Consider the following 57157-nt stretch of genomic DNA (forward strand, 5'->3'; position numbering starts at 1 on the left):
GGCCAAAGGTAATTTTGCCAGTTCACCGCCCTTGGCAGCCCCAATTCAAAATCCTGGCCAACTCCCCCCTGCTGGTCAAGTCTATTGGCGCGAAGCCCTAGGGGGTTCAGAAGGACAACTCTACAGTGCCAAAGTTGTGCCCCTGCAACTCCTGGTCGAAACCTATCCCCAGTTCATTCCGGCCCATCTCAAACTCGCGGAATATCTAGAAGCCCAAGGGAATCCTCGCCAGGCCCTAGCCCTCTTGGAACGGGCCGCTACCCTCTACCCCGACCAGGCCGACATTACTCGGGCTTTAATTTTGGCCCACGATCAACGCAAAGAGTGGCTTGAATCGGCCCTCACCGCCCGCCAATTTCTTGTGGTTAACCCTAATCATCCCCAATCCGCAGAGTTTAGCACCCTTGCCGATGAACGAATGCAGCGATTTCGGCGCAACCTCCAAGGAAAAATTCAAGAGGGCCTGATCGCTAGTGCCATTACCGGAGCCGTGGGCATTGCGGTTACAGGTAGCCCCTTGATGTCCCTGAGTACTGTCCAAACCATGATGCTGGTCATGCAGGGAGAATCTGCCATTGGGGAAGCGGCCGTTAAGCAACTCACCCGCCAACTTAAACTCGTGGAACAGCCCGAGGTGGTCAGCTACGTCAATAATCTCGGCCAAAAGCTGGCTCGACTCGCTGGGCGTTCCGAATTTGATTATGAATTTTTCGTAGTTAATGATCCGCAACTCAATGCCTTTGCTCTGCCTGGCGGAAAAGTATTTGTCAATTCCGGAGCCATTATCAAAGCCAACTCTGAAGCCGAACTCGCCGGACTGCTTGGCCATGAGATTGCCCATGCGGTACTGTCCCACGGCTTTCAACTGGCTACCCAAGGCACGGCGGCTCTGAATGTGGCCCGTCTAATTCCGGCGGGGGGCTATGTGGCGGGGGTGACGGTGACGAGTTTTAGTCGAGATATGGAGCGTCAAGCGGATATTGTTGGTACTAGAATTTTGGCTCGCAGTGGCTATGCGGCCGATGGATTGATTAATTTCACCTATCTCCTTAACCAGGAATATCGGGGGCAAAATACGGTTGTACCTTGGTTTGCAACCCACCCGGCCACCCCAGAGCGGTTGCGGTATCTGGAAAACCTGGTTGAGCAGCAGAACTATAATCGCTATGGCTATGAGGGGGTTTATTCCCACCGCCAAGTTCAAGCCCAGCTCCAGGCCGGGTCTGATCCCGATGCCCCACCGCCAACGCCTAGCCCGGGGCCGCAACCGTCAATCTCTCCCTCCCCCAGTCCCCCGACAACCTCTTGGCTCTAAATAAAGTTCTGTTGCCCCGATGGAATGCCCCTAGGGATTTTAAGATTTAGGGAGACCCTTTCCTCTTCCTCGCTTCATGCTCAAACCCCTCACCCGCCAAAAATTTGAACAACTCATCCCGGCTGTGGCCACGGGTCGGCAATATCGCTATGTTTGGGGGAAGATTCCCGACCTGCTGCGGCGATTGATTTTTTCCGTGGTGGGTGTGGTCGCGGTTTGGTTCCCTCTGAGTTACGTCGGCCATGGGGTGCAACTGGTGGCTGGCCTGGTGGCCGGTTTGTATTGGTTATGGTGGCCAGCAGTATCTGCCAGTTTCCGCAATCAGGTCTATCGCCGTTTTCCCTACAGTGGGTTTTGGCAAGGGGAAGTTTTGTCCGTTTATGTCACAGAAGAATTAATTGGCAAAGAAGAATCCGTGGATCAACGGGGAGAATTGGTGATTGTTGAAAAACGCGAGCGCCGCTTGAATTTAGAAATTGGCGATGAAACTGGCTTTGAAACCAAACTCCAGGCCCGCCTCAGTCCCCAACATCGGGTCATCCGGCCTGGGGATCAAGCTGAGGTTATTGTTCTCTCCCGGCGCGCCAACCTAGAGGATATTGAGAAAATTAGTGATATTTATCTGCCGCGCCACCGTCTGTGGGTGAGTGACTATCCTTGGGTGCAGCGGGACATTTTTGAGCAGATGAGTTATGAATTTAATCGCCGTCTTGCCCGCCGCCGCCGTTAGGAGAGTCCCCTGTACAGATAGATAAGTAAATTGAATATATCTAATGGAACCCTTTGCAAAAACCATTGGCAAACAACCCAGACCATCTCTACCAAAATGGAGATTTTCCCCTAGTATCAGAGATGGAGCATTTTGCCCCCTAATCATTTAGGGCAGAGTAGCACTTGCTCTAACGCCGTTTCCGTAAGAGAAGAGGACTATTTCATGGCAACCTATAAGGTGACATTAATCAATGAGGCTCAGGGCCTAAATACCACCATTGATGTACCTGATGACGAATACATTTTGGATGTTGCAGAAGAACAGGGCCTAGATTTACCCTTCTCCTGCCGGGCTGGGGCCTGCTCGACCTGTGCGGGTAAGATTGTCGAAGGTGAAGTCGATCAGTCTGACCAGTCCTTCTTGGATGATGATCAAATCGAAAAAGGCTATGTTCTAACCTGCGTTGCCTATCCAAAATCTGATTGTAAAATTCTGACTCACCAAGAAGAAGAACTTTACTAAGATAAACTTTTCGAGAAAACTTTAATTCCTTGATCTCCTCAGGATGATACTCGTCTTGGGGATTTTTATAGGGATCAACTTGAACCTATACCTTTTCTGGAAACAACCTAGCCCAGGCCTGGGCCCGCATCACATCCACTGGGGCCGGTTGTCCTAACCACCATTGAAAAGCCGCGGCCCCTTGCTGAATCAACATTTCCAGGCCATCAATGGTCTTTAAGCCCCGCTCTTGGCCCCAGGCCAGTAATTGGGTTGGGTTTGGCGTGTAAATCAAGTCATAGAGAATGGCTGCGGCCGGTAATTGATCTAAATCTGCTGGGGTTAAGGGAGACTGATTAATCTCTGGGGCCATCCCTAAGGGAGTTGAGTTCACCACTAGAGCCACCGCTGCCAGTTCCCCAGCCCAGGCCCCCCAAGGAATAATCTTCAAAAATCTGGGCGGAAGAATATCTTGCCAACTGGCCTGAAATACTTGTAACTTAGCCAAATCACGGCCGCTGACGATTAATTCTGCCAGGCCCAACTGCCAACAGGCCACCACCACAGCCCGCGCTGCCCCTCCACAGCCCAATAATAGACCTGTTTGATTTGACCAGTTGAGATTTAGGGCCTGTAAGGGAGCTAGGAACCCAGCCACATCTGTATTTGTGCCAATCCAGGCCCCGGCTTCTCGCTTGACGGTATTCACTGCCCCTACCTGATCCACCAAAGGAGATACGGATTTGAGGAAGGGAATGATCCCTTGTTTGTGGGGAATCGTAATGTTAAATCCCTGCACACCAATGGCCAACATCCCAGGAAGGGCTGCTGCCAAATCCCCAGGGGCAATGGGGAAGGGGAGGTAAACATAATCCAACTCCAAGGACTCTAGAGCAGCATTATGGATCACAGGGGAAAGACTATGCTTAACAGGATAGCCAATCACCCCTAAGAGTTGGGTTGTGCCCCGAATTGGCATGGTTAAAGACTCTCTGGGCCTGGCAACAACTAAGGCCCCTTAAACGGCTTCTTGATTTTTTTCACCCGTGCGAATCCGAACCACCTGCTCCACGGGAGTGATGAAGATTTTGCCATCACCAATTTCCCCAGTGCGGGCTGCCGTAATAATTTTTTCAACTACGGTATCCACCTGCTCATCTTCAACAACAATTTCAACTTTGAGCTTCTGGAGAAATTCCACCGTATATTCTGAGCCACGATACCGCTCGGTCTGTCCTTTTTGGCGGCCAAATCCCCGCACTTCCGAGACGGTCATCCCCACAATTCCAGCATTTACGAGGGCAATTTTAACTTCGTCAAGCTTAAAGGGACGAATAATCGCTTCTACTTTTTTCAAGAGACTTTCCTCAATGGACGGCTAGCGTGGAACTATTCTCACCTATACCCTATCTATCACCGTCTCCTCCCCTATTCATGTAGCCTGTGATACAAAACTCTATTTTTGCCCTTGGCTCTGGTGTTGAACCAATGCTGGCCAGGCCAATTCTGCTGCCGCTTCATCCCCTTGGGCCTGGGCTAAGAAATTATACAAATAGGATTTGGCGACCCAGGGAAAGGTTGGGCTTGTTTCGCATTCAATATAACGATCTTCTTGCAGTTGAAAAATTTGCCATTCCTGACCGTTATATCGCCAAAATTCTGGTACTCCCAAAGCTGCATAAAGTTGATTTTTATTTAGATCACTATGGCTAAAGTCAACCTCAACAACTAAATCTGGGGGTGGATCTTGGGCTAAATTGACGGTGCGACCAATAACCTTGGCCTGGTTTTGAATGTAATAGGCACAATCCGGTTCGACCCCGCGTTCTAAGTCTGGGCGGGACAATGTGGTTGATCCCATCGTTTTGAGCTTTAGGCCCATTTCTGTCACTAAAACCCGGATAAAGAGACTGATTAATTCCCGCGTAAATTCATGGGGTTCTAAGGGTATTGTTATTTCTAAGGTTCCGCGATCATAGGCAAGGCGAAGATGCCGAGTTTGAGGGAGTGATTGCAGAAGTTGTTGATACTTATCCCAAGTCAAATTATGAACAATCACCCGTTGCTCACTCTTGATTTCCAGTTGACTGGTCAGTGTGTTTTTTATAAGGCAATACCTCTCAACACCTTACGAAAGACAACTTTATCGACCCCATCTGCATAGAAGTCACGAATTCTTGCTTCCTCTTCGTAGCCATTGTTGCGGTAGAATGCCCGGACATATTGAAACTCATCCGTTCCAGAGGTTTCTACCAGGAGCACACGTTCACCGCGCTCAGCCAGAACCTTCTCAATATATTTCAATAACATTGATCCCCGCCCTTGTTTTTGGTAGTTGGGGTGAATAGCAATCAGGTAAAGATTCCATGTCCCATGAGTCATAGGTTCTGCCCCAGCATAAGCAACACCGACTGGCCCATGATCATAATCGGTAAGCCATAGATTTTGGCTTTGTGAGTCGTTGCTGAAATATTGATCCAGCATTTGAGTAAGTTCTACAATTTGATCTGAATCGAAAAGTCCTACTGCTTGTGCTAAGGCAAGTAATGCATCCCTGTCGTCGGGGGTCGTCAACTGAATCATCACAAGTTCCAGTTAGGGATTGTATTTTTCTGTATCATTTTAAGCCTGACAACCTCAGCATCAAATTAAAATTTGCCATCAGTTTGATAATAAATTCCTGAGAAATTTGCATCTATAGCATTTCAGATTTAAGGCACTGATGAGGGCAAGTCAGGATATGCCTTTCAGTAATGCTGATCAAGCTTTTATTCTCTGAGAATAGTCTGCGTAACGCCATGATAGATAACTTTTAGCTACCGCCCTAACAATCACTTGATCCGCCTAATATGCTGCTAACTCCAAATGCTTAGGCCGGATAAATTCGCAATCGCCGATAGGGTTCTTCGCCAAAACTTTGGGAAGTTAAGCGATAATGCTCAATCAGTTCATGTTGGATGCGACGAATACTGGCAGAGCGGGGTAACAATTCTACGGGTTGCTTTTTGGGAATGACAATTTTTTCCACCGCCAAACGCGCTTCTTCTAGGGCTTCAATTTCATCATCATTGCCAGTCGGGGCAAACAGGGCTAAATTCACCCCATCCGCCGGACTCGGTTCTTCCAGGCCGAGCAAATGCTGTAATCCCCGCACAATTTGCGCCATGCTGTTGGCTTTGATCGTATGGATGGGGATGTGATGGAGATGGGCTAGATGCCGGAGTTTGGATTGGCTCTTGAGGTGAGAACGCAAGGTTAAAATCACATCGGCAGTATCAATTTCCTTTGTCACCACAATCGGTAAGTTGAGGGTGTTAATAGCCTGCTCTAAATGATGCCGACTCACCGCATAGGGATAGATATGGATCGGCAGTTCTTCCCCATTGGGCCCCAGAGGTGGCAGCGTTTCTGATTGTTCGAGAAGGCTGGCAAATTCGTATTCGGGACGAGCGGGTTGAGTTGGGGGTAACGGGACAATGTGACCACTGCCGCGCCAATGACTGTCTTGCCACTGACTGCCTAAGGGGACGGATTTAATCTCGAATTTTTTGGTTTCCGGCGGGGCCTGGGTAATGACCACTTCGCCATTTTCATTCACCGCGCGGGTTTGGGGGTTGGGGGTATGGCCGCGCAGGAGTTGATCCACGGTATCGGCAACATTGTCATGGACGACCCAGCGTTCGCGCTCCAGCATTTCAACTGCAATCGGAAACGTGGGGGGGGCTTTGCGTTCTAAAACACTTTTTTGCGTACCCCGCCGCCGGGCTTCATCATCCCCCAATGTCACCGATTGAATTCCCCCGACTAGATCCGCAAGGGTGGGATTTTTAATCAGGTTTTCCAGGCGGTTTCCGTGGGCTGTGCCAATCAGTTGTACTCCCCGTTCGGCAATGGTGCGCGCGGCCAAGGCTTCCAATTCCGTGCCAATTTCATCAATGACAATCACCTGGGGCATATGGTTTTCCACCGCCTCGATCATCATCTGATGCTGGAGTTCGGGCCGAGCCACTTGCATCCTCCGAGCGCGGCCGAGGGCTGGATGGGGAATATCACCGTCACCGGCAATTTCGTTGGAGGTATCAATAATCACGACCCGCTTATGGAGATCATCCGCTAAGACCCGGGCCATTTCCCGCAAGGCGGTGGTTTTGCCGACACCCGGCCGGCCGAGGAGCAAAATGGACTGTTCACTTTCGACTAAATCTCGAATTAAGCCAATCGTGCCAAAGACCGCCCGCCCGACCCGACAGGTTAAGCCAATAATCGTTCCTTGCCGATTACGAATAGCACTAATCCGATGCAAGGTGCGTTCAATCCCGGCCCGATTATCCCCGCTAAATTGCCCCACCCGCTGGACACAGTATTCTAAATCTTCCCGCGAGACGGGGGTTTGACTTAAATCTTCGGAACCTTTGACAAACCGGGCCTGGGGTGGGCGACCGAGATCGAGAACCACTTCCAATAAATCTTCTCGCTGGGCATGGTCTCGGAGGGTGGCTTGTAAATAACCGGGGAGAATCTCGAGGAGTTGGGGCAGGTCATCGGTAACTTGGCGTTGTCCGGGGGCGAGTTCAACCATGGTGAGGGGGTGACTTAATTTGATGGACAAGGGATTGGGCAACGGTGACGGCAGCATTGAGCAAATCAGGGGCTTCAGACCAGGCCAGGCCCTCTTTTTGAAACTCAGCTAACAGGGAACGGGCATAGCTACCGTAGGCAATTCCAGCCACAGAACGGGGATCATTGCCAGGTCTGGGGGATCGCAGCAGTCCTGATGCCCTGAGTTTAGCAACGGTATGGTCATTTGTGCCGCCCGCGACTTGAACAAATCCCGGTAAATGTTGGCTTAGGACTTTTTCTGACAACTTGACACAGGCCCGAGTTGCGCCATCGCCAATATCGCCACTCATCGGCCGGCCATCGGTTTGCCAAATTAAAGCACAGGGTAAGGGGGAAATTAGCTCAAAAATCCAGGCCAAATACTCTTGTAATCCTTCACCATCCGGGCAACTAATCGCAAGGACGTTTAAGTAGGGAATAAACTCCTTCACCTGCTGCCATAGCTCTAAAAATGCCGCCGTTTCCCCAGGCCGGGTATGTAACTCTAGGGCTTGGACTTGGCCTGCACGAATCAAGGGTTTGATCAGACTCGGATCAGCAGGTTGGGAATCCGTCAGAATATGCCCCAACGGACACACGGGTAAACACCGCCCACAGCCATAACAGCGCGACCGAATTACCCCTAGTTCGGGATACTTAGCTAAATCAAAGGAAATCGCCGCCGCCGGACAAATACTCACACAGGGACGGGGACAATCACTCGGACAGGCCTGGGGATCAAACGTGGCTTTGCGGAAATGGGGATCTTCACCGGCATTCAAGCTCACCATTAAAAATGGTCGGATGAGTTCAGGATTATGGGTCAGAGCCGATTCAACCCCTTCAAGGGCCGCTGTAATCACGGCCGGATCTGCTGCCACATCCAGACAATCCACCCCCGCCAGACTATAGGCCAAGGCTAAATGATGAATTTGCGGTAAATCCTGAAAGCTGGCCCCAGTAATTAGTTTGCACCATTGGCCGCAATGGAGAGAATCTAGAGGCGTGGTTGAAAATGGCACAGGCCTGGAATCTAGTAAAAGGACACATGGTTGCTATGTTTGAGGCAGGGCAATCATCATCAGCCCACCGGCCCTAACCAATCGGTTCGCTCTATTGTACCCAGGCCTTGCTAAAATTAGCCCCTGAGATATATGGCCACAGTTAAAGATCTTCCAGTCCCCTTACCCCTTTTGCACCTATGGAACTGACTTTAGACCTCCTCCAGAAACTTGTTTGGATGGATTTTCGTTTAGCGGTCTTGTTCACCGTGGTGTTGCCCTTGGGGTTGCTCCTGTGGGCCGTGATTCAAAATGCCCAGGCCATCACTCAGTTATTGATTATTTATTGGCGGATCGCCAGCTTGTTAGCCATTACGGTTTATCTGATGATTGCCCAATGGCCGGTCAGTTATGTGAGTGGGTTTGCGGCGTTAATTTTGATTCCCCTCAGTTTATGGTTTTGGGTGGACTTAAATGAGGAGGTGGCAGATCGCCGGGATACCCTTGGCCTGGTCTTTAATAGTTGGCGGTGGGGAGTAACCCTCTACTGTATTTTGGCGGCATTGGGGCAAGCTGTATTTTTAGATTGTGCCTTTATTCCTGGGGCGATTAGGCGCACTGCCTGCCAGGCCTGGTTACAACCCCCACTCATGTTCAAAGCCATGTTCCATGCCCAGGCTAAACCGGGAACCCTCGGCTTCTTTGCCGTTGTGGCCCTGGTGATTTATGTCCTCTATCTGGGCTATTTTGTCTTTATCCGCTTACCCAAACAAGGACGTTCTGCCACGGGCCTGTAGTGTCTGGTCTGGGGACGATAAACTTTTGACCATCGGGTTACACAGGCTGTTCTGAGAGAGTCAGAATCTTAAAAAGACCTAACCCACAAAGCATTTTCTGACTTATCCCCATCTCACCCTAAATGAGTAACGCTATACCAGCAGCCATGAAAAAGGACTGACCCTAACACCAGAGCCAGCCCGCATCATTTGGGAAACGCTTGACGAGGAAGGATAATTTAGCCGTGAACGACCAATTTAACGTTGGCGTTTTGCAGGCCAGGCCGTTTGACTTCGGCTAAGGTTTTGTTGATCGCATACTTCTGATTGATGGAGTTGATCAACTCAGTTTGGTTGTGCTTTTTAGCCACACCCCAAAGATCAGCGATCAAGTCAAAGCTACCATCAGCATTGCGAGACCAACCGAGATCGTATTCGCCGTCCAAGACAGCCACGATATCAGAGCGCACCCGTTGACCGTTGTACCCGCGCACATCGGCTTCAGTTTTCACAGCAATCCCTAAATCCCGTAAAGAAGACTTGAGGATTTCGGCATCGGTGATTTTGGTGCGTAAGGTGCTGAAGTGAGACATGGGGAAATTCCTCCAGATTGAGACAAAAATACAAGACAAACATCATTGGGACTGAATGACCGTAATTTATGTTGGACAAACCCTTACGGTGGGGTCTTTCTTCCGTCACGTAACAGAAGCAAGCTTTTTAGAACTCCAGGCGTTGATATTCCGCCACGGAAGCTGCAGCCGGTCGCGCTCGTTGTCGGGCCCAATCTCGGAGGGCCGTGACCTGTTCCTGCATGGTTTTGGACAGGGGTTGGGTGGCGCGGCTGGTGGCAATAATGTCGAGTTGGGTAAATTCCCGCCCCTGGGCAAAGGCCTCATACATCGCTGCCACAATGGCCTGTTCAATTTCGGCTCCTGAAAAGCCATCGCACACCTGGGCCAACTGTTCCAAATCAAATCGATCAATGTCCCGTCGCCGTTTAGACAGATGAATCCGAAAAATATCCTGGCGTTCTTCGGCGTTGGGTAAATCAACAAAGAAAATTTCATCAAACCGGCCTTTCCGCAAAAATTCACCGGGCAATTTTTCCACACGGTTAGCGGTGGCCAGGACAAAGACGGGGGAATTTTTTTCCTGCATCCAAGTCAGGAAGGAGCCAAAAATCCGACTCGATGTGCCACCATCAGAATCCGCTGACCCAGCCCCCCCCGCAAAGGCTTTATCCATCTCGTCAATAAACAAGATTGCCGGAGAAATGGACTCAGCCGTTTTCAGGGCATTGCGAAGATTAGCTTCCGAGCGACCGACCATCGATCCGTCATAGACCCGGCCCATATCTAAGCGCAACAAAGGCAAGCCCCAAAGGCGGGAGGTGGTTTTGGCAATCAAGGATTTTCCGCAACCGGGAACCCCCAAAATCAACATCCCTTTTGGCTGGGGCAGGCCATAGTCCCGGGCTTTTTCCGAGAAAGCATTAGACCGTTGTTGGAGCCAAACCTTCATTTCCTCTAAACCACCAACCGAATCAATGGTTTCATCCACTTCGATATATTCCAAAATCCCGTTGCGGCGGATCAGTTGCTTTTTCTCAGAGAGAACGATTTCAACTTCAGCTTCGGTCAGGCGGCCGGCAGTAACTTTGGCTTTTCGATAGACTTTTTGGGCTTCATCAAGAGTTAATCCTAGGGCTGCTTTAACCAGCTTTTCCCGTGTTTCAGCCTGGAGTTTTTTCGGCTTGGTTCCGTCTAATTGGGATTCGAGAATACCATCTAAATCTGTAATGCTGGGAAGGGGATAATCCACAACGGCAATTTCTTTTTCTAGCTCTACTGGAATGCGTTGAGCCGCTTCGGGAGACATGAGGATGAGGGTTTTTTGAGTCCCTTTGAAACTGGCTACAGCATCTCTGAGGGAGCGAGTCACTGGGGGCGAGTCAATGAAGGGGTGAATATCCTTGAAGACATAGATTCCCGGTTCCCGTTGATGGACAACCCATTGAATGGCGGCTTCTGGGGAGACGGTGTTGTGATGACTGACGTTGCGGGGCTGGCCATATTCAACGACACCGTGGGTGACCGTCCAGATATAGACTTTGCGGTGGTGACGATGGGGTTGATCGGAAAGGTGAGCAATTTCGGCAATGGCTTGTTCGGCCCGTTCTTCTTCTGATGTCAGCAGATAGATCAAAGGGTACTGGGCCTGGATCAGGATGCTCAGTTCTTCACGCATTTTGAAAATCACCCCCTGTTAGCAGGCCACGAAAGGACAAACGCAATACTTTGAACGAGAAATTAAATGGGGAAACCCCCTCCCGCCACTCAACTGAACGAGAAATTACAGAAATTCAAGGAACCATAACTAAAAATCTGCTGTGGTTTGGGCCTGTATGACCTAACGGGCCGCCACGAGTTCATTTTGCAAGGCGGGAACAGTCAAATGAGCATCATCGAGAACAGTGGGTTGATTGATTAGGGAAACCAATTGATCACCACGCATCACAACAGCCGTAGCACATTCAGGACAAGCATAAACTCGATGGGTCGCCCCAAATTCCTGAGCTTCGACTTCAGCCACAACCTCGGGATGACACAGATAAAAGCTAATGGCCCGTTCTGCCAAATCAGACATATTTTCCTGCTGGACGGCCGCAGTGATTTTTAACTGCTTGTGCAAGTCGGACGAAAGGTATAACGTGGCTTTTTGCTTGTCTTCCATAAAGAACCAGTTGTAATGTCCCCGAGCTATGGATGCCAGTTTAGACAGGAGTTCCTGAGGGTGTCAAGGAAAATCGGCGGCAAAACGGCAATATTGTTGCAAATCGTTACAAAACTTTGTTCATCTTGGCCTGGGATAATCGAAAAGCGAAGAAATCTAAAGAGACGCAACCAAGTGAGGGCATTGTGGTACAGCCAAAACTAATCATCCACGGTGGGGCCGGTAGTTCGTTACAGGATAAAGGCGGCTTGGAATCTGTGCGGGAAGATCTGCGCGGGATTGTTTATCAAATTTATGCCCGTCTCCAGGCCGGGGAACAGGCGATTTCGGCGGCGGTGTTTGGCTGTCGGCTCTTGGAGGATCGACCCCGGTTTAATGCGGGTACAGGCTCGGTATTGCAGTCCGATGGGCAAATTCGGATGAGTGCCGCGCTGATGGATGGGACCCGGCAACGCTTGAGTGGGGTAATCAATGTCTCGCGCCTGAAAAATCCGATTGATTTGGCTGAGTTCTTGCAATCTGAGGATGATCGGGTCTTGTCCGATGTGGGGGCGGCAGAATTGGCGAGAGAACTGCATATCCCGATTTATAACCCGATGACGGATTTGCGCTTAAACGAATGGGTCGCGGAACGGGCGGGGAATTTTGAGCGGACTATGGCCAATGTGGTGGCAGAACCTGGCCGGGGCACGATTGGAGTAGTGGTCTTGGATCAGCAGGGTCAGTTAGCGGTGGCAACTTCAACGGGTGGGAAAGGCTTTGAGCGGATTGGGCGAGTGAGTGATTCAGCCATGCCAGCGGGAAATTATGCCAACGAGTTTGCGGCGGTGAGTTGTACTGGAATTGGTGAGGACATTATTGATGAATGTTTGGCGGCCCGGATTGTGGTGCGGGTGACAGATGGGATGCAGTTATCAGGTGCGTTTCAAAAATCCTTTCAAGAGGCAGCCTCCCGGAACCGAGATTTTGGTGCGATTGGGATTGATCGGACAGGTAACTTGGCCTGGGGGAAAACCTGTGATGTCCTGTTGGCGGCTTATCATGATGGCAGCAAAATTGATGACACCTTAGAGTTACCGGGGGGGGTGCAAACGACTTAGTTAGAATTGGGTCATGATGTCATCATGCTGAGAATTTAGCTTCTGGATTGCCATGTGCCAGCTTTTAGGCATGAACTGTAATGTTCCGACCGATATTTGCTTTTCATTTCAAGGCTTTGCGGCCCGAGGGGGTCAAACCGATGAACATCGCGACGGCTGGGGGATTGCCTTTTTTGAGGGGCGCGGCTGTCGTTTATTTGTGGATGAGCAACCTGCGATCACCTCTCCCATTGCCGCCTTGGTACAGCGTTACCCGATTCATTCCACCCATGTGATTGCCCATATTCGGAAAGCCACTCAAGGGGCGATTGCCTTAGAAAATTGTCATCCGTTCCGCCGCCCACTCTGGGGTCGTTATTGGGTTTTTGCTCATAATGGCAATTTAGAAGGATGTTCCTTAAAACCTGGCCCCCTGTTTCAACCCATTGGCGAGACCGATAGTGAATTGGCATTTTGTTTGATTCTGGAATTCTTACAGAAAAATTTCCCTGAGGGTAAACCAGGCCTGGGGCAGTTAAATGCAGCCTTACAAGCGATGACGGCCCAACTCGCTCCCTTTGGCCCCTTTAATTACTTACTTTCTGATGGGGATGATTTCTGGGCCTATTGTTCCACCCAACTCAGTTATGTGGTGCGAGCAGCTCCATTCCGGGCAGCCCATTTGATTGATGCTGATTTGACTGTGGATTTTCGGGAATTGACTCGCCCTCAGGATCGGGTCGCGGTCATTGCCACAACCCCCCTCACCGATGATGAAACCTGGACAAAAATGGAGCCTGGCCAACTGCTGGCGTTTCGAGATGGAAGTCCCCAGGCCTGAGGTGTATTAACTAATCCTGCCAATTTCTTAAAATCCAAGACGGGGGATGGCTCGGAATGGTTGGGAATCATGGCCACGATTTTGCATAATATCCAGTTGTGTATGGGTAAAAAAGCTGAGGGATACTGCTAGGACACTGTAAAAAATCAGCCAAAATCCAACGGTTTGCCAATGGTGAGTGATAAAGCGCAACATGAGAGACATTCCTCCAAAAAAACACGGGTCTAACTTCAGAGAACTATCAAAAACAAAATAAATCAGAGCGGGACGGCCCAGGCCAGGAGTAAAACTTAAAATCTACAATCTCGACAACTTAATCAATAAACTGTCAGTTAACTGAAGTGGGTTTTAGCTGAGGCAATGGGCTTGGCCGGATTGTGAGGAACAGTGAGAGAGGATTGTATTATCCGAGAGCCTGAAAAAGCCACCCGAATTCAGGAAAGGCCAAATTTTAGACATGCCTAACTATAGTGGCTGGCTCTGGCAATGGCCAAGGTGGATTCAAGCAGCCTTAAGAAACGCAAAGAAACTTCAAGAAACTTCAAGAAACTTAAATAAATTTATAACTTAGTGAGTGAATATCACGTGACTGGGGTAAGCCCACAGGATCGTTTCCTGTTTATAAATCACCAGGCCGGGGGGCATGCCCTTGGGTTTGTAAACGTGCTTGGGGTCTGTATAAACAACGGGAACTTGACTGGTGTGACGGGCCTGGCTGTAATAGGCGGCCAGATTGGCCACATATTGTAAATCCTTATCACTGGGCTGCATGCCGGCCTCGAGGCGTAACAGAACATGGCTGCCGGGAATTTCCTGAGTATGGAACCACAAATCGTAGGGGCTGGCTAGGCGAAACGTGAGGTGATCATTTTGGCGATTATTCCGACCGATGAGCACATCCCAACCACTAGGCGTTGTAAATCGGAGAAAATCCAGGCCAGGCTTAACGGAGCGGCGATAGTCTGGGGGCGATAAATACTTTTGTTCAATCAGTTCGTCGCGAATTTCTTCAAGGGTTTCTAAATCAGTCGTATCGCGGTAGCTATCACACTGGGCCACGGCGGCGGCAACCTGGGCTAAATAGGCGATCTCTTGCTCCGTTGATTGTAATAGGGGTTGAATACTCTCCTCGGCCCGCTTCAGTTTTTTATAGCGTTTATAAAGAGATTCCACGTTATCACTGATGTGTCGTTCGGGATCGAGGGGAATCGTCAGGGGTTGGTTGGTTTCAAAGTCCGTCACGGTCAAGGTTGTTAAGCCCGGTTGCCATTGATGCCGATAGGTATTGAGGAGATTGGCCTGGTGGAGATAGGTCTGGGCCTGGGCGGCTGTGCCTAGACGGGTTTGAAAATCCCTGGCCTTTTCCTGGAGTTTACCCAAAAGATGTTGGAGTTTTTGCTGGAGGTGTTGCCGGAGATGTTGCCAGGCCTGGAGTTGGAGATATTCGCCATAGTAGGTTGCTAATAATTCTGAAATACTAGCAGTTTTCTCCCTCAGGCCCCAGCCCAAAACGCTATAGCCCACCTCTCGCCATCCCGGTGACCAGGCCCCCGACTCCAAAATGTTGAGCCAGGCCTGCCAAGCAGCAAAAAGACGTTGCCATTGATCCGATGAGAGGTGATCCGTATTTAAGTTAGCGGGACATTGGGCCTGGTCTAGGAGTTGGCGCACCAAGGCAGAACTTAAACCGCGGTAACAGGTGAGCAGTAGTTTATCAATGGCCCCAGGAACTAAACTGAGGCGGTTTTGCCATTGCTGAAACGATTCTGTCAGAGTCGGAATGGCTGTGGTTAAGGGGGGCGGGGCCTGGTAGGGTTGGCCGGTTTGGATGGGACGGAGCCGGGACTGTTGGGAACTGACCTGATGGGCAGCGGTGACAATTTCCCCAGCGTGATTGACTAAGACCACGTTGCTATATTTCCCCATAATCTCTAAATACAGATGCCAGAGGGGATCATCTCCGGGTCGGCGGGCAAACTGTAAATCTAAAACCCGTTCCCAAGGGTCAATTGCCACCAGTTGAATTAAAGCCAGGCCCGTGAGTTGGTGCTGTAACTGTTGACTAAAGGTAAAGGTATCCGGTTGCCGGGGGGGAGGTGAGCCAAGATGAATACGGGCGGCCTGGGGATGCCAAGAAATTGTCAACCAGCCTTTTTGGTCTAATGTCCGTAGGCCGAGGGCAAGGGTATGGCGATCTAATTGATAAACCAATTCCAAACGGGCCGGGAGCCATTTTTTAGTTAATTCTTGGGAAACCGCGATCAGGGTTGTCACATCGACAGGCTGCATGAGTCATTTCCCCAGGGCGCGACTCCTCTAATTATCCGCAGAACCTCGACAAATTCACCACCCTTGATCATTGTTGTTCATCTTGGCCTGGATGACTCTCGTTAGAATCTTCATTGACCCTATGTATGGTTTTTGAGACTCCCCTGTGCAATCCCCCCAGGCCCTAACGATTTATCGCTTGCCCATCTTCCGGGATAACTATGTCTTTCTCTGGCATGATCCGCTCAATCAAACCGCCGCCGTCATTGATCCAGGGGATAGCCAACCCGTTCTTGACAAGCTCCAGCACCTCCAGGCCCAGTTAACCCACCTCTTCATCACCCATCACCACTGGGATCATATTGATGGCATTTCCGGCCTGCAAGCGCGTTATCCCCGGGTCAAAATCTTCGGTTCAGCAGTGGATCGGGGCCGGATTCCAGGCCAAACTGTTTTTTTAGAGGGGGGAGAAATTCTTGAGTTTGGCGGCCAGGCCATAGAAGTGCTTGCCGTACCCGGCCATACATCCGGTCATTTAGCCTATTATGTGCTCCCCCAGGCCAATCAACCAGGGGAATTATTTTGCGGAGATACCCTTTTTGGTTGTGGCTGTGGCCGGCTGAAGGAAGGAACCCCGGCCCAACTCTGGGACTCACTCCAACGCATCCGCGAATTGCCAGATCAAACGCGAGTGTGGTGCGCCCATGAATATACTCTCAAAAATATTCAATTTGCCCTCACCGTAGATCCCAATAATGCCAGTTTGCAAGACCGCCATCGCACCACCCACCTTGCCCGTCAACACCAAGAAGCCACCATTCCAACTACCCTAGGCCTGGAGAAACAAACTAATCCCTTCCTCCGCTGTGAACAACTGGAACTCCAACAAGCTGTTAAAGCCACCTCTAGCCTGCAAACCTTTACCCGCTTACGAGGAATGCGCGATCAGTACTAACCCCCATCGCCTTCAGCCTGGCCCAAAATCTCCCACCCGGCCATGGTTTTGTATGAAGATGACTGATGTAGGGTCTTCCGGCCTGTTCCTTACCCAAAGAGAATCCCCCATGAACATTGCTTCCGATATTACTGCCCTGATTGGCCGCACTCCCCTCGTTCAACTGAATCGCATTCCCCAGGCCGAGGGCTGTCAAGCCAGAATTGTCGTCAAGCTGGAAAGTATGAATCCGGCCGCCTCAGTTAAGGATCGGATTGGCATTAGCATGATTTTGGAAGCTGAAGCCCAAGGGAAAATTACCCCCGGTAAGACTGTTCTCGTTGAACCCACCTCAGGAAATACAGGCATTGCCCTCTCGATGGTGGCCGCAGCCAAGGGATATCGCCTGATTTTGACGATGCCAGAAACCATGAGTTCGGAACGGCGGGCAATGTTGCGGGCCTATGGGGCGGAACTAGAATTAACCCCCGGTATTGAAGGGATGAGTGGCTGTATTCAACGGGCCCAGAAAATTGTGGACTCCATTCCCGATGCCTTTATGTTGCAACAGTTTAGTAATCCCGCCAACCCAAAAATTCACCGTGAAACGACTGCTGAAGAAATTTGGCAAGATACCGATGGGCAAGTGGATATTCTCATCTCAGGGGTGGGAACAGGGGGAACCATTACCGGCGTGGCCAGTGCCCTTAAAGCCCGTAAGCCCTCTTTCCAGGCCATTGCAGTTGAACCGGCCAATAGTCCCGTTCTCTCCGGCGGTCGCCCCGGCCCCCATAAAATTCAAGGCATTGGCGCGGGCTTTATTCCCCCCATTTTGCAAACGGAACTGATTGATGAGGTAATTCAAGTTAGCGATGACCAGGCGATTCATTTTGGACGGCGACTGGCTCGGGAAGAAGGACTCCTCTCTGGAATTTCCTCCGGGGCTGCCCTCTATGCCGCGATTCAAGTCGGAAAACGCCCGGAAAATGCTGGCAAATTGATCGTCATGGTGCAGCCGAGTTTTGGCGAACGCTACTTAAGTACTCCCCTGTTCCAAGATGCCGAACCTTTGCCCTCACTTTTGCCCCTTTAATGCTGTCAATCTGACCTAGAGACGACCGCGCGCTTTGAGTAACAAATATTGATCCACCAGAGCTTCACTGAGTTGGGGGGCCGGGGCATCGAGGACAAGCACTCCTTGCTGTTTCACTTTGGCAAAGGCTCGCTGGCGTTGGTGGAGTAAATCAAGGGCCACGGCCTGGTCATAGAGCAAATCTAAAGTGGGGGACGGCTCAATTTTGTCTCTGAGGGATTGATGAGAGAGGCGATCAACCAAGGGATCTCGAAAGGTGACACAAAAGGGTAAAAATCTAGGGGTGAGGCGGGTCATCGCGGCCAAGAGTTCTCCCGATGCGGTTTGATCAATGATTTCTGTCAACATCACAACCAAGGCCCGGCGGGTGTATTGCCCTAAGAGTGTACTCACAGTGCCGATGTAATCCGATTCCTTCATCACGGGTTCAACATTATAAATTTGGGCCAAGATTTGTCCTAGGTGGGAATCCCCGGCCTGGGGGGCAATCCAGCGATAGAGACCTTGATCAAAGACGGCCAACCCGACCCGATCTCCCCGCCGCAAACCCGTCATCGCCAAAGCCAAAGCTGCATTTAGGGCCCAGTCAAAACGTTTTAACCCAGCCACTTGGGCAGTCATTAGACGGCCGCGATCTAGCAAAATAATCAGGGGTTGATCCCGTTCTGGCTCCATAACCCGGACTAAGGGACGGCCGCGACGGGCTGTAGCTTTCCAGTCCATCATCCGTAAATCATCGCCAAGGTAGTAATCCCGTAACTCAGCAAATTCTGTTCCGCCTAGGGAATGTCGCCGCCGCCGTAAACTACCACTGGCCTCGAGGCTTAAACGCACTGATAAGGCCCGCAGGCCAATTAAATCGGGATAAACGTCAACTTTGGTAGTGATCGGAATCAGGCGATGCCACCAGGCCAGGCCCCAAGGACTTTTTATTCGCACCACCAGGCCTGGCCAAGTAAATTCACCCCGTCTAGCCGGAAAAACGCTATAGGTTAACCGAGTTTGTTGATCAGCCTTGAGGAGAACTTGAAACTGATGGTCATTAGGATTGGGTTGGAAATCAGCCAGGCCTGGATCAAAAAATTGGTTTTGGGGTTCTAATCCCAGGGGCAAATGATCAACTAAGACAGCAACAGTTTGTGATGTTTTGATCGGCGTGCGGTGGACAGTCACCGTTAAGGTAATTGGATTATTGCGACCGATAGATAAACGTGGTTCACAGGCCCGGATAATCTCAATCTGCCAGCCCAGGCCACGCCGAAAATCCCAAATCCCCAGGCCTAACAATCCTAAGTTATAAACAATTAGTAAGCCTAACCCCAATAAATTCCGCCAATCCCCCACCAAAAACCACAAAATATCCGTGACTAAATCTTGGCCGGGGCGAGGGGGGGCATCAGGGCCGGGCAGGAGTGAGATGATGACTGGAATTACTAACCCTAACCCCAAGTAAACATAGAACCGTGTAGTGGGAACCCAGGCTGAGTAGTGGCTTAATCCGGGGGATGTAGGCGGTGCAGATGGAGGTTTTGGTGCGGACTTTGGTGGAGGGGCGACAGTTCTGATCATGGGGCGTTGCTAATGAATTGCTGTTAAGAACCAGAGACCATTGGTGGATGATAGGCTACCCAAAACTCAAAGGCATTGCGGGCTAAAATAAGTAAACTGGCAGAAATTACAGTCGCAACTAAGGCCGTGGTTAAACTCCCCAACAGATTATCTAAGCGTTGATTCGACTTTTTTACATCACTATCAATCGTTTCTAGACGGGTTTCTAGGGTATCCATCCGCTGCTCAATGCGTTCCAGTTGCGTTAAAACCTTACTTTGAAATTCTTGTTCACTCATTGACTGTTACCTCATAAGCTGTGTCTAATCTAACGCGGAACCGTAATCCGATTGAGTAAAGCCGTAATCACTTGGTCTAGGGTTGTCCCATCCAGTTGTGCTTCTGGCCGGAGAATCAGCCGATGTTGGAGCAGGGGTTGAGCTAGGGCTTTAATGTCATCGGGGGTAACAAAATCACGACCATCCAACCAGGCCTGGGATTGAGCCGCCCTTAACCAACCGACTGCCGCCCGTGGAGATGCCCCTAAAAGTAAATTGGTCTGTTGCCGACTCCCTTGAATTAGAGCCAGTAAATAATCTTGGACGGGGGGTTCAACCTTGACTTGCCGGGCCTGGGCGCGAGCTTCTAAGACTTGTTCAACGGTGATTACTGGCTCCAGGGGCAATCGGTCTAAATTCCGGGCTTCAAAGCCACCCAGAGCATTGACCAGCATTTGTTTTTCAGCACTGGCCGGGGGGTAATCTACAACCAACTTGAACAGGAAGCGATCTAATTGGGCCTCGGGCAAGGGATAAGTACCTTCAAATTCCAAGGGGTTTTGGGTGGCCACTGTCCAGAACAAGGGAGACAGGGGAATAGTCGTACCATCTAGGGTAACTTGCCGCTCCTCCATGGCTTCTAAGAGAGCTGCTTGGGTCTTCGGTGGGGTACGGTTAATCTCATCGGCTAAGAGGACTTGGGTAAAAATGGGGCCTTTACGGAGGCGAAACGTGCGGCTGTTCAAGTCAAAAATGCTAGTTCCCAAGACATCGGCCGGCAAAACATCCGGGGTGAGTTGAATCCGGCGAAAATCCGCAGCTATCAAGCGAGAGAGTAACTTCACCAGCAGGGTTTTGGCGGTTCCGGGGACACCTTCAAGAATGACATGGCCCTCGGACAAAAGAGCGACTAAGAGACCGTGGATGATCCCGGTTTGACCGACAACAATCTGACTCAGTTTGGTTTCTAGGTTCTGAAACAGGGTATTCAAGCCAGGCCTCGCAGTAGGGGTTTAACCGTGCTTCCCCAGACTAGCAATTCAAAGGCCCTGGGCCTCAAAATCCTAGTGAAAATTTATCTTTCAGTGGAGTTATATCATTGGGCATGATTTACCCTAGGTTAAGTCAACGGTTTAACTGTTGCAATAGATAGCTAGCTTATTTTGAGGAAATGCCAAAGAAAATCCAGAAACTAAAAAATATGCCACCAAAGGCAAGATTTGCGGAATTTCTTGGAAAAGGGAGCCACCCCAACGAGGTACATCTACGCTATGCAGGGAAAATAACGGTTTTGTATCCAAGCCAACGACATCCCCCATTTGCCCTAGTTAGCCGATGTTGCCACCACTAAAGCTGCTGGCTCCTTCACTGGAAGGGTTGTATGTTGACGGACTAGTTTCCGAAATTCATCCCCTTCAATGGTTTCTTTTTCCAACAAGAGTTCCACTAGACGATCCATGGCCTGGCGATGTTCACGGATCAACTTGCGAGCCACATCATAGCAATGGGTGACAATTTGCCGGACTTGCCGATCGATTTGGACAGCTACTTCTTCCGAATATTCGGAGCGCGGCATTAAATCTCGGCCTAAAAAGACCTCATGGCCTGGGGCTTCCAAGGCCAAATGTCCTAAATCCGACATTCCATAGCGGGTTACCATTTCCCGCGCCAAATTAGCCACAGCCCGTAAATCACTACTTGCGCCAATCGTGACTTCTGATTCGCCAAAAATCTCGACCTCGGCAGCCCGTCCTCCCAACAGGATCGTAATTTGATCTAATAACCAGGCCCGGCTGTAAAGACCACTATCGACCCGTTCCTCATCAAATACCTGTTGGGCAAAGCCACCGACACCACCGGAGCGGGGAATAATCGTGACTTTATTGAGGGGATCCGTATGTTTAAGAAGGGTCATCAACAAAGCGTGCCCGACCTCATGATAGGCAATCAACCATTTTTTCTTGCTGTTCAGAAGCGGGGTTAAGGTCATGCCAATGGTAACGCGGTCAATGGCATCTTCAATTTCGACATTGGTGATGGCTGGTTTACGCCGCCGGGCCGTGAGAATGGCCGCTTCATTCAAGAGATTCGCCAATTCCGCACCGGAAAACCCTGGGGTACGTCGGGCCACAACTTCTAGGGAAACGTCCTCATCCACCTTTTTGCCACGGGCATGAACGTCTAAGATTTGGAGGCGGCCGTTAAAGGTGGGTAAATCTACGGTGACTTGGCGATCAAATCGGCCAGGCCGGAGGAGGGCAGAATCCAAGACATCGGGGCGATTCGTCGCGGCAATCACAATAATGCCAGTATTGCCTTCAAAGCCATCCATTTCTGTCAGCAGTTGATTCAGAGTTTGCTCTCGCTCATCATTGCCCCCACCAATCCCGGCTCCCCGTTGCCGGCCAACCGCGTCAATTTCATCAATAAACACCAGGCAGGGCGCGCTTTCTTTCGCTTTTTTGAATAAATCCCGTACGCGCGAGGCCCCCACTCCGACAAACATTTCCACAAATTCCGAACCAGAAATCGAGAAAAAGGGGACTCCCGCTTCCCCGGCAATGGCTTTAGCGAGAAGAGTTTTCCCAGTTCCCGGCGGCCCAATCAGCAGCACCCCCTTGGGAATCCGCGCCCCCACTGCAGTAAATTTTTCAGGTTTTTTCAAAAAGGTAACCACTTCTTGGAGTTCTTCTTTGGCTTCTTCAATCCCGGCCACATCGTTAAAGCCCACCCCTGTCTCTGCTTCCATCTGAAAGCGGGCTCGGGACTTCCCAAAGTTGAGAATCTGTCCCGGCCCCCCCGGTGCATTAGCCGTTCGTCTCATGATCAGTAGAAATAAAACTAAAAGAAAAAAGCCCAGCATCAGATTAGAAACCAAGCCAATGACGGCACTATCGCTACTAGTGGGGACAATGGTGAAATCGGCTTTTGAGCGGCGGAGGAGTTCCACCAGTTCAACGTTGCGATCAAATAAGACTACTTCCTGAGGCGGATTAGAGTCTTTTTGCCCTTTCAGCTGAAACTTAGCCAGGTTCTGTTCGGGGTAAATATCAACTTTAGCGACCTTGCCCTGTTTAATATCCTGGAGAAACTGGCTGTAGGAAACTTCACTACTCCGGGCCTGGGCCAAAGCAGCCGGGACATTGATAATTCCCAGAGCTACCACCAGAGCGAGTTTCCCTAAACCAAAGCCTGTCAACCGTTGATGACGCGTTCTTGCTGATTTCACGTGCGTATGATTCGTTACAAAAGGACTCTATTGATCAGTTTAACCTCGCTATCCCTGGCTTTGGAGAAATAGTGGGGCCCTAGCCCTGTTCGGGAGAACTCTCCAGAAAGGTTGTCGGTAAGTCGAGCCAGGCCTGGAGATGGGACTTCAGAATTGGGGAGAACGCTTGACGCTGGCTAAATTTGTCGCTGCGGATGGGCTTGCGATGTTCATCTAACGTCCAACCATAATCCGTACTGAGGCGAATCTTGTCATGCCAGTCAGCAATGGAAACAATCAGTTGATCAGCCGGGCTGTTATCGTAATTGTGAACCCGAAAGACATAGTTAAAGGTGTTTTGATGTCCAGAGGCAACAGTCGAGGCTTGGCCAAAACGGGTTTGCAACCGCTGGTGAACCGCAGAGACAAGCTGTTGATCGCCAAACTCAGCCAAGGTTCGCATTGCCAAGGTGATTGCAAAATAAAATTCATCAACAGGAATAAACTCTAATTCCATACTTGGCCTCGTTCTTGCCAGTTGCTTAGTCAGGATCATATACTAGAAGACTGTGTTGAAATAGTAAAACAGGGGCTAGTGATGCCAAAACTTAAGACCCGCCGCGCCGCCGCCAAACGATTTCGAGCGACCGGAAGTGGTAAATGGATCCGCCGGAAAGCCAATAAGAATCACCTCTTAGAGCACAAAGGCTCCGATCGAAAAAATCGCCTCTCCCAAATGGCTGTTGTGGATGAGCGGGATGGGGAGCGGGTGACATTGATGTTGCCCTACTTGTAAGCACCTCAATAAACGGTCTTGGTGCCGACAAAAATTTTTCAACATGATGGGTAATTTTGCAGCACATTTAAGGATTGTTACGGTATGGCTAGGGTAAAACGGGGCAATGTGGCCCGCAAACGGCGCAAAAAAATTCTCAAGTTAGCGAAAGGCTTCCGCGGCGCGCACTCTAAACTATTTCGGGCCGCTAACCAAGTGGTGATGAAAGCACTTTGTAATGCCTATCGCGACCGGCGGCGGCGGAAACGGGACTTCCGGCGGTTGTGGATTGCCCGGATCAATGCGGCGGCCAGGCTCCATGGTGTCAGCTACAGCCAATTGATTGGCCAGTTGAAGCAGGCCGACATTGAGCTTAACCGGAAAATGTTATCCCAATTGGCGATTCTTGACCCAGATGCCTTTGCAAAAGTGATTGCAGTGGCCACGCAAAAGTAAGCCCAATTCAACTATTTCAACCCTTTTTTAAGGACTAAGTCCCGCCCTTAAAGATTTCTGTCTGGCTAGAAGTCTTTGGGGCATTTATTTTGATGTTTAAGTTGCCAGGCCTGGTAGCATGGGCATAGGCTTGGGCCGGTCTAAACCTCAGGTTAGTTTCTATGTCTTGGTTGACAGCTTTGGGGCAATTCATTGTCGAGCTTGCGGTTAGTGATGAGAAGTTTCTGAAGGCATTAAAACGAGTTGAAGGCCTAGCCTCTCGGATTTTAGCCTTAGGGATGATTGTAGTTATTATTGCTGCCATTACTGATGTTGGCCGGTTCATCTTAACAGAGCTACTTACTCCCCCCTATTGGCAATTTACAACCGACTTAGTGCGGATTTTTGGTTTATTTCTCAATGTTTTAGTGGCCTTGGAAATTCTCGAAAATATTACGGCTTATCTGCGGACAGATGTTTCTGCCCAAATCGTGGAATTAGTGATTGTGACAGCTTTAATTGCCATTGCTCGAAAAATCATTATTTTGAATATTGATCAACCGGAGACCATTCCTAAATTAGTCGGCTTGGCCGTGAGTATTTTGGCTGTCACCATCAGCTATTGGATTATTCGCCGTCAAAACCATCATCAACGCCAACGCTAGGGGATATGGGGGCCAAGGTTACAATGTGCAGCTTTGGCCAGGCCTGGGGGGGCTGGTTGGTTTGTAAACACTCCAACAGGGCCTGGGCTTGTTCAACCAGTGAAGCCACATCCACCCAACTATAAGCGGGCCAATACTGGTTTAACCGCCGACAACCCTCGGCTAACAGGAGAACTGCTCCCCGTTGATTCTGGTTCTGGAGATGATAGCAGGCAACCGCTAACTGGAGAACCCCTTGAAAAAAGGTTCGTTCCGGTTCACGGGCTTCTGTCCAGAGGGCTTCTAAGGTGTCATGGCAGGCATAGAACTCACCCTGATTAAATTCAAGGACGGCCTGGCCAACCTCAGGGGGCAAATCATTCACTGACGGAGTAACGATTGGTTTCCGCACGGATTTGGTCAAAGCTGATTTCTTGGGCTGTGCCGACAAAGGGATTGTCTGGGGTCAGAAACAACATACAGTGGCATTCTTTCCGTTCTCGCATCGGCACACAAGGACAGTTCCAGTACACCGCTGCTACCTCGGCTTCCTTATCGTCATAATGGCGGCAAGGGCATAGAGGGGAGCCATAATCATCCTTATGCTTGGCCAGGCCCTCCAGCACCACCGCTGTTGTCCCCAAATCCACGCAAAAATAAGTACCCGTGCGCTTGGCATAGGTTTCCGCAAATTTACGCATCGCTTCCAAGTTTTTATCGGAGGCTTGTTGCGGTTGATACCCGTTACTCATAAAGGAGGTGCTCATGGGGGGCATTTTTACCGTACCACCTTTGTTTTCTTGCGGTAAAGTTAGGTTTATGCCTCTTAAAATTTCCAGGCCTGGGGCAATGATCGGCTCAAATCCTAACCTTGATTGGGGTTGCTAGAAATGCAACATTCTAGATATAGATTAACCTCAATCCCCAGACTCACAAAAATGTTGCAGGTGCAAGCAACCGTGCAAGGATTAAGCTAGGAAGTATTGAACCCAAAATGGGTAACGCTATCAGTGTTAACGATTGTTTCATTTGGGAATTGCCCACTACCACAATGTCTTTGGACAATTTACGCACGCTTTATCAGCAGGTTATTCTTGAGCATTACAAAAAGCCACGCCATCGGGGCCGGACTGAGCCAGTTGACCGACAACAACGGGGACATAATCCGTCCTGTGGAGACACCATTGAGCTAACCGTCCAACTCTCCCCTGACCAGACCCAGATTACCGATATCCAGTTTGAAGGGGAAGGTTGTGCAATTGCCATGGCTTCGGTGGATTTAATGGCTGATGCTCTGCGGGGTAGAACCATTGACCAGGCCAACAGGATGGTGGAGCAATTCCAGGCCATGATGAAGGGTGAATTTGAATTTCCCCAAGACCTGCGTAAATTAAATGTCATGCAAGGGGTGGCCCAATTTCCCGTGCGAATTAAATGTGCAACCCTGAGTTGGCATACCCTGCGCGCCGCCTTAGAGTCATCCGTTACCGCCGCCGGGCCAGAATTTGTCAGCAATGAGGACAGCAATTAATGTTTACCCCAGATGCATTTTTCACCTATGGGCAGTGGTCGGCTGGGTTAACCTTGGCAGTGGCCCTATTGGCAGGATTGGGCTTTTTGTTCAAGTGGGGATTTCGGTTTCGACTGGTGGGTTCGACCGGATTCATGATTGTTTTGACAGCCGGGTTATTTGCCCTCAGTTTAGTCCCCTTGACCCATACCCAAGTTGCCGGAGCCATCCGCTATAGTTTGGTGTTTGATAATGGGGCCAACCTAGCCACCATTGCTGTCCCCTCCACCATTACACCCCCAGAACTGGAAGCCACTCTCCGCCAAGCGGCCAGTGATCTCTTTTCCCCGGGCCGTTTGGGAATAGGGCGTGATCAACTTTTGATCCAGGCCCGGACTGTCACCCACCCCCAAGCCGGTATTTCCCGTCCCTTAGTTCTCGGACAGGTCAAACGCTCCTTAGCCGTGCGGGATGATCAAAATCTGGAAATCACAATTTTTCAGGATAAGTTAGGGACATAAGAGTTGGCTCGCGTCCTTTGGAGCTTTGCTACCATGACCCAAACCTAAATGCAACCCGCCGTAACTATTCAAACCCTAGGGGATAGTTGGGTAAAAACATCTTGGGACGATTATTGCCAGCTTCTCGCACAGCCAGCGCAGGAAAACACACGGGGATATTATTACAAAGGCTTGATGAGGTTAGACATGGCTCTCGTCAGTCCCGATCATGCGGAAGGCGATCATCTGATGGCCCTGGCTGTCAACCTGTTTAGCATCACCCGTCATGTCCCGTTGAAAATCCTCTCTAACTGTAGTTATCAACGCTCTGGAACTCTAGGTTGCCAAGCAGATATTTCTGTCTATTTTGGTGCTCAGGTCTCAGAGATTCCCTTTGGGGCGAACTTGATTGATTTAGATCAGCATTCGGCTCCTGCTTTAGTCATTGAAATTGCCCAGTCCTCTCTGTCAGATGATTTAGGAATTAAACGCGCCCTTTATGAAGCCTTGGGAGTACAAGAATATTGGGTGGTGGATGTGGCAACTCTGAGCATAACGGCTTATCAGATTGTGGATTTAGAAAGTTATCAAATTCAAGAATCACAACTCCTCCCCGGTCTCAACTTTCGTCTTTTAGAAATGGCTTTACGGCAAAGTCGCACAACGGATCATCAGCAAGTCGGGGCCTGGTTATTGAGTCAGTTTCAACAGTTAGGGACTTGACGATTGGGCTAGGTTTCCAAAGCAACCACTCGAATCCATTTGCCGCTCAGATTTGGCGTGCCCCAAACGGTAACAACTTGTCCCAGGTGGAGAGTTTTAAGCTGTTGTTCAATCTCGGCTTGCAAGGTGACTAGGGCCCAGGCCTGGGCAGATGCATCGGTGAGTTGGTAGGTTTGGGAGTCGGCTTGGGTGATGATACCTGTTAGGGAGGGGATTTGGCTCAGGTGGGGCGGCGGGGGCGGGACTGAGAGCGGGGCATAACCGGATGGGGGATAGGGGGCGGCGTGGCGTAAAACATTTAGTTGGGCGATAAACCATTCGGGATGATCTGGAGGGAGATTATAAAAGGGAATGATTGCGGCCGGGGCCTGGGGGTCTTTGAGGAGTGCCCATTGGAGTTGTTCAATTTTGAGTTCGGCTAATGATGTTTTCGTTTTAATGGCTAATGCCGCGGCCATCCCAGCAGCTTGCCCAATATTTAAGACTAGGGGTTGTAGGCGGGTGGCACCATTGGCAATATGGGAAACAGAAATATTTTTATCACAACAAATAAACCCATCCATCCCGGCTGGAATCAAAGCCCCCAAGGGAATAGTAAAGGGAGTTCCTGTCCAACGACCGCCCCAGCAAATGGATTTTGGAGCCAACTTAAATTCAAAACCTGGGTAGTGATGATCATTGGGGTAGTTGCCAACTGCAACTGAAGTAATTTGTCCCTGCTCATTGACAGGTAGGGGAGCAACTTGGCCCTGGGGCAAAATCCCGAACTCGGTGACAGTCGTTATGCCAATAAGCCGCCGACTCTCTCGAAAATAGGGATAGAGGGCAAATTCGCAGCCTCCCAAGGTGGGTTGATCGAGGGGAAAAACATCTCTGGCCAGGCCATAGCGTTGTCCCAGATGGAGTTGAATATAGTGGGCAAAATCCTGACTATGCCAAAGACTCTCTCGGAAAAATTCTTCACGGGCAGCCGGGGAGGCAATCAGTCGATTCAAATTTACCCCATAGTCATTGCCATTTTGGGGCCAGTTGAGCATGAATTGATTGCCAGGTAAGCGGCCGTAATTGAGAAAATAATCCGGTGCATAACCCGCCCAGGCCCCCCTAAATTTCGCTTCATCCCAGAGGGGTGAGGGGGCAATGGCTGGAGCCGTTTTATTTTCGCCATAGTCTTGGAGCATCACCACCCAAGTCGGGGCCTGGACAGGATAGGTGGCGGTGATTGGATTGGGTAGGGGCGGCGCGCTCGGCTCAGACCAAGATTCTCGCCAATCCCAACCCCAGCGATGAGGAATATCGCCTAATGCCAATAAATCCCCCAGTTCTGTTCCGTCAATGGTGATCTGAGCCTGGATATTCAGGGGCGGGAGTTGATTTTGGGGTTGAGGCAACTGATAGCGATCCGCAGGGGCAAATTCGACTCCGACAATGCGATGACCGACGCGGTTAACGGTCTGGGGAATGTAGCCAGAAATCCACCTGAGATTCGGTAATGCCGCCACCCATTCGGCAAAGATCTGCGCTCCCACTGCTGGACGGTAGGTAAAAAAACTCACCCAGGCCTGGTCAACAAATTGGCGATTTTGGACTTCCCGGATGAAGGCTCCCCACAGGCCCGTTTGCCAAGCCGCTAATTCATTGCCATCCGGCGCAGCGACCCCAGCCGCGGTTAACATTCCCCCCAACCAATTAAATTCACTGACCAAGATTACCTCAACCCCAGCCCGCGCCGCTTGAATCGCCGCTGCCGTGCCCCCGGTTCCCCCACCAACGACTAAAACTTGGGTTGTGAGGTGCTGCATTGGCAATCTTGGGAATGAAGGATCGGCATGAATTCATGGCCTGGCCATAGCGTGCCTATTATCTCACCCAGATTGCTAAACTGGTCTATCCTAGGGCCTGGGAAAAATTAAACTCTCCTCGCCCCCTAGTCCTTATCCCCCCAGTCCTGCCTCCATGTCACTGCCCGATCATTACAGCACCTTAGAACTGACCCCCACCGCCAGCCAGAGGGAGATTAAGCAGGCCTATCGCCGTTTAGTGAAGCAATTTCATCCTGACACGAACAATCAATCCAACCATAGCCATGAGAAAATGCTCCGGCTCAATTTTGCCTATGAGATTTTGGGGGATCCGGCCCAACGCCAGGCCTATGACCAACAACGGCTAGTGATTGGCTCCCGCAGCTTTGGATTTGCCGTTAATATTCCCACCGAAAACTATCACCAGGCCCGCCAAAAGGATCAGGACTTTGCCCTCTGGTTACGGAACGTTTATGAACCCGTCAGCAAAATTATCCGGAATATTATTCGACCCCTCCAAGAGCAAATTGATCAACTGGCCGCCGACCCCTTTGATGATGTTCTGTTGGAGGAGTTCCAAGGCTACCTTGGCAAAAGTGCCACCCTCTTGAGTGCTGCCCGTAGCCGTCTCCAGACCTGTCCTAATCCAGCCCGAGCCGGAGCCATTGCCTTAAATCTTTACTATTGTTTGAATCAAATTGATGATGGCCTGGAAGACCTTTATACCTTTACGCTGAATTTTGATGACTCCTATCTCCACACTGGCCAGGAACTTTTTCGGATTGCGACGGGACTGTTTCGAGAAGCCAATGCGGCCGTCAAAACCTCTACCCCCCTCTAAACCCATGCCTCTTGCGGGACAATTCACCGGCCTAACCCTGGCCATGCTGAGTCTGGCTCTACCGTTGCGCGCATTCGCCCAAACCACCCCACCACCAGAAACGATTCTCCAACCCCAAAAGGTTTTGCCACTGCCAGGGGGCCTGGATCAGGTAAGGGTGTTCAATAGCAACAGTCCAGAAGTGGTCTCTCAAGCAGGGATTTTACTTTCAACCTTTCCGCCCCAAGGCATGGCTACCCCCACTGCCCACTTGAACACCCGTTTCCAAGGCCGCTTTGATATTTTTGCCCACCACATTGCCAAGCCTGCAACACCAGAGGATTTACGGACGCTCTATTTGGGGGTCATTGCCCAAAACCCAACCCATAAACCCGTGACGATCAACATCCTCCAGGCCGCGAGTTATGTTAGCCAACCCGATGCACCCTTTATTCCCTTGCCGGATGTTCAAAATAATGATTCAGGGATGATCTATGCCGGGCCTGGGGATCGGGTGATGACCGAGATTCTTCGGGGCCAACGCCAAGCCATCTTTCCACCCCAAGTGGTGATTCCGCCCCAAAGCAGTGCCCTGTTGCTCAACTTGCCCATTTCCGTGAAAGAACTTACTCCACCCTTGAATGGTCGCTCGGCCCTCCTCAGGCTTCGCAGCAATGGCCCCGTCTATTTAGCCAGTTTGGGACTCTATGCCAGGCAAGATGCTCAGGGACAGGAAACACCCCCCAGCCTTGAGGATTGGCAAACCTTACTCAAAACTGGCTCCCTTGTAACCCCTCGAGATAAACCGCCATCGGTTCCAGGCCGGCCTGGGCCGATTATTTACAGTCGTGTAGCCGGTGTGGGTGTCGGATCTCGTTGGTACAATCAAACAACAAAACTTGAAATTCCCAGGCCGGGTGAGCGATTTTCCTTTCCTTTAAGCACAGTGATTGGGGGCACATTGGGAACTGGCCAGGTGCAAGCGGCCCCCCTCATTGCTCGTTACCCCGACACTGCCTACCAGGCCCACGGCAACTATGGGATTGAATATGACCTCAATTTTCCCCTCTTTAACCCGACTAATCAGCCCCAAACGATTACCTTGACGATTCAAAGCCCTGTCAAAACTAACCTGGCTGAACCTGGCCTGCGCTTTCTCAACCCACCCCCCAATCGCATCTTTTTCCGGGGAACGGTGCGTTTTCGCTATCGGGATGATGCCGGAACCCCCCAAAGTCAATCCTTCCATCTGGTTCAGAAACAGGGACAACAGGGGCCAGAGCTACTGAGGCTGACCTTACAACCCCAGGAAACTCGCCTTGTCCAAGTGAATTTTCTCTATCCCCCCGATGCCACCCCAGTCCAGGTTTTAACCCTTGCAAACCTAACCCAACCTTGAGGAAGATGCGACTGGGGCCCGAGATCCATTTATCGCAGGCAAGTGCTAATCCAGCTGACATCTACCTGCAAAAGGGGGCCAAGTTGCAAGAGGTAATGGGTCGCCTTGGGCGTTAAGGTCAACAATAGAGAGTGATCTCCAGCCGGGGTGAACAGGGTTTTCAGGGTTTGGAAATAGAGTTCTTGCATTGGCTCTAGATTTAAGTCCAGGTGCAGCCGGTGGGCAATGATCATGATTTGACTGAGCAGGGGGACTAGGGCAATCAGGCGATCTGGGTCGCAGTTGTGGAAAAGATGCCAGAGGACTTGGAGAATTTGTTGCTCCAGATGTTGGGATTCGGGGCCTAAGTTTAAGCTACAGCCAAGCACCCGGGCCTCTTCCGCAATCGCTTCTAGTTGAATTAAATACTGGGGCAGGTTGCTACTGGGTAAGTTTTGGGGATCAGCCAGTTCCTGCTCCACGGACTTTAAGGCAGCCTTGGCCTGGTGAGTGAGGGCGACACTGGCGGCCACTTGTAACTCCTGGGGCACTGCGAGTCCATCCCGTTGAAAGCCCATCAGAATCCCGTAATTGTCCCGATAGACCTGGCTATACAGCTGATCGAGGCGGTTCAGGGTGGTTTGGGTCAGGGCGTGCATCAAACGGTGACGGTCTTCCGCAAAGAGATCATTCAGTCCATAGGCAGTTTCACCAAAGGCCTGGGTGAGGGTTAAAAGCACTTTGGCGGTGCTGCCCTGTTGGAGCGCATTAAGGAGACAGGCTTTGGTTTCAGCGTAGTCGGCTCGTCCTTGGAAGGGTTTTAAGCAGCAATGGAAGTCCCAGCCCCCCATGTGGAGAACAGCCATGACTAGGGCCTGGGATTCTCGGGTTACGTCTGAGGTCAGGGTAATCTGTCCAATGGCCAGGGTAAGGTTGCCCATTTGCTGCCGGAGATAGTCATTTTGAACAATGTCATAGCAATAGAGATGATGCTGGGTGGGGTAATTGGTGAAGAGAGAATTCATGCCGTAGTGGGCCGCCACCTGTTGCAGGCTAATTTGGGAAGATTTCACCAGTTGCTGATACACCCCGGCTCCGTTGCCAAAGGCTTCAACATTACTGGGGGCCGCTGCCAAACGTTGGCTAAATTCGGCTTCTAATTGCACCCCAGAAACATCGGCGGCCAATTCCAAGGCCCGGGCTGCATAGCGAAGAATTTGCACCCCCTCAGGCCTGGAGATTTCCTCAAAAAACCAGCCACAACTGGTAAACATCAACAGGCCATAGCGTTGCATTTCCAAAAGGCGGAGGGCATCTACCCGTTCGTTAGCCGTTAAGGAGTGCTGTTGCCAGGCCTGGAAAAATTTTTCGAGACGTTCTGGGGAGCGATCCTGAATCACTTCAATGTAAGCATTCCGGGCGGCCCAACCATCCGTAAAAAATTCCGCCGCCAGGGTTTCGTAGATATCCGTTAGTTCATCCCGTAACCAGTTCAGACTCTCCCGTAAGGGTTGCCGCCACCGTTGATGCCAGGCCCCGCCCCCGCCGCAGCCACAATCGGCCTGCCAACGATCAACCCCGTGGGCGCAACTCCAGGCCGTGACCGGTTTTAAGACCACTTCCCAGGTGGGAGACTGCAAGCTGAGGTAATGAGCATAATTACTCACCTGCCAGCCTCGTTGGGGAAATTCGACCTTGAGAGCATAGGCTAGGGCTTTTTCGGCATCTTTTTTGTGATGACCAAAGGTTTCTCCATCGGTGGCTACAGAAATGAGTTGCAATTCCCGATGATCATGGCGCACGGCCTGGCCTAACCGTCCGGCTAAAAACTGGGAGCTATTGAGCAAATCACTAAAGCCCATATCGCGGGAAATTGGCCCGTCATAGAAAAATACATCTATAAAATCCGTTTCCTGGTTACCCGCGGGGAGAAAACACCGGTAGGGGCGGTTAGGATCAATTTGGCAACCGGCAACCTCGTACCAGGCCGGGTCGGGATTATTGCTACTTGGGCGGGGCCGACAGCGCAGGGCCTGGGACGGAGCAAGGACAATAAATTTAATCCCTTCTTGGATCAAGACTTCTAAGGTGGGGTAATCTACTGCTGCTTCAGCCAGCCACATCCCCTCCGGTTCCCGGCCAAAGCGTTGTTGAAAATCGGCTTTCCCCCAGCGAATTTGCGTGACCTTATCTTGGTGATTGGCCAAGGGCAAAATAATGTGGTTATAGACTTGGGCGATGGCGTTCCCGTGACTATTCAAGCGCTGGCAACTGGCCCGATCGGCGGCAATAATCCGCTGATAGACCTCAAGATCATACCGTTCTAGCCAACTAAACAGGGTTGGGCCAATATTAAAGCTGAGATATTCATAGTTGTTGACAATATCAATCACATCCCCCCGATCATTAAAAATCCGGGCAAAAGCATTGGGGCGGTAACACTCGTGATAAATCCGCTCGTTCCAATCATGAAAGGGGCTGGCACTGGGTTGATGTTCAACCGCTTCCAGGTAGGGGTTTTCGCGGGGGGGTTGGTAGAAGTGGCCATGAATGGTGATGTAGATGCCTGTGGCCTGAAGGGAATTTGGGGCGGATGGATTGGAACTGGAGGGAGCCGGATCAGCGGATGTGGAAGCGAAAAAAGACTGAACCATAGAGGAAGATGTCCAAGTAATAGAGATGAAGGACTGATAAACCCGAGAACCCAAACCAACCTTGGCAAAACCTGACCCAAAATCCTCATGTCTCTGGCTGCCTATACCCCTCAGTCGCAACCCTGAGCAAAATGTTATTCAAGTGTTAAAGAACCTGACAAAAGGGTCTCAAATTCCTTCTTTATGTTGACGGCGAATCCAGGAATTGGGTCAAATTTCAGCAAAAATTTAGATTTAACAACATTTATTTACATCTATCACGTTCCCCCCTGAAGACTATAGATCATCCTCCAGCTTGAGGATCGAGGCCAGTTAAAAACAGTCTAACTGGCACGATTGAGAAGATTTTCATCAGTCAGATCAGCCGCTTGACCTTTATCTGTCAGGCCCCAGGCCGGGTCAAACACCCCCTTTAAGGATACTTAATCCCATAATTCTCCATAATCTGCTCCAAAGAATTGATCCCTAACTTCGGCAACGCCCCCTCAATCGGCCAAAGAGATGAGAGATAATGGGGTTTACGGTTTTAGGATAATCGCGAGCAATGACCTACAAACGGCTAACCAACGACGAAAAAGCAGCAATTGTGGTGGCCTATGGTCAAGGAGAATCCATCAAGGCGTTGGCGACTCAGTTTAGTGTGAGTGAAAATACAATTCGCCGCACGATTAAGTCTGGAGATGGCGAACCTCATCCGGTTGCCCCGCCCCCTCCACCCATAAAGCCGCTTCCCCAAATTGTCACCCCCAGCCCCACCCTCTCCGTAGCTACGCCGGAACCCACCCCTGAAGTTCCCCCAACCCCATCTAAACCCTTGATTCGCCGTAGGCGTTCTGCGCCTGGCCAACCAGAAGTTGTCGTTCCTATCCCTCCAGCGACCGAAGCTGTATCCATTGGGGTATCCACCCTCCAAGCCCTCCCTGAGCCTGTGACAAGAGTCTATCCCGCTGTTGAGATCGACAGTGAGGAGGAGGAAGAGGATGATCTGAGTGGGTTGGCTGGGGAAGATTTAGAGGACTTTGGCGATGATGATTTTGAAGATGAGATCGAAGAGGAAGAGACCGATAACCCTGATGATCCGACTGAAGCGGCAGAAATGTTGGCAGAAGACGCGAGTCCGGCGGAAATTGCCATTTATCCCTTAGATGCAGCCGTTCTACCCCGGCCGTGCTACTTAGTCATTGACACCCGCTCTGAGTTATTGGCCCGTCCGTTGGGAGAGTTCCGGGGCCTGGGGCACGCCAGCCTTGATGAAGAGCAACAAAAAACATTACCGATTTTTGAAAGCCGGGCGGTGGCACTCCGGTTTTCCCAGCGGAATCAACGCATTTACAAAAACTCAGATAGTATTCTGCGGAAAACGGTTGTTAAGGTTCCCGATGGCAATGTCCTGCGGAAAACCACTGCTTATCTCCAAGGCAAGGGGATTACTCGTCTGTTGATTCATGGCCAAGTCTATGCCCTAGAGTAGAGAACAATCGCCATTTCCAATACCTTAGCGAGTAAAAAAACATCAGGACATGAGGCAGATTAGGAACCATGAAAGCAATGATTTTGGCCGCCGGGAAAGGAACGCGGGTTCGCCCCATTACCTACACGATTCCCAAGCCGATGATCCCAATTCTGCAAAAGCCCGTGATGGAGTTTTTGGTGGAGTTATTGCGGCAACACGGCTTTACGGAAATTATGGTCAATGTCAGCCACTTGGCCCACGAAATTGAAGAATATTTCCAAGATGGGCAGCGGTTTGGAGTCCAGATTGCCTATTCCTTTGAGGGCTATATTGAGGACGGCAAGCTGGTGGGGAAGGCCTTAGGTTCCGCTGGGGGCATGAAACGGATTCAGGATTTTAACCCGTTTTTTGATGATACGTTTGTGGTTCTGTGTGGCGATGCCCTGATTGATTTAGATTTAACCAAAGCCGTGGCCTGGCATCGTCAAAAGGGGGCGATTGCGACAATTATTTTGCGAGATGTTCCGCGGGAGGAAGTCTCCAGTTATGGGGTTGTGGTTACAGATACCGAACATCGGATCAAGGCCTTTCAGGAAAAACCCAATGTTGAAGAAGCGCTGAGTACGCTGATTAATACAGGGATTTACATCTTTGAACCGGAGATTTTAGATTTAATTCCCTCGGGTATGGAGTATGACATTGGGAGCCAACTGTTCCCCAAACTGGTGGAGATGGGCGCGCCCTTTTTTGGCCTGACGATGGATTTTGAGTGGGTGGATATTGGTAAAGTCCCAGATTATTGGCAGGCGGTGCGAAGTGTTTTAGCGGGCCAGGTTGCTAATGTGCAAATCCCAGGCCGGGAAGTCGCACCCAATATTTATACCGGAATCAATGTGGCGGTGAATTGGGACAAGGTGAATATCCAAGGGCCGGTTTACATTGGCGGCATGACTCGGATTGAGGATGGAGTGACAATTATTGGCCCGACGATGATTGGCCCCAATTGCTGTGTGTGTAGTGGCGCAGTTGTCGATAACTGTGTAATCTTTGAATATTCCCGTCTCGGGGCTGGGATCCGGTTGGTGGACAAGTTGGTGTTTGGGCGTTATTGCGTGGATAAAAATGGGACAACCATTGATGTGCGAGCAGCAGCCTTGGATTGGTTGATCACCGATTCCCGCCAGACAGAACGCATGGATGCCCCAGTTGACTTATTTGGGTCTGAAGACGCTTGATGCTTTTAATTTTGATAACTGTCAACATTTTTGTCGCCGGGCCTGGTCAACAGGCTGGAATATGCGCTATAGTTAAATTCTTGGACGACGCGGGGTAGAGCAGCCTGGTAGCTCGTCGGGCTCATAACCCGAAGGTCCACGGTTCAAATCCGTGCCCCGCCATAAAATATCCATCTGAGACAGTCTGAGAATGTCTATAAAGTCATACTCTATAAAGGGTTAAGGCATTATTGATAGTCTCAGACAGTCTCAATTTATCTAGGGTAAGCTAGGGGTAAGTGGGGGTGCTTTTAAGGGTAATACCCCCAGCGGTGAAAGGTGTTACCCCCAATGCTGACAGAACTGGCTATCCGTAAGGCAAAGCCGACTGAGAAACCCCAAAAGCTCTTTGATGACGGTGGGCTTTATCTGGAAGTCCACCCAAAGGCAATAAATGCTGGCGGCTGAAGTACCGCTACCAGGGCAAAGAAAAGCTCCTGAGCCTGGGGCTTTACCCTGCGATCACTTTGGCAGAGGCACGGGTGAGACGGGATGAGGCCAAGAAGCTATTAGCCAATGGCATCGATCCATCTGTAGAGCGAAAAGCAACCCAGGCCACCAAGTTTGCCACTGAGTCGGGACGGTTTGAGGTGGTGGCCAGGGAATGGTTCAGTAAGTTTCACGCTCAATGGGCAGCCAGTCACACCAAAGTCAATATGCAACGCCTGGAGCGGGATGTATTCCCTTGGCTGGGTGATAGGCCCATTGGAGAAATTACTGCCAGTGAAGTCTTAGAGATACTCAACCCCATTGTGAACCGTGGCTCCGTGGAGACGGCCCATCGCGTTAGAAGTTTAATTTGTCAGGTCATGCGCTATGGGATTGCTACGAACAGAGTCACTCATGATGTGACAGTGGGCCTGGTGGGAGCCTTGCCGCCATCCCCAGAAAAGCATTTAGCGGCAATTACTCACCCAAAACGACTAAGGGATGTACTCGACTGGATATTGGCAGGCAAAATTAAATTGTTATCTCACACAGGTACACGTTAGCTGAAACGGCTGAGGCCCACCGATATATTGAAATGGGACACAAGCGAGGTAATGTGGTGATTCTGGTCACTCCTAATCAAAATCTACCCACCTCTGCCCAGTAACCATTAGGCTATTGTTCGTCATCAAAGGTTTATGTCTTTTTTTGCCGGCCGGGTTGCAGTTTTAGGGACCAAACACCAGAAAGAACAAGTTATTGCGCCTATTTTGGCTGAGGCCGGAATCACCCTTACCGTCCCCCCAGAGTTTGACTCGGACTGCTTGGGAACCTTTAGCCGGGAAAAGCCGCGCCAAGCGTCTCCCCTGATAACAGCCCGCCAAAAAGCTGCATTAGCTCTGAGCCAGGCCGGTGGTGATTTAGGTCTCGCCAGTGAAGGTAGTTTTGGCCCCCATCCGCAAATGCCCATGTTGCCAGCCAACCATGAACTGGTAATCCTGATTGATCCCACTAATCATCTGGAATTAGTTGGGGAGGCTTGGTCGGTGGAGACCAATTTTGCCCATCGGACAGTTGCCAATTTAGGGGCGGCCTTGGAGTTTGCTGAAAAAGTTGGCTTTCCAACCCATGGCCTGATTGTGATGCCCCAGGCCCAGCCCGCTCCAACGGATCCAATCTGGAAAGGAATCACCACCGCAGAAGCCTTAGAGACCGCTCTACAAGAAGCTCTGAGCCACTCCCCAACAGGAACAGTTCACCTGGAAACCGATATGCGGGCCATGTTTAACCCCACCCGAATGCAGGTGATTGCCCAGGCCACCCAAAACCTCTTAACAGCGATCCAAAGTCCTTGCCCGCGCTGTGAATGTCCCGGTTTTACCCTGAGCGCAACTCAACCCGGTTTACCCTGTGGCTGGTGTGGTGGGCCAACTGGTTTACCAAAACTGGGAATTTATCGCTGTCAACAGTGCCACTGGCAAGAGTCCCGCTTGTACCCGTTGGGCCTGGAAGTTGCTGATCCCGGACAATGCCCCTATTGCAATCCCTAGGAATGAGGGCAGGGTTACAGATAAATCTCGGCCAACATGGGGGATTTCTCGTCCCAATAGAGCATCCGCCATGTAAATTATGGGAAGGACTACCCCCACACCCCCATCCATCCGCCACTATGCCAGAACCTGGAATCCCACCCGTTACCCCTGAACCCTCACCGGCTTCTATATCAGATGATCCGACTGCGGCGGCCCGTCAACTTTTAGGCATGAAAGGGGCCCAGGCCGGGGAAACCAATGTTTGGAAAATTCGCCTCCAACTAATGAAGCCAATCACCTGGATTCCCTTGATTTGGGGGGTGGTCTGTGGGGCTGCCTCTTCCGGGGGATTTACCTGGAGTTTAGAAGATGTGCTCAAGGCGGCCACCTGTATGCTGCTTTCGGGCCCATTGATGGCCGGTTACACCCAAACCTTAAATGACTACTACGACCGGGAAATTGATGCCATTAATGAACCCTATCGGCCAATCCCATCTGGGGCGATTTCCTTGGGGCAGGTAAAAGCGCAAATTATTGTCCTGGTGGTGGCGGGCCTGAGTCTGGCGGTCTTACTGGATGTGTGGGCGGGCCATGGGCAATTTCCCGTCACTTTAACGGCATTGTTGGGGGGATTTTTAGCCTACATCTACTCTGCGCCGCCCCTGAAACTAAAGAAAAATGGTTGGTTGGGCAACTATGCTTTGGGGGCGAGTTATATTGCCTTACCCTGGTGGGCCGGTCATGCCTTGTTTGGAGAGTTAAACCCGACTCTGATTGTCTTGACCTTGTTTTATAGTCTGGCTGGCCTGGGGATCGCCATTGTCAACGACTTTAAGAGCGTGGAGGGGGATCAAAAACTGGGCTTGGCCTCATTGCCTGTGATGTTTGGAATCGGGACTGCGGCCTGGATTTGTGTGTTGATGATTGATATTTTCCAGGCCGGGATTGCCGGCTATCTGATCAGTATTCAACAAAACCTCTATGCCGTGATTTTGATCTTGCTGATTATTCCCCAAATTACCTTTCAGGATATGTACTTCCTCCGTGATCCCCTCAAAAACGATGTCAAATATCAAGCCAGTGCCCAACCTTTTCTCGTTTTGGGGATGTTGGTGGTGGGTTTAGCCTTAGGGCATCAGTAAGCTCCAGTTTCTGGCAGTGCTAGGGATGGGTTAGGGGGATAATCCGATCTCGGTGTTGGGGAAATTGAGCCAATAAAGTATCTCGCTGGCCGATTTCAAAGTCGCGAAAGTCAAATCCTGGGGAAACGGTACAGCCCACCAAGCTATAGCTATCCGGTTCCTTAACATAGGCCCCAAACCAAGCCCCCGCCGGAACCCAGGCCTGGAATTGTTGCCCTTGGCTCAGATCGGCTCCTAAGTGTAAATTGCTGATCTCACCCTCTGGGGAAATGACCACAACCGTTAACCCAGATCCGGCGTAAAAATGCCAGACTTCATCGGATTGGATGCGGTGTAAGGCGGAAAATTGCCCGGATTTGAGTAAGAAGTAGATGGCAGTGCCGTAGGGGCGATCTCCACCGGCAAAATTAGGCGGCAAGGCCTGGCCTGGGATCAACCCCGTTGCACGGTAAGTTTCCCGAAAGTAGCCCCCTTCTGGATGAGGTGCCAGGCCCAGTCCGCTGATCCAAGTTTCCGCAGTGACAGACATCAACACCAACCCTAGCTGGCCAGGTATTCCCGCATTTGATGCCGCCGCCGCCGTAGATGATCCAAGGCCTGCCGTTCCAGTTGCCGCACCCGCTCCCGACTGAGGCTGAGTTGTTCCCCCACCTTAGCTAAGGAAAGTTCCTGACCATCATTAAGGCCATAACGTAAGCTGAGAACCTGCCGCTGTTGGGGGGTCAATTCCGCTAACCAGTGGTGCATATCATCCCGCAGGGCTTCTCCGGCGGTGAATTGCTCCGGTGAGGGGCCTTCATCTTCCAAGAGTTCTCCCAATTCAGTATCTTGGTTATCCCCAACTCGGAGATCCAAGGAAATGGGTTGCCGTGACAAGGTTAGATATTCCCGAATTTGAGCCGGTTCTAACTCTAGGGCCTGGGCAATTTCGGCGGGGGTAGCACTGCGGCCTAAGCCTTGGGAGAGTTCCCGCTGCGTCCGTTTGATCTTGTTGAGCTTTTCGGTGATGTGAATTGGCAGACGAATGGTGCGGGCTTGTTGGGCAATGGCCCGCGTAATGGCCTGGCGAATCCACCAATAGGCATAGGTTGAGAACTTGTACCCCCGAGTCGGATCAAATTTTTCCACGCCCCGCTCCAGGCCAAGGGTGCCTTCTTGAATTAGATCCAAAAGTTCCAGATTTCGTTTTTGGTATTTCTTCGCCACTGAAACGACTAGGCGTAAGTTAGCCTCAATCATTTTTTGTTTGGCGCGTTGCCCTTTGCGTAAAGCCAGGTTAAGCTTCTCTGGGGGCATTTCCGCGGCGGTGGCCAGTTCTGCCAGGGTAGGTTCACGCCCCAATTCGGTCGTCAGGGTTTCTTCCAAATCTCGTAGCCGCATCAGGTGTTGGACTTGTTTGCCGAGGATGATTTCTTGCTCATGGGTTAACAACGGCACACGGCCAATCTCATGGAGGTAAGTGCGCACCATGTCAGTATTCAGCGGTAAGGAGGGGGTGGTGCTAGTTGTCTTTGTCATAGGGAGTCCGGGGGTATAGGGACAAGGGAAAAACTTTTGGAGAGCACGCCAAGCTCAGGGGGGGGGGCAATTTATCTCGAAGTCAGTATGAGTTTATATGTGTAGGATACCTGACGACTTGGGGGAGCAGGGGGTGGGTTGATGGCGGTATTACCGTACCGAACGGATGTGAAGTTGCAAGGAAAAGGAATTTACCTAAGTGTTATAAGGGGATTTCGCGGACAAAAATGTGGCCTACGCTTCTTTAGACTTTGATTCTGCCTCGAAAGTTGCCGATTCTTACCTTAAATCTTGTGAAATGATCCTTAAATTTATGAGACTTAGCCTATAAAAATTGATCTCGTCTTTGAAATCCTTGCCAGGCCTGGGTTTGCCCGTTTGGGGACTTTGTTACGTTTTATTTTGACAACTCCGGTTAACGTTATCACAGCCTGTTTGGGGCCAGGGTTGGGGCTGAAATTTTAAACGCAAGAGAGCGGCGGTGACCTGAAGGAGAGCGGCTTGAACCTGATCAACAGTGATCTCAGGGATAAATTGCCTCACATTTGCAACTGGATATTGGCTAATGCCACAGGGAATAATGGCCTGGAACCCGGATAAATCAGCCGCAACATTCACCGCCAGGCCATGCATCGTGATCCACCGACTCACCTTAATCCCAATGGCCGCCACCTTATGCCCTTTGACCCAAACTCCCGTCATCCCCGGCCAGCGTTCTCCTGGAATCCCAAACACAGCCAGAGCTTGAATCACAATTTCTTCGAGTTGACGTAAATACCAGTGGAGATCCGTCTGATAGCGGCGCAGATTCAGAATGGGGTAGAGAATCACCTGGCCGGGGCAATGATGGGTGACTTCACCGCCGCGCTCAATCCGATATAAGGGAGCCGGGGGAGATTGGGGATCAAAATTCAGATGGGCTAAGGTGGCTCCTTGTCCGAGGGTATAGACGGGGGGATGTTGGCAGAGAATCAATGCATCAGGGAGGGCTGGGTGGGTGTGTCGGGCGGCAACTAACTGTTTTTGAACAGTCCAGGCCTGGGAGTAGGGGATCAGGGGGGCCTGGTAGAGATAGCAGGGGTTGCGATTGTGGGGTGGATGAGAAAGTGCTGTCAAGGGTTACATCCAGTTTCAGAGCAAAGAATTGTCACGGAAAGCAAAATATCGTTAACTCACCCCAAAAGTGATGTTATCCCCAATCCGAAAGTGTTACGGTGATCCTATCGGTCAGGAACGGAGGCAACCCTATGCAACTTGTGATCCACGGTAAAAACATTGATATCACAGATGCCATCCGCAGTTATGTCGAACAGAAGCTAGAACGGGCCGCTGGCCACTTTCAAAATATTACCCAAGAAATTGATGTCCACCTCTCAGTCGCCCGCAATCCGCGCATTACCACGAATCAAACGGCGGAAGTAACGATCTATGTCAACGGCTCAATTATCCGGGCAGAAGAGAGCAGCGATAACCTCTATGCCAGTGTAGATTTGGTTGCCGACAAGGTATCCCGCAAGCTCCGGAAGCTGAAAGAAAAACGCCAAGATAAGTCCCGCACCCATGAAGTCCCGGCCATTGAAGATCCAAAGCTCGTGCCAGACCTGTTGGAGAATCGCGCTCCAGAATTGCCCCAGGAAGTTGTCCGAGTGAAATACTTTGCCATGCCGGCCATGACGGTTGAAGCCGCCCTAGAACACCTCGAGATGGTTGACCATGATTTTTATGTTTTCCGCAATGCTGAAACAGGTGAGATCAATGTCATCTATGAGCGTAATCATGGCGGCTATGGGGTGATTCAACCGCGCCATGGCAACGATAACCATCAATCTGACAGTGATCTGCAAGTGCCAGTTCACGCCCATTAACGGAGTTATTAACTAAGTCGAGGCCTGGGTTGGCAAGGCTGTGGGGAATAAATTGAAGGATTAGGCTGGCTGCCTCTGGATGCGAACTACCAGGGAGATCTCCTAAGCTAGTAAGCATACCTGTATGACCTTAGCCCCTTGCTATGGCATCGTTTATCCCAAAGGAATCTTCCCTTGAGCCAGCCTACTACCACCGAACTTACCACAACCACTCCGGCTCCCCTTGACACTAGCACCATGTTCGAGGCCCTGAATCGGCAGATGATTGTCATCCTCGATTTTGGCTCTCAATATTCGGAATTAATTGCACGGCGAATCCGGGAAACAAGCGTCTATTCGGAAGTGGTTTCCTATCGGACTACGGCGGCCCAACTCCGGCAAATCGCGCCTAAGGGAATTATTCTCTCTGGTGGCCCCAACTCCGTCTATGATGACCAGGCCCCAGCTTGCGACCCGGAAATCTGGGAGTTAGGCATTCCAGTGCTTGGAGTCTGCTATGGGATGCAGTTGATGGTCAAGCAGTTGGGGGGACAAGTTGAACGGGCCAGTCGCGGCGAATATGGTAAAGCCTCTCTTCTGATTGACGACCCGACAGACCTCCTCACGAATGTTGAAAACACCGCAACCATGTGGATGAGTCATGGGGATTCGGTGACGCAACTACCCGGTGGCTTCAAAACTCTCGCCCACACAACCAATACTCCCTGTGCGGCCATTGCCGATGATCAGCGACATTTTTATGGGGTGCAATTTCATCCAGAAGTCGTCCATTCCATCGGTGGCCAGGCCCTGATTCGCAACTTTGTCTATCACATTTGTGGCTGTGAACCGACTTGGACAACGGCGGCCTTTGTGGATGAAGCCATTCGGGAAGTCCGAGCCAAAGTGGGGGATAAACGGGTTTTGCTGGCCCTCTCCGGGGGAGTTGATTCCTCCACATTGGCCTTTTTACTCCATCAAGCCATCGGGGATCAACTCACCTGTATGTTTATTGACCAGGGCTTCATGCGCAAATATGAGCCGGAGCGGTTAGTTAAACTCTTTCAAGAGCAGTTTCATATTCCGGTGGTCTATGTGAACGCCCGCGAGCGGTTTTTAGCCCAAGTTGTCGGAATCACAGACCCTGAGGAAAAGCGCCGCCGGATTGGTCATGAATTTATCCAAGTGTTTGAGGAAGAGTCTAATCGCCTGGGGCCGTTTGACTATTTAGCCCAAGGGACACTTTATCCAGATGTGATTGAGTCGGCCAATACCAATATTGATCCCAAGACTGGGGAACGGGTCGCGGTGAAAATTAAAAGCCATCATAATGTCGGTGGCCTGCCTCCCAATCTCCGGTTTAAGTTGGTTGAGCCGTTACGGAAACTCTTTAAGGATGAAGTGCGGGAAGTGGGGCGGTCGTTGGGGTTGCCCGATGAAATTGTCCGGCGGCATCCTTTCCCAGGCCCTGGTCTGGCGATTCGGATTATTGGCGAGATTACCCCCGAGCGGTTGGATATTTTGCGGGATGCAGATTTGATTGTTCGGCAAGAAATCAATCGCTCAGAAACCTATCATCAACTCTGGCAGGCTTTTGCGGTGTTGTTACCCGTTCGCTCGGTGGGGGTGATGGGGGATCAACGGACTTATGCCTATCCGATTGTCTTGCGTTTAGTCTCCAGTGAAGATGGCATGACAGCGGACTGGTCACGGGTTCCCTATGAGTTGTTAGAAACGATCTCCAATCGGATTGTCAATGAAGTCCCAGGGGTGAATCGGGTTGTGTATGACATTACCTCCAAGCCACCAGGAACAATTGAGTGGGAATAAATCGGCGTAAATTCGGCTCCATCAAATCCCATCTCAGTTTGGGTTGAGCAGTTGGTAGATCGTGTTGGCAATGTTTTGGGCGGCTCCAGGGTGTCCCATGCGTTGTTGGCCATTCTGACGGATAAGGTCGAGGCGGGGGTGATCGTTTCTTAACTCGATAATTTTCGGCATAACGGCGGTTGGATTTTCGACTAGGTGTACTGATATTCCTAAAAGGCGGGCCTGGCGGCGGGCAAACAGGGGGGTAAATTGGGGCCCTTGGCCAGGGAAGGTGATGACGGGTTTTCCGAGGCCAACGAATTGTTCTGTCGCTGTTCCGGCCTGGGCAATGGCAAAATCTCCTAAATGTAAGCAATCACTATAGGCCTGTTGGGTGAGGACTAAATGTCCTTCACTTTTTTGGAATGTTAGGGCTGCTGAATCTCCGATCTTTAACCAGGCCGGTCGGGCTATTTCTTCCCAGCCAAACCTTGCTAATGGGTTTAATATCTCCCCTAACTCCAGGCCGGGACTGATGGCCCCCCAAAATAAGCAACTCGGTTCATAGTCAGAAAAATGATCAATCGCAGCCAAAATCTGCCCCCAGTTCTGATCGGCCTCTGGAGGACGGGAACCTGGTAAAAGGGTGATGGTGAGGGCCTGGGGGTACGTTGTCCGGGGCTGGGCGGGTGGGACTAACTCATCCATCATCGGGTTGCCACAATTAAATGAACGTATCCCTAATCCTCTTAAAACTTTGTGGGTGAGTGAATCCCGTGGAAAAACCCCCAAACATCGCCGTTGCCGCATCAACCACTGCTCCCAGGGTAAGTAATCACTCCCGGCCCAACCCCGGCCCCAGCCCTGGGAAAAAAATGTTCCGTTTTCGTCTCGGAGATAGTATTCAGATTTCGCTGTCCCCACAAAGGCATAGTCATTCCGACTCAACCCGGCCAGGCCCAAAGGCACAATATCGCCCACGGCTAGGATTAGATGCGGAGAGGGTAAGGATTGATTGGTTTGTTGCCAGGCCTGGATGGCTTGGACTTGTTTTCCCAATAGCCCCAGTAAACCAGCCCGCAGATCTCGCCATAACTGTCGCCCATCTTGATAAATAAATCCCCCCGAAGGCATGACCTCAACCGGCCCAGCAATTGCAATCCCCAGGTTTTGATACGCGGTTCCGAGGCCAACAATGGGCAAAGCTGTTGTTTCAATCTCAGGTGCCAGTTTCTGTAACGCCTCCAGAATCCGGGCCCCAATTTGATCTTCGCCGTGACCATTACTAAGACATAACAACCGCACCAGGCCAGGCCTCCCCTAACTGAGACAGTCTAAAAATCAGATTCACCAGCATTGATAGGATAAAGAGACTAGACCCTTTTTTTGTAAGCATTTTCTAGGACAACCAATGACCAGCAATCTCCAGGCCGACTTAAAAACAGGCGAACGGGAAATTCTCGCAGGGCAACTCACCACCTTTCCTAACCCCCGGACTGGTCGTCCCTATCAAATTAACATCACCTTGCCCGAATTTACCTGCAAATGCCCCTTTTCTGGTTATCCCGATTTCGCCACGATTCACCTCACCTATACCCCCGATCAGCGCGTCTTGGAACTCAAGGCCCTCAAGCTTTACATCAACAGCTACCGGGATCAATATATTTCCCATGAAGAAGGGGTGAATAAAATCCTTGATGACTTAGTGGCAGCCTGTGCCCCCTTGTCCATGAGGATTAAAGGAGATTATTCCCCCCGTGGCAATGTTCACACCACCATCGAAGTGCATTATCCCTTTACTGCCGATACACCCTAATCTCTCGGGCCAAAACTGGCCACCAGGATCCCCCTCAGCCCCAGGCAAATGTTAGAATAGCGGCGTTCTTCTACTAGATTGAGTTCACTGCCTTGACCCAGGCCACCGGACTTCCCGCTATTGATAGCCCCAGTGTTGATGAGTTTCTCCAAGAATTAGCCACAATCCAGCAAGCAGGGCCCAAGCGCATTGCCTTACTCGGCTCTCGCCATGTTCCCATTACCCATCAACACCTGATTGAAATGATGAGTTATGCCATGGTTTTAGCGGGAAACCGCTTGATGACATCCGGGGCAATGGGGACTAATGCAGCTGTGATTCGGGGGGCGATGCGGGCCGATCCCAATCTCCTCACGGTTGTTTTACCCCAAGGAATGGATCGCCAACCACGGGAATCACGGCAACAGTTGGATAAGGTCATGCACCTAGTCGAGAAACCAGAAAACGATCACCTCCCTCTCGCTGAAGCCAGTACCCTCTGTAACCAAGAAATTATTAGTCGTTGCCAACAACTGATTTGCTTTGCCTTTCATGACAGCCATACGCTGCTCCAGGCCTGTGAGTTTGCCGAGGAACAGCATAAGGTAGTCACGTTGTTTTACTTTGATTAGCCTACTTTTCCCCAACTGAGGTGAGGCAACTAAACCCATCTCAGCCAGGGTCTCATGCCGCCCCCTAGAAGGTAAAGGTGGAGCGAATCAGGCCCACGGCGGTAGTTTCGTTCAGGCTATTAAACTCTGGATTGAAAATCACAAAGGCTCCTGGGGTAACACTAATGTTGTCAGTAACCCGAAAGCGATAGTAGGCTTCAATTTGGAATGGGCGGGCCCGGCTAAACACCCCCGGAATATTCGGGCTACTGGCAATGCCACTGGTGGATTCCAAATAGAGAGGCTGACCGATGATTAGGGCCGCTGTATTCCCCTCAAAAATGGCATCACTAAATTGGACACCCCCCATAAAACTGGTATAAACTGCCCCAGCCGTTGGACTGGGTAGGGCCCCACCCCCCGCTAAGGTATTTGTCCCGCCCATTGTATTCACAAAAATCCCCGCTGCATAACCAGACAGGGCAATATTGGGGGTGATTCGATAGGTGCCAGTTCCGCCCACGCCAACAAGCTGCACCCGCTGGGCTAAGTTACCAATTGCCCCATAGGGGAGGCCGGGGACTGAAAATACATCTCCCCCATAACCCAAAAGCCCACCGGAAGATAAGCCTGTTCCCAAGACATTAATTGCATGTTGTGAATAGGAAAGGTTCAGGGCTAAGTCCAGAGTTTTGAGGGGGCTAAAGGTGGCCTGGGCCGCCGCGATAAAACTATTTTGGTTATTGGGCAAGAATCCAGAACCCAGCGGTGTCCCCGCACTGCCATCTAAAGCCGTTGGGACTAGGCCTGGATTAGCAGCCCCCGCCACTCCATAAAGGGCCGTTAAGTTAACCTTGCTGTTTGGATTCCAGATAAAGCCAAACCCACTGGGCACACCAATGCCAGAAGTACCTGTGGTCAGCCGAACAATGGGGTTGACCCCCGCAAACCGTGATAAAGCTCCTTGCCCCTCACTGGCCCAGGGAATAATTTGCGGAAAGGCATCGGTGGTCTCGGCTTTCACAAAGGCAAAGCTGGTAAAGGATTTAACCACTGGAAAGATATACAGCAACTTATAGAGGTTGACAGTATTGGGCCCATAAGCACTGCTGTTAGCGAGGTTGTTGGGATCAATGCCCGCAAATTGGGGTTGAAAGCCAAGATTCGTACTCCCAGAATTAAGCACCGTACCCGGAAAAAGGGTGTTTTGGACGCTAGCTCCACCTACTAACGCACCTTGGAAGTTGAAGGCCTGTATGCCAGTAATCAACATATCTTGGCCGGTAAAGCTAGTAACCAAGTTTAAGCGGGTTCGATAAACGGCAATGGGATTGGGCTGACTTCCGGTTGGATTCCCTCCCCCAGCCGCTTCAAAACCCAAGATCGCTTCACCCTGGAGCTTAGTCGTGGTGGAAAACTGAGTGGCTTCTAAGGCGGCAATCCGCGCCTCGACATTATCAACCCGACCGCGAATGGTGGCCAGTTCGGTGGCAAATTCCTGCTGAAGACGGCGGACTGCTGCTAAATCTTCTTTGGTGGCAAACCGATCACTGACCACATCTAAGCAGGCGTTGAGGGCGGCGGCCAGTTCAAAGCGAGTTGCAGCCCGATTCCCCCGAAACGTGCCATCGGGATAGCCAGCAATACAGCCGTATTTTTCCACAAGAGAGGCTAAAGCCTGGTAGGCCCAGTCTGTGGGTTGGACATCGGAGAGTTGGGAGACAGAGGTGACCTGCCCCAGAGCTTGCAGATCGGCTTGAGTTGGATTGGCTACTTGAGTTGGATTGGCTACAGGCAAAGGTGCAACAGGCGCGGGAATACTGCTGCTATTGGGGGGTTGACTCTCAATCGTCGTTAAGGTCACCGATTGACGCGGTGGGGTGGGGTGGGCCGATTCAGCCCAGGCCTGCCCTGTCCAAACAAGGCTACTGCCACTCATCAAGAGCAGACTACAGGCCCTTAGAGTATTGATTTTATTCATTGTGTGTTCTCCTCACAGCATTTTGGTCGCGCTTATCCCCTCTGAATGAACAGAGACGTGCGAAAACTTAAGTGATTGACAGACGTTGATGAATCGGAGGTAGGAACAGTTTACGGAAAGTGACCGATTGTTTTGCCCCTATGCGGCCGAATGACACTATCGCTGTACTAAGTATCCTAGGGCGTTAATGCATAGCCTTAAACAAATGCTTGCTTAATTATCAATAGATATTTTCAATGCATAAGACAACTAAAAATTATCCCAGTCCCAGGCCTGGCCTTTTCTGCTAAAGGAAGGATCCCTATCCTAGTGGTCAAAGATATTCTCAAACCCCGCTAAATCCAATTCGATGAGGGTGGGTAAAGCGGTAAAACAGGCCTGGGCCAGACTCCAACGTGATTCCCGTTCAAGCATGGCCTGAAGTTGGGCCTGGGCGGCTAGGAGATAGCGGACATCATTGGCGGCATAGCGGAGTTGGGCTTCAGATAAATTTGCCGCATTACCCCAATCAGAACTCTGGGAGCTTTTATCCAGTTCAACCCCTGTCAGGTCTAAAACCAATTCTTTGAGACCGTGGCGGGGGCTGTAGGTCCGGGCCAGTTTGCTGGCAATTTTAGTACAGAAAATTGGCGCGACCCTAATCCCTAATTGGTGCTGCAAAATCCCCAAATCAAACCGGGCAAAATGGAACACTTTTGTACTGTTAGGGGCTTCGAGAAGGTGTTTTAAGAGGGGAGCTTGAGTTTGTCCCCGGCTAATCCGAATCACCGCCACTTGGCCTTGGGGATCGCAAATTTGCACAAGGCATAACCGATCGCGGCTGGGCTTTAATCCCATGGTTTCTGTGTCAATGGCTAAACGGTCGGCCGGGCGGAATTGCTCAAAGCTGGCCGGGGATAAATCTTGATCGAAAATAGTCAAGGGAAAATCCATATCCATCAAATATACAGCAACGTTAGCTAAAAACCGACCTGACTTTTTATAGATAAATCTTGAGGTAGGAAAACTGAAAATCATGAATAGAAATAAATAGAAGTTAAGAAATTCTGCATTTTGAAACTCTCTGTTTACAGAATGTGATTATCCCTTAAGGCCTGGGGAGATTTAGGGGCACAACCGCTAAGAGATGGACGTTTCCGCCTAAGATGAGGGGAAAGCTAGCTAGGTTCTGAGCATTAAATTTCTTGGCAATGCTTAAAGAATCTACCCTTCAATTCTCCTCTGCTTGACCGCCCCCTCATCCAAAAGTAAGACCCCTATGGCTATTGGCTACCTTGCCCTTGTCCTCCATGCCCATTTACCCTTTGTCCGTCACCCCGAAAGTGATTACGTCTTAGAGGAAGAGTGGCTATTTGAGGCGATTACGGAAACCTATATCCCTCTCTTGTGGATGTTTGAGGGGCTAAAGCGGGACGGGGTAGATTTCAAAATTACGATGAGCATGACACCGCCCTTGGTTTCCATGTTGCGGGATGAATTACTCCAAGATCGCTATGATGCCCATCTGGCCCAGTTAGAAGAGTTAGCAGAGTTAGAAGTTGAGCGCAATCAATACAACGGGCATATTCGTTACTTAGCCGAGCATTATGTTCAAGAATTTAATCGGGTTCGCAACACTTGGGAAGACTATGGGCGGGATTTAGTTAAAGCCTTTAAGCAATTCCAAGACAGCAACAATCTGGAAATTATTACCTGCGGGGCGACCCATGGTTATTTCCCGTTAATGAAGATGTACCCCCAGGCCGTGTGGGCCCAAATCAAGGTGGCCTGTGAGCATTATGAGGAAAATTTTGGCCGGCCGCCGAAGGGGATTTGGTTACCGGAATGTGCCTATTACGAAGGGGTAGAACGCCAGTTAGCTGATGCGGGTTTACGATATTTTCTGATTGATGGTCACGGGGTTTTATACGCCCGCCCGCGGCCCCGCTTTGGTACCTATGCCCCCATCTTCACAGAAACAGGTGTGGCAGCCTTTGGCCGGGATCATGAATCTTCACAACAAGTCTGGTCGTCTGAGGTGGGCTATCCAGGGGCGGCGGAATATCGGGAATTTTATAAGGATTTGGGTTGGGAAGCGGAATACGAATACATTAAGCCCTACATCATGCCCAATGGTCAACGGAAAAATACCGGGATTAAATATCACAAAATTACGGGGCGGGGCCTGGGACTAAGTGATAAGGCCCTTTACGATCCCTACTGGGCTAAGGAAAAGGCGGCCGAACACGCTGAAAATTTCATGTTTAATCGGGGTCAACAAGTCCGTCACTTGGCCCAGATGATGCAACGGCCGCCGATTGTGGTCTCTCCTTACGATGCAGAATTGTATGGTCACTGGTGGTATGAGGGGCCTTGGTTCCTGGATTTCTTATTCCGTAAATCCTGGTTTGATCAAGATACTTTTGCGATGACTCATTTGGCGGATTACTTAAGAACCCATCCCACTCAGCAGGTCTGTCGGCCCTCTCAATCCAGTTGGGGTTACAAAGGTTTCCATGAATATTGGCTGAATGAAACAAATACTTGGATTTACCCCCACCTCCATAAAGCCGCGGAACGGATGATTGAGTTGGCCAAGGTCGAGGCCTGGGATGAACTGAGTTGGCGAGCCTTAAATCAAGCGGCCCGGGAACTCCTCTTAGCTCAATCCTCTGACTGGGCCTTCATTATGCGGACTGGAACCATGGTGCCCTATGCAGTGCGGCGAACTCGCTCTCACTTAACCCGATTCCACAAACTCCATGATGATATTCGGGAGCAGAAAATTGATTCTGGTTGGTTGGAAAAAGTTGAGGCAATTGATAATATTTTCCCAAGTATTAACTATCGCGTTTATCGTCCCCTCTAAACTATTTATCTGCATCTGAATCAAAAAGTCTCTCTAGCGGAAAGTTATAATCTGGATAAACAAATTCACAACAGGAGGCAGGTTTGAGATGCTAGAGCCAATATTTTCTGGTGTTACGCTTTTTAGCCAATTTTTGACCCAGGCCCAGGATGAAGCCCGTCGCCATCACGAAGAACGAATGAAAGAACTCTCAATTATTGCCGATTCCAAATTGCGGGATCAGTTAGCATCTCAACTCTTGATGGATAAAATGTTAGCTCCCATTGAACACGCCCAACACCAAATTCAAGATGCCGCCAAGCACGCTCAATGGATGGCAGAAGCAATTAGTTATTACTATCATGATCATGGATTAACAGAAGAACAGGGACTAGAAATTAGTCAACAATTCCGGTTATTAGCCGTTGAACTTGTGGAAGCAAACTCCCTTGCTAGTCTTAAAGTGGTTTACAACGCCATCACCTTATTTCTCAATCAAATTGGTTGTTTTAAACACCCTGATAGAAACTATTCGATTTCTCGGGAGGTTAGGCATGGTATCCTCGATAGACTAAATTCTTGCATTGGTAATTATGAAAATTTTCGCCACCGTGCAACCCTTTTAGCTAATTTTAATCTTCCTTCGCCTCAACTCTCGCATTCTCCAACTCATGTATTGTCTCCAGAATTGGATTTTTAACCCCATGTAAAATTTATGGACGATCAAGCAACATGAATCCATGAAAGTGACTTTATCCTTACATAGTCATTGCTGCCAAAACTGATATACTCAAACGACTGCCTGTAATAGTTTTAGGTCTTCTCCTGTTCCATTCCTAAGTGAAGTAACTATAACGTTGGGTTCAGAAAAACTAAGGCAATGCCACCCACCGCTAAGATTGCCCCCAGGCCTGCCCGGATGGTAATCGGTTCTTTAAGAATGGGGGCCAACAGCAAAATAAATAAGGGACTGGTGGAACTCAGGGTTTGAGCAATGCCAGCCGAGACAAATTTTAAGGAAATCTGCTGCAACCAAATGCCCAAATAAGTCCCAGCCAAGGCTGCCAAAACCAAAATCATACAGGCCTGAAGATTCAATGCATAGCTTGGCATATTTGCAGCAGGATCATTCCCCCGCCGAGCACCTCCCTTGAGTTGCCAAAATCCCTCTAACCAGGCCCCCAACTTTCCTTGACTCCCGCCTAATATCACCAGGAAAAGCACCCCAGCAAAAATCCGCAGTAGAGCAGCATAGAGGGGATCAAATTCAGTGTCTAAAAATGCCATCCGTGCCAAAATAACTCCCCCGGCCTGGGCAAGATTAGAACCCATGACAGCGATTAGACCTAGTTTTGATAATTGAGCACTGGGGGCAGTCGGAGTCGAATTAGAGGGGGTGCGCTCGCTAATCACAATCGTAATTCCACCCAATGTAATTATTGTTCCAATTACAGTGAAGTGGGGGATTGTTTCGTTCAAAAAGCAAAATGCTAATAATAGGGTGATTAATGGCGAAAGCGTACACAATAAGAGCGTAATCCTGGCTCCCAACTCCCTTAAGGCAACAAAGTAAGCCGTATCTCCCAGGCCAATACCCAAAAAACCACTGACTAGCAATAATCCCACTGCTTGGGGGGACTCCTGGATTGGGAAAATTGGCAACCCCAAAACCGTCAGTAAAATTAACCCCAAGGCAACCAGACCCTTAGCCAGGTTTAATCCTAGGGCGGGAATAGTCTGGCCCAAATACCGATAGCCCACAGATGCAGCAGCCCACAGAGCCGCACTACTCAATGCTGCGAGTTGCCCCAGCCAAAAATCTTGATTCATGGATTCCCAACTTAACGGTATCGTCTGACGCAAACAGTTCTAGGGGGATAGGCAACCTCTAAAGCCTTGCAGAGCCAGCATTTTCTAACTTGTCTGATCTAATCCTAAAAGGCTAATGCTCAATTCCATGGCTCTGGCTGTTGAGGCTGATAAAATTGTCGGAACTCTTGTTTAACTTAGTTGGATTTTTTGATCAATAATTGGCTATTTTTATGGATCTCCGTGGGCATAAAATCGATAGTTAAAATTGCTTTTTTAAGTCCATGAACATTATGGCTAAAATTGCTCTGTTTTGTTGCTGATGGATCATGTTCTGCTTGATAGTGAACCCCAATAATAATATCTATGCACAAATTAAGATATTGATCTTCAGCTATGATCAATATCCATAACTTGGATTCAGAACTTTAGGAACTATCTCAGTCGATCAAAAAACATTGACCTCAGATAAATTCATATAGTCAATTAAAAACAATTAACAAATCAATTAAAAGACCAGTCATTGCTCCGATTACTGCTTCAATTGAGAACTCAAGCAGCTAATCGAAAGTTCAAATAATATCAATCTTAACAGTTGGACACAAAAGGCCACCATATTAAGTTTTTTGATTTATGCCCCATGATTAGAATTAGGTTTCTATTAGTTTTTAAGCATAATTTATACTGTGAGTATCATAATTTCTGACACTTGATGCCACGCCCCTATTACCCATCCCTTTATCAAATTAACACCCGTGTTTGGCTCCAGGCCCTGAGCCAGGATCTGGGACATCCGGCAACTTTGGATCATGTTCCTGACAGCCTCCTCGACACCTGGGCCAAATGGGGTTTTGATTGGCTGTGGTGTTTAAGTGTTTGGGAAACAAGCCCGACTAGCCAGCAGGTTTCCCAGACATTTCCGGCCTGGCAAACAGAATTTCAAGCAGTGTTACCGGATTTAGGGGCCGCAGATATTTGTGGTTCTGGGTTTGCAATCCAGGCCTATGACGTTGCACCGAGATTAGGTGGCAATGGGGCCCTGCAACGATTTCGCCAACGTCTCGCTGACCGGGGCCTGAAATTAATGTTGGATTTTGTGCCGAATCATGTTGGGCTGGATCATCCTTGGCTACAGAACCATCCTGAATATTTTATTGCTGGTACAGTCGCCGACCTGGAAAGCCAACCCCAAAGTTATTACCATTTACCCGATGAATTAGGCGGTGGAATTTATGCCTACGGGCGAGATACCTACGTTCCCGACTGGCCTGATACTTTACAACTCAATTACACTGAACCAGGCCTGGTGGCGGCCATGACTGAGGAATTGGTGAAAATCTCCGCTCTGTGTGATGGGGTGCGCTGTGATGTGGCGATGCTGGTCTTGCCGGATGTCTTTGCTCGCACCTGGGGAAGGGAGGCCCAATCCTTTTGGCCAGAGGCCATTGCCAAGGTACAGGCAGCCCAACCCGGATTTTGTTTTTTGGCAGAAGTTTATTGGGATTTGGAGTGGCGGCTCCATGAGGCTGGTTTTGATTACACCTACGATAAACAACTCTATGATCGGCTGCGTTCCCACCAGGTTCGTCCCGTGCGTGAACATTTATCCAGAGAAGTAAAATTCCATAACCAAGCGGTGCGTTTTTTAGAAAACCATGATGAACAGCGGGCGGCGGTGACGTTTTCCTTTGAAGTTCACCAAGCAGCAGCAATCATTACCTATTTAACCCCTGGACTCCGATTTTTCTATGATGGCCAATTACAAGGCTATCCCCATCGCATCTCGCCCCATCTTGGTCGTCAACCCCAGGCCCCGGTAAATGCCAGTATCGAAGCCTTTTATCAACAACTTTTGGCAGTCCTACAACAAAAAATCCTCAGAACCGGGGCTTGGCAATTATTAACCTGTCGTCCGGCCTGGTCTGAGAATGGCAGTTGGGATAATTTCTTGGCCTGGGCCTGGACAGATGATCAAAATTGGTTACTGGTTGTTGTCAACTATGCCCCCTATGCCAGCCAGTGCTATGTGGATCTACCTTGGCCAGAGTTAGCGGGTGAGTCGTGGTGGTTGCAGGATCAACTGAGTGCCGCTGGTTATGAACGCCAGGGAGATGAGCTACGCCAAAGAGGTTTGTATCTGGATATCCCGGCCTGGGGCTATCACCTCTTTGAATTTGGCCAGGTTTGAGGCCACTGAGTCTTGGCAAAGTCTACAAATTTGAAAAGCTTTTTACCTAAAGTCTGCCCAAGTTCTGGCACCACCAGGCCCCGGGGAAAAAAGATCGTGCCCAAGACGATCAACAGCCCAAAAATCATTAATCGTCCCTCTTGGAGGAGTTGCCCCAACCACAACGGTAGTCCTGAAATCCCCGCCAGGCCCCGCAGTAGTTCTGGTAAAGCGGTAAACACCATCCCGCCGATCACAGGCCCCATAAATGTTCGATTACCGCCAATGAGCACTGCCGTTAAATAAATCACCCCAGCATCAAAGGTTCCCTGTCTTGCATTCCAAGTATTCAGGAAATGGGCACTGATCACTCCTACCAGGCCAGCCAAGATCGCCCCCAAGGTAAAGGCTAAAACTTTGTAATAGGTTGGGTTAATTCCCACAGTACTGGCGGCTAATTCATCGGAACGGATGGCCATCAACGCCCGGCCGGGACGAATTTTTTCCAGGCGATAGAGAGAAATCATGCTTAAGACCAGTAGGGGCAATGTTAGCCAAAGATATTCAATTGGGGTTTGAAAGGGTTGTGGAATCCCAAAAATCCCTACCGCTCCACCGGTAATCTCCAGGCCCAAGGCCAAAATCCGCAGGACTTCCACAAAGGCAATAGTGGCAATGGCTAGATAAATGCCCCGTAACCGTAAAGTCGGAACTCCGATAACAATCCCCAGCCCCCCACTCACCACAGCACCAACTAGCAGTTCTAGACCAATCCAGCCCAGGGGATACAGCCCCCCAGAATTTGGCAGGATGCGGGTTGAGAAAATCGCGGCAAT

57 protein-coding genes, 1 tRNA gene and 1 pseudogene (2 of these 59 cut by a window edge) are annotated in these 57157 nt (G+C 50.3%); 31 read left to right on the plus strand and 28 right to left on the minus strand.

The features are described 5' to 3' along the window. The 3 genes from RIF25_RS00820 to RIF25_RS00830 all read left to right on the plus strand — a co-directional run. Positions 1 to 1315 carry the 3' portion of a M48 family metalloprotease gene (locus RIF25_RS00820; RefSeq protein ID WP_322876675.1) on the plus strand. It extends 392 nt beyond the left edge of the window, so only the last 1315 of its 1707 coding nucleotides appear in the window; its start codon lies off the left edge, out of view; it ends in the stop codon at positions 1313 to 1315. Between the two features lie 76 nt (positions 1316 to 1391). Beyond that, positions 1392 to 2045 carry a phosphate ABC transporter permease gene (locus tag RIF25_RS00825; protein WP_322876676.1) on the plus strand — a complete coding sequence of 218 codons (654 nt, stop codon included), beginning with the start codon at positions 1392 to 1394 and terminating at the stop codon, positions 2043 to 2045. A gap of 204 nt (positions 2046 to 2249) precedes the next feature. Further along, positions 2250 to 2549: a ferredoxin gene (locus tag RIF25_RS00830; RefSeq protein ID WP_015123130.1), complete on the plus strand. Its 300-nt coding sequence runs from the start codon at positions 2250 to 2252 to the stop codon at positions 2547 to 2549. Positions 2550 to 2634: 85 nt separating this feature from the next. Here RIF25_RS00830 and RIF25_RS00835 read toward each other — a convergent pair whose 3' ends face one another. The 6 genes from RIF25_RS00835 to ldpA form a co-directional block, all read right to left on the minus strand. Continuing rightward, complete coding sequence (locus RIF25_RS00835) at positions 2635 to 3507, minus strand: shikimate dehydrogenase (protein WP_322876677.1); 873 nt, start codon at positions 3505 to 3507, stop codon at positions 2635 to 2637. A 39-nt stretch (positions 3508 to 3546) separates the two neighbouring features. Continuing rightward, complete coding sequence (locus RIF25_RS00840; protein WP_015123128.1) at positions 3547 to 3885, minus strand: P-II family nitrogen regulator; 339 nt, start codon at positions 3883 to 3885, stop codon at positions 3547 to 3549. Positions 3886 to 3984: 99 nt separating this feature from the next. Beyond that, positions 3985 to 4587, minus strand: coding sequence for a Uma2 family endonuclease (locus RIF25_RS00845; RefSeq protein WP_322876678.1), 603 nt, complete (start codon positions 4585 to 4587; stop codon positions 3985 to 3987). A gap of 44 nt (positions 4588 to 4631) precedes the next feature. Beyond that, positions 4632 to 5111 (minus strand): GNAT family N-acetyltransferase, encoded by a 480-nt coding sequence (locus RIF25_RS00850; protein WP_322876679.1) that lies wholly within the window; start codon positions 5109 to 5111, stop codon positions 4632 to 4634. A 286-nt stretch (positions 5112 to 5397) separates the two neighbouring features. After that, complete coding sequence (locus tag RIF25_RS00855; RefSeq protein WP_407682284.1) at positions 5398 to 7107, minus strand: R3H domain-containing nucleic acid-binding protein; 1710 nt, start codon at positions 7105 to 7107, stop codon at positions 5398 to 5400. Next, positions 7100 to 8149: a circadian clock protein LdpA gene (gene ldpA / locus RIF25_RS00860; RefSeq protein ID WP_322876681.1), complete on the minus strand. Its 1050-nt coding sequence runs from the start codon at positions 8147 to 8149 to the stop codon at positions 7100 to 7102. The genes RIF25_RS00855 and ldpA overlap by 8 nt, the downstream gene beginning before the upstream one ends. A 185-nt stretch (positions 8150 to 8334) precedes the next feature. Here ldpA and RIF25_RS00865 point away from each other — a divergent pair, with 185 nt between their 5' ends. Continuing rightward, entirely contained in the window at positions 8335 to 8925 is a 591-nt protein-coding gene (locus tag RIF25_RS00865; protein WP_407682285.1) for a DUF3177 family protein, read from the plus strand. 218 nt (positions 8926 to 9143) lie between these two features. Here RIF25_RS00865 and RIF25_RS00870 read toward each other — a convergent pair whose 3' ends face one another. The 3 genes from RIF25_RS00870 to RIF25_RS00880 form a co-directional block, all read right to left on the minus strand. Further along, on the minus strand, positions 9144 to 9497 hold the full coding sequence (locus RIF25_RS00870) for a DUF1257 domain-containing protein (RefSeq protein WP_322876683.1): 354 nt from the start codon (positions 9495 to 9497) through the stop codon (positions 9144 to 9146). 127 nt (positions 9498 to 9624) lie between these two features. Further along, a complete protein-coding gene (gene ycf46 / locus RIF25_RS00875; RefSeq protein ID WP_322876684.1) occupies positions 9625 to 11154 on the minus strand; it encodes a stress-responsive protein Ycf46 in 1530 nt (509 codons plus the stop codon). Between the two features lie 162 nt (positions 11155 to 11316). After that, positions 11317 to 11640: a hypothetical protein gene (locus RIF25_RS00880; protein WP_322876685.1), complete on the minus strand. Its 324-nt coding sequence runs from the start codon at positions 11638 to 11640 to the stop codon at positions 11317 to 11319. A 185-nt stretch (positions 11641 to 11825) separates the two neighbouring features. On the opposite strand from RIF25_RS00880, the gene RIF25_RS00885 reads away from it, so the two are divergent. Beyond that, positions 11826 to 12740, plus strand: coding sequence for an isoaspartyl peptidase/L-asparaginase (locus tag RIF25_RS00885; RefSeq protein WP_322876686.1), 915 nt, complete (start codon positions 11826 to 11828; stop codon positions 12738 to 12740). Between the two features lie 52 nt (positions 12741 to 12792). Beyond that, positions 12793 to 13560 carry a class II glutamine amidotransferase gene (locus tag RIF25_RS00890; RefSeq protein ID WP_322876687.1) on the plus strand — a complete coding sequence of 256 codons (768 nt, stop codon included), beginning with the start codon at positions 12793 to 12795 and terminating at the stop codon, positions 13558 to 13560. Between the two features lie 27 nt (positions 13561 to 13587). Here RIF25_RS00890 and RIF25_RS00895 read toward each other — a convergent pair whose 3' ends face one another. Both RIF25_RS00895 and RIF25_RS00900 read right to left on the minus strand, forming a co-directional pair. Continuing rightward, a complete protein-coding gene (locus RIF25_RS00895; protein ID WP_322876688.1) occupies positions 13588 to 13755 on the minus strand; it encodes a hypothetical protein in 168 nt (55 codons plus the stop codon). A 372-nt stretch (positions 13756 to 14127) separates the two neighbouring features. Continuing rightward, a complete protein-coding gene (locus RIF25_RS00900; protein WP_322876689.1) occupies positions 14128 to 15849 on the minus strand; it encodes an Rqc2 family fibronectin-binding protein in 1722 nt (573 codons plus the stop codon). Positions 15850 to 15994: 145 nt separating this feature from the next. Here RIF25_RS00900 and gloB point away from each other — a divergent pair, with 145 nt between their 5' ends. Both gloB and cysK read left to right on the plus strand, forming a co-directional pair. Further along, positions 15995 to 16783, plus strand: coding sequence for a hydroxyacylglutathione hydrolase (gloB, locus tag RIF25_RS00905; protein ID WP_322876690.1), 789 nt, complete (start codon positions 15995 to 15997; stop codon positions 16781 to 16783). A 109-nt stretch (positions 16784 to 16892) separates the two neighbouring features. Beyond that, positions 16893 to 17855, plus strand: coding sequence for a cysteine synthase A (gene cysK, locus RIF25_RS00910; protein ID WP_322876691.1), 963 nt, complete (start codon positions 16893 to 16895; stop codon positions 17853 to 17855). A gap of 15 nt (positions 17856 to 17870) precedes the next feature. Here the strand turns inward: cysK and RIF25_RS00915 are convergent, their stop codons facing one another. From RIF25_RS00915 to RIF25_RS00935, 5 genes are all read right to left on the minus strand, one after another. Beyond that, positions 17871 to 19424 carry a DUF58 domain-containing protein gene (locus tag RIF25_RS00915; RefSeq protein WP_322876692.1) on the minus strand — a complete coding sequence of 518 codons (1554 nt, stop codon included), beginning with the start codon at positions 19422 to 19424 and terminating at the stop codon, positions 17871 to 17873. A 23-nt stretch (positions 19425 to 19447) separates the two neighbouring features. After that, positions 19448 to 19702 (minus strand): hypothetical protein, encoded by a 255-nt coding sequence (locus RIF25_RS00920; protein ID WP_322876693.1) that lies wholly within the window; start codon positions 19700 to 19702, stop codon positions 19448 to 19450. A gap of 29 nt (positions 19703 to 19731) precedes the next feature. Continuing rightward, entirely contained in the window at positions 19732 to 20673 is a 942-nt protein-coding gene (locus RIF25_RS00925; RefSeq protein ID WP_322876694.1) for an AAA family ATPase, read from the minus strand. A 332-nt stretch (positions 20674 to 21005) separates the two neighbouring features. After that, positions 21006 to 22910: an ATP-dependent zinc metalloprotease FtsH gene (gene ftsH / locus RIF25_RS00930; protein ID WP_407682268.1), complete on the minus strand. Its 1905-nt coding sequence runs from the start codon at positions 22908 to 22910 to the stop codon at positions 21006 to 21008. Positions 22911 to 22989: 79 nt separating this feature from the next. Then, a complete protein-coding gene (locus RIF25_RS00935; protein ID WP_322876695.1) occupies positions 22990 to 23406 on the minus strand; it encodes a hypothetical protein in 417 nt (138 codons plus the stop codon). An 81-nt stretch (positions 23407 to 23487) separates the two neighbouring features. Between RIF25_RS00935 and rpmI the strand changes: the two genes are divergently transcribed. The 3 genes from rpmI (at position 23488) to RIF25_RS00950 (ending at position 24764) form a co-directional block, all read left to right on the plus strand. After that, a complete protein-coding gene (gene rpmI / locus RIF25_RS00940) occupies positions 23488 to 23685 on the plus strand; it encodes a 50S ribosomal protein L35 (RefSeq protein WP_015123110.1) in 198 nt (65 codons plus the stop codon). A gap of 84 nt (positions 23686 to 23769) precedes the next feature. Then, positions 23770 to 24120: a 50S ribosomal protein L20 gene (rplT, locus tag RIF25_RS00945; RefSeq protein ID WP_322876696.1), complete on the plus strand. Its 351-nt coding sequence runs from the start codon at positions 23770 to 23772 to the stop codon at positions 24118 to 24120. A gap of 161 nt (positions 24121 to 24281) precedes the next feature. Beyond that, complete coding sequence (locus tag RIF25_RS00950) at positions 24282 to 24764, plus strand: phosphate-starvation-inducible PsiE family protein (protein WP_322876697.1); 483 nt, start codon at positions 24282 to 24284, stop codon at positions 24762 to 24764. Here RIF25_RS00950 and RIF25_RS00955 read toward each other — a convergent pair. Beyond that, positions 24727 to 25128 carry a DUF309 domain-containing protein gene (locus tag RIF25_RS00955; protein WP_407682286.1) on the minus strand — a complete coding sequence of 134 codons (402 nt, stop codon included), beginning with the start codon at positions 25126 to 25128 and terminating at the stop codon, positions 24727 to 24729. The two genes, RIF25_RS00950 and RIF25_RS00955, sit on opposite strands and share 38 nt — an antisense overlap. Beyond that, positions 25121 to 25495 (minus strand): ferredoxin thioredoxin reductase catalytic beta subunit, encoded by a 375-nt coding sequence (locus RIF25_RS00960; RefSeq protein ID WP_407682287.1) that lies wholly within the window; start codon positions 25493 to 25495, stop codon positions 25121 to 25123. The genes RIF25_RS00955 and RIF25_RS00960 overlap by 8 nt, the downstream gene beginning before the upstream one ends. Positions 25496 to 25794: 299 nt before the next feature. Here RIF25_RS00960 and sufU point away from each other — a divergent pair, with 299 nt between their 5' ends. Genes sufU through RIF25_RS00975 form a run of 3 tightly spaced genes read left to right on the plus strand, consistent with a single transcriptional unit; the run spans position 25795 to position 27476 of the window. Further along, the gene (sufU, locus tag RIF25_RS00965) at positions 25795 to 26274 is read left to right on the plus strand and encodes a Fe-S cluster assembly sulfur transfer protein SufU (protein WP_322876700.1); all 480 of its coding nucleotides are present in this window, start codon (positions 25795 to 25797) and stop codon (positions 26272 to 26274) included. After that, the gene (locus RIF25_RS00970; RefSeq protein ID WP_322876701.1) at positions 26274 to 26774 is read left to right on the plus strand and encodes a Ycf51 family protein; all 501 of its coding nucleotides are present in this window, start codon (positions 26274 to 26276) and stop codon (positions 26772 to 26774) included. Before sufU ends, RIF25_RS00970 begins: the two co-directional genes overlap by 1 nt. 48 nt (positions 26775 to 26822) lie before the next feature. Beyond that, on the plus strand, positions 26823 to 27476 hold the full coding sequence (locus RIF25_RS00975) for a Uma2 family endonuclease (RefSeq protein WP_322876702.1): 654 nt from the start codon (positions 26823 to 26825) through the stop codon (positions 27474 to 27476). An 8-nt stretch (positions 27477 to 27484) separates the two neighbouring features. Here the strand turns inward: RIF25_RS00975 and RIF25_RS00980 are convergent, their stop codons facing one another. After that, the gene (locus RIF25_RS00980; protein ID WP_322876703.1) at positions 27485 to 29278 is read right to left on the minus strand and encodes an FAD-dependent oxidoreductase; all 1794 of its coding nucleotides are present in this window, start codon (positions 29276 to 29278) and stop codon (positions 27485 to 27487) included. Between the two features lie 154 nt (positions 29279 to 29432). Between RIF25_RS00980 and RIF25_RS00985 the strand changes: the two genes are divergently transcribed. Together RIF25_RS00985 and RIF25_RS00990 are read left to right on the plus strand one after the other, a co-directional pair. Then, positions 29433 to 30119 carry a J domain-containing protein gene (locus tag RIF25_RS00985; RefSeq protein ID WP_322876704.1) on the plus strand — a complete coding sequence of 229 codons (687 nt, stop codon included), beginning with the start codon at positions 29433 to 29435 and terminating at the stop codon, positions 30117 to 30119. Positions 30120 to 30162: 43 nt separating this feature from the next. After that, entirely contained in the window at positions 30163 to 31497 is a 1335-nt protein-coding gene (locus tag RIF25_RS00990) for a DUF3370 domain-containing protein (protein ID WP_407682288.1), read from the plus strand. A gap of 29 nt (positions 31498 to 31526) precedes the next feature. Here RIF25_RS00990 and RIF25_RS00995 read toward each other — a convergent pair whose 3' ends face one another. Continuing rightward, positions 31527 to 34130: a DUF3536 domain-containing protein gene (locus RIF25_RS00995; RefSeq protein ID WP_322876706.1), complete on the minus strand. Its 2604-nt coding sequence runs from the start codon at positions 34128 to 34130 to the stop codon at positions 31527 to 31529. A 544-nt stretch (positions 34131 to 34674) separates the two neighbouring features. Here RIF25_RS00995 and RIF25_RS01000 point away from each other — a divergent pair. From RIF25_RS01000 to chlG, 8 genes and pseudogenes are all read left to right on the plus strand, one after another. After that, on the plus strand, positions 34675 to 35601 hold the full coding sequence (locus RIF25_RS01000; RefSeq protein WP_322876707.1) for a helix-turn-helix domain-containing protein: 927 nt from the start codon (positions 34675 to 34677) through the stop codon (positions 35599 to 35601). Between the two features lie 68 nt (positions 35602 to 35669). Continuing rightward, the gene (locus RIF25_RS01005; protein ID WP_322876708.1) at positions 35670 to 36818 is read left to right on the plus strand and encodes an NDP-sugar synthase; all 1149 of its coding nucleotides are present in this window, start codon (positions 35670 to 35672) and stop codon (positions 36816 to 36818) included. An 88-nt stretch (positions 36819 to 36906) separates the two neighbouring features. Beyond that, positions 36907 to 36980 (plus strand) — tRNA-Met (locus RIF25_RS01010). Between the two features lie 269 nt (positions 36981 to 37249). Further along, positions 37250 to 37393 (plus strand): annotated as a pseudogene (locus RIF25_RS17035) (Arm DNA-binding domain-containing protein); the annotation flags it as partial. Continuing rightward, a complete protein-coding gene (locus tag RIF25_RS01015; protein ID WP_407682289.1) occupies positions 37379 to 37849 on the plus strand; it encodes a tyrosine-type recombinase/integrase in 471 nt (156 codons plus the stop codon). The pseudogene RIF25_RS17035 and the gene RIF25_RS01015, both read left to right, overlap by 15 nt. Beyond that, positions 37828 to 37953, plus strand: coding sequence for a hypothetical protein (locus RIF25_RS17040; RefSeq protein ID WP_407682290.1), 126 nt, complete (start codon positions 37828 to 37830; stop codon positions 37951 to 37953). The genes RIF25_RS01015 and RIF25_RS17040 overlap by 22 nt, the downstream gene beginning before the upstream one ends. A 31-nt stretch (positions 37954 to 37984) precedes the next feature. Next, a complete protein-coding gene (locus tag RIF25_RS01020; protein WP_322876709.1) occupies positions 37985 to 38836 on the plus strand; it encodes a DUF6671 family protein in 852 nt (283 codons plus the stop codon). 119 nt (positions 38837 to 38955) lie between these two features. Beyond that, on the plus strand, positions 38956 to 39960 hold the full coding sequence (gene chlG / locus RIF25_RS01025) for a chlorophyll synthase ChlG (RefSeq protein ID WP_322876710.1): 1005 nt from the start codon (positions 38956 to 38958) through the stop codon (positions 39958 to 39960). Between the two features lie 19 nt (positions 39961 to 39979). Here chlG and RIF25_RS01030 read toward each other — a convergent pair whose 3' ends face one another. The 3 genes from RIF25_RS01030 to lipB all read right to left on the minus strand — a co-directional run bounded on the left by RIF25_RS01030 (position 39980) and on the right by lipB (position 42594). After that, the gene (locus tag RIF25_RS01030; protein WP_322876711.1) at positions 39980 to 40489 is read right to left on the minus strand and encodes a cupin domain-containing protein; all 510 of its coding nucleotides are present in this window, start codon (positions 40487 to 40489) and stop codon (positions 39980 to 39982) included. 11 nt (positions 40490 to 40500) lie between these two features. After that, a complete protein-coding gene (locus RIF25_RS01035; protein WP_322876712.1) occupies positions 40501 to 41478 on the minus strand; it encodes an RNA polymerase sigma factor, RpoD/SigA family in 978 nt (325 codons plus the stop codon). Between the two features lie 390 nt (positions 41479 to 41868). Then, a complete protein-coding gene (gene lipB, locus RIF25_RS01040; RefSeq protein ID WP_322876713.1) occupies positions 41869 to 42594 on the minus strand; it encodes a lipoyl(octanoyl) transferase LipB in 726 nt (241 codons plus the stop codon). A gap of 131 nt (positions 42595 to 42725) precedes the next feature. On the opposite strand from lipB, the gene hpf reads away from it, so the two are divergent. Further along, positions 42726 to 43343, plus strand: coding sequence for a ribosome hibernation-promoting factor, HPF/YfiA family (gene hpf, locus RIF25_RS01045; RefSeq protein ID WP_322876714.1), 618 nt, complete (start codon positions 42726 to 42728; stop codon positions 43341 to 43343). Positions 43344 to 43580: 237 nt separating this feature from the next. Further along, on the plus strand, positions 43581 to 45152 hold the full coding sequence (gene guaA / locus RIF25_RS01050) for a glutamine-hydrolyzing GMP synthase (protein WP_407682291.1): 1572 nt from the start codon (positions 43581 to 43583) through the stop codon (positions 45150 to 45152). 33 nt (positions 45153 to 45185) lie between these two features. On the opposite strand, the gene RIF25_RS01055 is transcribed toward guaA, so the two are convergent. After that, complete coding sequence (locus tag RIF25_RS01055; protein ID WP_322876716.1) at positions 45186 to 46436, minus strand: lipid-A-disaccharide synthase-related protein; 1251 nt, start codon at positions 46434 to 46436, stop codon at positions 45186 to 45188. A gap of 106 nt (positions 46437 to 46542) precedes the next feature. Between RIF25_RS01055 and queF the strand changes: the two genes are divergently transcribed. Both queF and RIF25_RS01065 read left to right on the plus strand, forming a co-directional pair. Then, positions 46543 to 46947 (plus strand): preQ(1) synthase, encoded by a 405-nt coding sequence (gene queF / locus RIF25_RS01060; protein ID WP_322876717.1) that lies wholly within the window; start codon positions 46543 to 46545, stop codon positions 46945 to 46947. Between the two features lie 92 nt (positions 46948 to 47039). Next, complete coding sequence (locus RIF25_RS01065) at positions 47040 to 47558, plus strand: DNA recombination-mediator protein A (protein ID WP_322876718.1); 519 nt, start codon at positions 47040 to 47042, stop codon at positions 47556 to 47558. A gap of 64 nt (positions 47559 to 47622) precedes the next feature. On the opposite strand, the gene RIF25_RS01070 is transcribed toward RIF25_RS01065, so the two are convergent. Next, complete coding sequence (locus tag RIF25_RS01070) at positions 47623 to 49518, minus strand: iron uptake porin (protein ID WP_322876719.1); 1896 nt, start codon at positions 49516 to 49518, stop codon at positions 47623 to 47625. A 306-nt stretch (positions 49519 to 49824) separates the two neighbouring features. Then, positions 49825 to 50457: a ribonuclease D gene (locus tag RIF25_RS01075; RefSeq protein WP_407682269.1), complete on the minus strand. Its 633-nt coding sequence runs from the start codon at positions 50455 to 50457 to the stop codon at positions 49825 to 49827. 319 nt (positions 50458 to 50776) lie between these two features. On the opposite strand from RIF25_RS01075, the gene RIF25_RS01080 reads away from it, so the two are divergent. After that, on the plus strand, positions 50777 to 52366 hold the full coding sequence (locus RIF25_RS01080) for a glycoside hydrolase family 57 protein (RefSeq protein WP_322876721.1): 1590 nt from the start codon (positions 50777 to 50779) through the stop codon (positions 52364 to 52366). 133 nt (positions 52367 to 52499) lie between these two features. Beyond that, the gene (locus tag RIF25_RS01085) at positions 52500 to 53045 is read left to right on the plus strand and encodes a hypothetical protein (protein ID WP_322876722.1); all 546 of its coding nucleotides are present in this window, start codon (positions 52500 to 52502) and stop codon (positions 53043 to 53045) included. Positions 53046 to 53194: 149 nt separating this feature from the next. Here RIF25_RS01085 and RIF25_RS01090 read toward each other — a convergent pair whose 3' ends face one another. Next, entirely contained in the window at positions 53195 to 54175 is a 981-nt protein-coding gene (locus tag RIF25_RS01090; RefSeq protein ID WP_322876723.1) for a DMT family transporter, read from the minus strand. A gap of 691 nt (positions 54176 to 54866) precedes the next feature. Here RIF25_RS01090 and RIF25_RS01095 point away from each other — a divergent pair. Further along, the gene (locus tag RIF25_RS01095; protein ID WP_322876724.1) at positions 54867 to 56342 is read left to right on the plus strand and encodes an alpha-amylase family glycosyl hydrolase; all 1476 of its coding nucleotides are present in this window, start codon (positions 54867 to 54869) and stop codon (positions 56340 to 56342) included. Here the strand turns inward: RIF25_RS01095 and RIF25_RS01100 are convergent. Further along, positions 56315 to 57157, minus strand: partial view of a branched-chain amino acid ABC transporter permease gene (locus tag RIF25_RS01100; RefSeq protein ID WP_407682292.1) — the 3' portion only. Its footprint extends 99 nt past the window's final position; only the last 843 of its 942 coding nucleotides appear in the window; the start codon falls outside the window, past its right edge — the gene reads right to left on this strand; the stop codon is at positions 56315 to 56317. The genes RIF25_RS01095 and RIF25_RS01100 overlap by 28 nt on opposite strands.

Source organism: Pseudocalidococcus azoricus BACA0444 (assembly GCF_031729055.1).
Lineage (GTDB): Bacteria > Cyanobacteriota > Cyanobacteriia > Thermosynechococcales > Thermosynechococcaceae > Pseudocalidococcus > Pseudocalidococcus azoricus.

Coding starts and splice junctions, on each gene's coding strand:
- RIF25_RS01005 (WP_322876708.1), top strand. CDS start 35,670: ATGAAAGCAATGATTTTGGCCGCCGGGAAAGGAACGCGGGTTCGCCCC.
- chlG (WP_322876710.1), top strand. CDS start 38,956: ATGCCAGAACCTGGAATCCCACCCGTTACCCCTGAACCCTCACCGGCT.
- RIF25_RS00900 (WP_322876689.1), bottom strand. CDS start 15,849: ATGCAGCCTGTCGATGTGACAACCCTGATCGCGGTTTCCCAAGAATTA.
- RIF25_RS00890 (WP_322876687.1), top strand. CDS start 12,793: ATGTGCCAGCTTTTAGGCATGAACTGTAATGTTCCGACCGATATTTGC.
- sufU (WP_322876700.1), top strand. CDS start 25,795: ATGTCTTTGGACAATTTACGCACGCTTTATCAGCAGGTTATTCTTGAG.
- RIF25_RS00870 (WP_322876683.1), bottom strand. CDS start 9,497: ATGTCTCACTTCAGCACCTTACGCACCAAAATCACCGATGCCGAAATC.
- RIF25_RS00970 (WP_322876701.1), top strand. CDS start 26,274: ATGTTTACCCCAGATGCATTTTTCACCTATGGGCAGTGGTCGGCTGGG.
- ycf46 (WP_322876684.1), bottom strand. CDS start 11,154: ATGCGTGAAGAACTGAGCATCCTGATCCAGGCCCAGTACCCTTTGATC.
- RIF25_RS00880 (WP_322876685.1), bottom strand. CDS start 11,640: ATGGAAGACAAGCAAAAAGCCACGTTATACCTTTCGTCCGACTTGCAC.
- RIF25_RS00950 (WP_322876697.1), top strand. CDS start 24,282: ATGTCTTGGTTGACAGCTTTGGGGCAATTCATTGTCGAGCTTGCGGTT.
- queF (WP_322876717.1), top strand. CDS start 46,543: ATGACCAGCAATCTCCAGGCCGACTTAAAAACAGGCGAACGGGAAATT.
- rplT (WP_322876696.1), top strand. CDS start 23,770: ATGGCTAGGGTAAAACGGGGCAATGTGGCCCGCAAACGGCGCAAAAAA.
- RIF25_RS01030 (WP_322876711.1), bottom strand. CDS start 40,489: ATGTCTGTCACTGCGGAAACTTGGATCAGCGGACTGGGCCTGGCACCT.
- RIF25_RS00895 (WP_322876688.1), bottom strand. CDS start 13,755: ATGTTGCGCTTTATCACTCACCATTGGCAAACCGTTGGATTTTGGCTG.
- RIF25_RS01070 (WP_322876719.1), bottom strand. CDS start 49,518: ATGAATAAAATCAATACTCTAAGGGCCTGTAGTCTGCTCTTGATGAGT.
- RIF25_RS00980 (WP_322876703.1), bottom strand. CDS start 29,278: ATGCAGCACCTCACAACCCAAGTTTTAGTCGTTGGTGGGGGAACCGGG.
- RIF25_RS00985 (WP_322876704.1), top strand. CDS start 29,433: ATGTCACTGCCCGATCATTACAGCACCTTAGAACTGACCCCCACCGCC.
- RIF25_RS00990 (WP_407682288.1), top strand. CDS start 30,163: ATGCTGAGTCTGGCTCTACCGTTGCGCGCATTCGCCCAAACCACCCCA.
- RIF25_RS00975 (WP_322876702.1), top strand. CDS start 26,823: ATGCAACCCGCCGTAACTATTCAAACCCTAGGGGATAGTTGGGTAAAA.
- RIF25_RS00855 (WP_407682284.1), bottom strand. CDS start 7,107: ATGGTTGAACTCGCCCCCGGACAACGCCAAGTTACCGATGACCTGCCC.
- RIF25_RS01080 (WP_322876721.1), top strand. CDS start 50,777: ATGGCTATTGGCTACCTTGCCCTTGTCCTCCATGCCCATTTACCCTTT.
- RIF25_RS00960 (WP_407682287.1), bottom strand. CDS start 25,495: ATGAGTAACGGGTATCAACCGCAACAAGCCTCCGATAAAAACTTGGAA.
- RIF25_RS00830 (WP_015123130.1), top strand. CDS start 2,250: ATGGCAACCTATAAGGTGACATTAATCAATGAGGCTCAGGGCCTAAAT.
- RIF25_RS01035 (WP_322876712.1), bottom strand. CDS start 41,478: ATGACAAAGACAACTAGCACCACCCCCTCCTTACCGCTGAATACTGAC.
- RIF25_RS01095 (WP_322876724.1), top strand. CDS start 54,867: ATGCCACGCCCCTATTACCCATCCCTTTATCAAATTAACACCCGTGTT.
- RIF25_RS01075 (WP_407682269.1), bottom strand. CDS start 50,457: ATGGATATGGATTTTCCCTTGACTATTTTCGATCAAGATTTATCCCCG.
- guaA (WP_407682291.1), top strand. CDS start 43,581: ATGTTCGAGGCCCTGAATCGGCAGATGATTGTCATCCTCGATTTTGGC.
- RIF25_RS00915 (WP_322876692.1), bottom strand. CDS start 19,424: ATGATCAGAACTGTCGCCCCTCCACCAAAGTCCGCACCAAAACCTCCA.
- cysK (WP_322876691.1), top strand. CDS start 16,893: ATGAACATTGCTTCCGATATTACTGCCCTGATTGGCCGCACTCCCCTC.
- RIF25_RS00835 (WP_322876677.1), bottom strand. CDS start 3,507: ATGCCAATTCGGGGCACAACCCAACTCTTAGGGGTGATTGGCTATCCT.
- RIF25_RS01090 (WP_322876723.1), bottom strand. CDS start 54,175: ATGAATCAAGATTTTTGGCTGGGGCAACTCGCAGCATTGAGTAGTGCG.
- RIF25_RS00850 (WP_322876679.1), bottom strand. CDS start 5,111: ATGATTCAGTTGACGACCCCCGACGACAGGGATGCATTACTTGCCTTA.
- RIF25_RS01020 (WP_322876709.1), top strand. CDS start 37,985: ATGTCTTTTTTTGCCGGCCGGGTTGCAGTTTTAGGGACCAAACACCAG.
- RIF25_RS00825 (WP_322876676.1), top strand. CDS start 1,392: ATGCTCAAACCCCTCACCCGCCAAAAATTTGAACAACTCATCCCGGCT.
- rpmI (WP_015123110.1), top strand. CDS start 23,488: ATGCCAAAACTTAAGACCCGCCGCGCCGCCGCCAAACGATTTCGAGCG.
- RIF25_RS00935 (WP_322876695.1), bottom strand. CDS start 23,406: ATGGAATTAGAGTTTATTCCTGTTGATGAATTTTATTTTGCAATCACC.
- RIF25_RS00995 (WP_322876706.1), bottom strand. CDS start 34,130: ATGGTTCAGTCTTTTTTCGCTTCCACATCCGCTGATCCGGCTCCCTCC.
- RIF25_RS01000 (WP_322876707.1), top strand. CDS start 34,675: ATGACCTACAAACGGCTAACCAACGACGAAAAAGCAGCAATTGTGGTG.
- hpf (WP_322876714.1), top strand. CDS start 42,726: ATGCAACTTGTGATCCACGGTAAAAACATTGATATCACAGATGCCATC.
- RIF25_RS00920 (WP_322876693.1), bottom strand. CDS start 19,702: ATGAGTGAACAAGAATTTCAAAGTAAGGTTTTAACGCAACTGGAACGC.